42 protein-coding genes (1 of these 42 running past the window's edge) are annotated in these 52,133 nt (G+C 64.4%); 16 read left to right on the plus strand and 26 right to left on the minus strand.

The window, feature by feature from the left end:
• The 7 genes from IP89_RS09330 to IP89_RS09360 form a co-directional block, all read right to left on the minus strand.
• Positions 1–3,533 carry the 5' portion of an alpha-2-macroglobulin gene (locus IP89_RS09330; protein ID WP_043309169.1) on the minus strand. The gene continues 1,012 nt to the left of window position 1, outside the view, so the window shows 3,533 of its 4,545 coding nt (coding positions 1–3,533); its start codon is at positions 3,531–3,533; the stop codon falls past the left edge of the window.
• An 11-nt stretch (positions 3,534–3,544) separates the two neighbouring features.
• Positions 3,545–4,201, minus strand: a complete 657-nt coding sequence (locus IP89_RS09335) for a DUF1175 domain-containing protein (RefSeq protein WP_043309170.1) — start codon at positions 4,199–4,201, stop codon at positions 3,545–3,547.
• Positions 4,171–5,952 carry a DUF2138 domain-containing protein gene (locus IP89_RS09340; protein ID WP_043309171.1) on the minus strand — a complete coding sequence of 594 codons (1,782 nt, stop codon included), beginning with the start codon at positions 5,950–5,952 and terminating at the stop codon, positions 4,171–4,173. Before IP89_RS09340 ends, IP89_RS09335 begins: the two co-directional genes overlap by 31 nt.
• Positions 5,953–5,975: 23 nt before the next feature.
• Positions 5,976–6,767: a YfaP family protein gene (locus IP89_RS09345; protein ID WP_043309172.1), complete on the minus strand. Its 792-nt coding sequence runs from the start codon at positions 6,765–6,767 to the stop codon at positions 5,976–5,978.
• Positions 6,768–6,869: 102 nt separating this feature from the next.
• Positions 6,870–7,817 carry an AEC family transporter gene (locus IP89_RS09350; protein ID WP_043309173.1) on the minus strand — a complete coding sequence of 316 codons (948 nt, stop codon included), beginning with the start codon at positions 7,815–7,817 and terminating at the stop codon, positions 6,870–6,872.
• Between the two features lie 249 nt (positions 7,818–8,066).
• Complete coding sequence (locus IP89_RS09355; protein ID WP_043309174.1) at positions 8,067–8,627, minus strand: response regulator transcription factor; 561 nt, start codon at positions 8,625–8,627, stop codon at positions 8,067–8,069.
• A complete protein-coding gene (locus IP89_RS09360; RefSeq protein ID WP_043309175.1) occupies positions 8,620–9,912 on the minus strand; it encodes an ATP-binding protein in 1,293 nt (430 codons plus the stop codon). The genes IP89_RS09355 and IP89_RS09360 overlap by 8 nt, the downstream gene beginning before the upstream one ends.
• Before the next feature lie 167 nt (positions 9,913–10,079).
• Here IP89_RS09360 and IP89_RS09365 point away from each other — a divergent pair, with 167 nt between their 5' ends.
• From IP89_RS09365 to IP89_RS09395, 7 genes are all read left to right on the plus strand, one after another.
• Entirely contained in the window at positions 10,080–10,793 is a 714-nt protein-coding gene (locus tag IP89_RS09365; RefSeq protein ID WP_043309176.1) for an SIMPL domain-containing protein, read from the plus strand.
• Between the two features lie 209 nt (positions 10,794–11,002).
• Positions 11,003–12,604 carry an ABC transporter substrate-binding protein gene (locus tag IP89_RS09370; RefSeq protein WP_043309219.1) on the plus strand — a complete coding sequence of 534 codons (1,602 nt, stop codon included), beginning with the start codon at positions 11,003–11,005 and terminating at the stop codon, positions 12,602–12,604.
• Positions 12,605–12,660: 56 nt separating this feature from the next.
• Positions 12,661–14,247: an ABC transporter substrate-binding protein gene (locus IP89_RS09375; protein WP_043309177.1), complete on the plus strand. Its 1,587-nt coding sequence runs from the start codon at positions 12,661–12,663 to the stop codon at positions 14,245–14,247.
• 142 nt (positions 14,248–14,389) lie between these two features.
• Complete coding sequence (locus IP89_RS09380) at positions 14,390–15,406, plus strand: ABC transporter permease subunit (protein WP_043309178.1); 1,017 nt, start codon at positions 14,390–14,392, stop codon at positions 15,404–15,406.
• The gene (locus IP89_RS09385; protein WP_043309179.1) at positions 15,403–16,314 is read left to right on the plus strand and encodes an ABC transporter permease subunit; all 912 of its coding nucleotides are present in this window, start codon (positions 15,403–15,405) and stop codon (positions 16,312–16,314) included. Before IP89_RS09380 ends, IP89_RS09385 begins: the two co-directional genes overlap by 4 nt.
• Positions 16,315–16,325: 11 nt before the next feature.
• Positions 16,326–17,300, plus strand: coding sequence for an ABC transporter ATP-binding protein (locus IP89_RS09390; RefSeq protein WP_043309180.1), 975 nt, complete (start codon positions 16,326–16,328; stop codon positions 17,298–17,300).
• Positions 17,300–18,271 carry a peptide ABC transporter ATP-binding protein gene (locus tag IP89_RS09395; protein ID WP_043309181.1) on the plus strand — a complete coding sequence of 324 codons (972 nt, stop codon included), beginning with the start codon at positions 17,300–17,302 and terminating at the stop codon, positions 18,269–18,271. The genes IP89_RS09390 and IP89_RS09395 overlap by 1 nt, the downstream gene beginning before the upstream one ends.
• Here the strand turns inward: IP89_RS09395 and IP89_RS09400 are convergent.
• From IP89_RS09400 to IP89_RS09425, 6 genes are all read right to left on the minus strand, one after another.
• A complete protein-coding gene (locus tag IP89_RS09400; RefSeq protein WP_052081012.1) occupies positions 18,268–19,404 on the minus strand; it encodes an ABC transporter substrate-binding protein in 1,137 nt (378 codons plus the stop codon). The genes IP89_RS09395 and IP89_RS09400 overlap by 4 nt on opposite strands.
• A 124-nt stretch (positions 19,405–19,528) precedes the next feature.
• Positions 19,529–20,449, minus strand: coding sequence for a biotin-dependent carboxyltransferase family protein (locus IP89_RS09405; protein ID WP_043309182.1), 921 nt, complete (start codon positions 20,447–20,449; stop codon positions 19,529–19,531).
• Complete coding sequence (gene pxpB, locus IP89_RS09410; RefSeq protein WP_043309183.1) at positions 20,446–21,120, minus strand: 5-oxoprolinase subunit PxpB; 675 nt, start codon at positions 21,118–21,120, stop codon at positions 20,446–20,448. The genes IP89_RS09405 and pxpB overlap by 4 nt, the downstream gene beginning before the upstream one ends.
• Positions 21,117–21,863, minus strand: a complete 747-nt coding sequence (locus IP89_RS09415) for a 5-oxoprolinase subunit PxpA (protein ID WP_043309184.1) — start codon at positions 21,861–21,863, stop codon at positions 21,117–21,119. The genes pxpB and IP89_RS09415 overlap by 4 nt, the downstream gene beginning before the upstream one ends.
• Positions 21,864–21,944: 81 nt before the next feature.
• Entirely contained in the window at positions 21,945–24,485 is a 2,541-nt protein-coding gene (locus IP89_RS09420) for a sulfite reductase flavoprotein subunit alpha (RefSeq protein ID WP_043309185.1), read from the minus strand.
• A 161-nt stretch (positions 24,486–24,646) separates the two neighbouring features.
• A complete protein-coding gene (locus IP89_RS09425; RefSeq protein ID WP_043309186.1) occupies positions 24,647–26,968 on the minus strand; it encodes a TonB-dependent siderophore receptor in 2,322 nt (773 codons plus the stop codon).
• 192 nt (positions 26,969–27,160) lie between these two features.
• Here IP89_RS09425 and IP89_RS09430 point away from each other — a divergent pair, with 192 nt between their 5' ends.
• Both IP89_RS09430 and IP89_RS09435 read left to right on the plus strand, forming a co-directional pair.
• The gene (locus tag IP89_RS09430; protein ID WP_043309187.1) at positions 27,161–27,841 is read left to right on the plus strand and encodes a Fe2+-dependent dioxygenase; all 681 of its coding nucleotides are present in this window, start codon (positions 27,161–27,163) and stop codon (positions 27,839–27,841) included.
• Positions 27,842–27,889: 48 nt separating this feature from the next.
• The gene (locus IP89_RS09435; protein WP_371261941.1) at positions 27,890–28,633 is read left to right on the plus strand and encodes a tetratricopeptide repeat protein; all 744 of its coding nucleotides are present in this window, start codon (positions 27,890–27,892) and stop codon (positions 28,631–28,633) included.
• 47 nt (positions 28,634–28,680) lie between these two features.
• Here the strand turns inward: IP89_RS09435 and IP89_RS09440 are convergent, their stop codons facing one another.
• The 4 genes from IP89_RS09440 to IP89_RS09455 all read right to left on the minus strand — a co-directional run bounded on the left by IP89_RS09440 (position 28,681) and on the right by IP89_RS09455 (position 34,271).
• Positions 28,681–29,844 (minus strand): type III PLP-dependent enzyme, encoded by a 1,164-nt coding sequence (locus IP89_RS09440; protein ID WP_043309189.1) that lies wholly within the window; start codon positions 29,842–29,844, stop codon positions 28,681–28,683.
• A 366-nt stretch (positions 29,845–30,210) separates the two neighbouring features.
• Positions 30,211–32,160, minus strand: coding sequence for a TonB-dependent receptor domain-containing protein (locus IP89_RS09445; protein ID WP_043309190.1), 1,950 nt, complete (start codon positions 32,158–32,160; stop codon positions 30,211–30,213).
• Between the two features lie 87 nt (positions 32,161–32,247).
• On the minus strand, positions 32,248–33,576 hold the full coding sequence (locus tag IP89_RS09450) for a sensor histidine kinase (RefSeq protein WP_043309191.1): 1,329 nt from the start codon (positions 33,574–33,576) through the stop codon (positions 32,248–32,250).
• Positions 33,573–34,271, minus strand: a complete 699-nt coding sequence (locus tag IP89_RS09455; RefSeq protein ID WP_043309192.1) for a response regulator transcription factor — start codon at positions 34,269–34,271, stop codon at positions 33,573–33,575. Before IP89_RS09455 ends, IP89_RS09450 begins: the two co-directional genes overlap by 4 nt.
• 209 nt (positions 34,272–34,480) lie before the next feature.
• Between IP89_RS09455 and IP89_RS09460 the strand changes: the two genes are divergently transcribed.
• A complete protein-coding gene (locus IP89_RS09460) occupies positions 34,481–36,064 on the plus strand; it encodes a peptide chain release factor 3 (protein WP_043309193.1) in 1,584 nt (527 codons plus the stop codon).
• Between the two features lie 57 nt (positions 36,065–36,121).
• Here IP89_RS09460 and IP89_RS09465 read toward each other — a convergent pair whose 3' ends face one another.
• Both IP89_RS09465 and IP89_RS09470 read right to left on the minus strand, forming a co-directional pair.
• Entirely contained in the window at positions 36,122–36,727 is a 606-nt protein-coding gene (locus IP89_RS09465) for a PolC-type DNA polymerase III (protein ID WP_043309194.1), read from the minus strand.
• 9 nt (positions 36,728–36,736) lie between these two features.
• A complete protein-coding gene (locus IP89_RS09470) occupies positions 36,737–37,216 on the minus strand; it encodes an NYN domain-containing protein (protein WP_043309195.1) in 480 nt (159 codons plus the stop codon).
• A 110-nt stretch (positions 37,217–37,326) separates the two neighbouring features.
• Between IP89_RS09470 and IP89_RS09475 the strand changes: the two genes are divergently transcribed.
• Together IP89_RS09475 and IP89_RS09480 are read left to right on the plus strand one after the other, a co-directional pair.
• On the plus strand, positions 37,327–38,001 hold the full coding sequence (locus IP89_RS09475) for a membrane protein (protein WP_043309196.1): 675 nt from the start codon (positions 37,327–37,329) through the stop codon (positions 37,999–38,001).
• A gap of 70 nt (positions 38,002–38,071) precedes the next feature.
• Complete coding sequence (locus IP89_RS09480) at positions 38,072–38,506, plus strand: VOC family protein (RefSeq protein WP_043309197.1); 435 nt, start codon at positions 38,072–38,074, stop codon at positions 38,504–38,506.
• A gap of 9 nt (positions 38,507–38,515) precedes the next feature.
• Here IP89_RS09480 and IP89_RS09485 read toward each other — a convergent pair whose 3' ends face one another.
• Positions 38,516–39,247, minus strand: a complete 732-nt coding sequence (locus IP89_RS09485; protein ID WP_043309198.1) for an ABC transporter substrate-binding protein — start codon at positions 39,245–39,247, stop codon at positions 38,516–38,518.
• Positions 39,248–39,494: 247 nt separating this feature from the next.
• Between IP89_RS09485 and IP89_RS09490 the strand changes: the two genes are divergently transcribed.
• Positions 39,495–40,223, plus strand: a complete 729-nt coding sequence (locus tag IP89_RS09490) for a transporter substrate-binding domain-containing protein (protein WP_043309199.1) — start codon at positions 39,495–39,497, stop codon at positions 40,221–40,223.
• Here the strand turns inward: IP89_RS09490 and hrpB are convergent.
• Positions 40,220–42,739, minus strand: a complete 2,520-nt coding sequence (gene hrpB / locus IP89_RS09495) for an ATP-dependent helicase HrpB (RefSeq protein ID WP_043309201.1) — start codon at positions 42,737–42,739, stop codon at positions 40,220–40,222. The two genes, IP89_RS09490 and hrpB, sit on opposite strands and share 4 nt — an antisense overlap.
• 188 nt (positions 42,740–42,927) lie before the next feature.
• Between hrpB and IP89_RS09500 the strand changes: the two genes are divergently transcribed.
• Both IP89_RS09500 and IP89_RS09505 read left to right on the plus strand, forming a co-directional pair.
• Positions 42,928–43,344 carry a hypothetical protein gene (locus tag IP89_RS09500; RefSeq protein ID WP_043309202.1) on the plus strand — a complete coding sequence of 139 codons (417 nt, stop codon included), beginning with the start codon at positions 42,928–42,930 and terminating at the stop codon, positions 43,342–43,344.
• 55 nt (positions 43,345–43,399) lie between these two features.
• A complete protein-coding gene (locus IP89_RS09505; protein WP_043309203.1) occupies positions 43,400–44,275 on the plus strand; it encodes a cation diffusion facilitator family transporter in 876 nt (291 codons plus the stop codon).
• Between the two features lie 33 nt (positions 44,276–44,308).
• Here IP89_RS09505 and azu read toward each other — a convergent pair whose 3' ends face one another.
• The 4 genes from azu to IP89_RS09515 form a co-directional block, all read right to left on the minus strand.
• Positions 44,309–44,758, minus strand: a complete 450-nt coding sequence (gene azu, locus IP89_RS09510; protein ID WP_043309204.1) for an azurin — start codon at positions 44,756–44,758, stop codon at positions 44,309–44,311.
• Positions 44,759–45,160: 402 nt separating this feature from the next.
• Positions 45,161–46,507, minus strand: coding sequence for a transposase (locus tag IP89_RS23315; RefSeq protein ID WP_156115014.1), 1,347 nt, complete (start codon positions 46,505–46,507; stop codon positions 45,161–45,163).
• A complete protein-coding gene (locus IP89_RS23705; protein ID WP_256203125.1) occupies positions 46,507–48,522 on the minus strand; it encodes a transposase in 2,016 nt (671 codons plus the stop codon). The genes IP89_RS23315 and IP89_RS23705 overlap by 1 nt, the downstream gene beginning before the upstream one ends.
• Positions 48,519–49,478, minus strand: coding sequence for a hypothetical protein (locus IP89_RS09515; protein WP_043309205.1), 960 nt, complete (start codon positions 49,476–49,478; stop codon positions 48,519–48,521). The genes IP89_RS23705 and IP89_RS09515 overlap by 4 nt, the downstream gene beginning before the upstream one ends.
• A 701-nt stretch (positions 49,479–50,179) precedes the next feature.
• On the opposite strand from IP89_RS09515, the gene IP89_RS23890 reads away from it, so the two are divergent.
• Complete coding sequence (locus tag IP89_RS23890; protein WP_081963209.1) at positions 50,180–51,160, plus strand: TniQ family protein; 981 nt, start codon at positions 50,180–50,182, stop codon at positions 51,158–51,160.
• A gap of 633 nt (positions 51,161–51,793) precedes the next feature.
• Here the strand turns inward: IP89_RS23890 and IP89_RS23000 are convergent.
• The coding region (locus IP89_RS23000) for a calcium-binding protein (protein ID WP_305809615.1) at positions 51,794–52,133 on the minus strand (340 nt) is incomplete at its 5' end.

The following is a 52,133-nucleotide window of genomic DNA, read 5'->3' on the forward strand; positions in this document are numbered from 1 at the left end:
AGCAGGGTCTCTGTGGGCAGCTGCATCTCGCGGGCGAAGCTGAGGATCAGTGCGCGCTGCAGCAGCGGTACGGCGGGCGCCTGCTGGGCGTAGATGTCCAGCACGCGCTGCCAGTGCTCAGGCGGCAGCTGCACGGCCAGGGCGCGGCTGGCATGCCAGTCGGCGTAGTAGGCGTAGGCAGTGAGGAAGGCATCGGCGTTCTCACCCTCGCCCCACCAGGTGAAGGTCGCTTCCGGCCCGGCCATCTGCACCAGGCGCAAGCGGCTGTTCTGCATGATCAGGCGCAGGCGATCGCCGATACGCGCCTCTCCCTTGGCCAAGGTCGGGTAGGCCAGGCTCAGCGGCAGCAGCCGGCTGGCGGTCTGCTCGACGCAGCCGTAGGGGTATTCCAACAGGTCGTCGAGGGCCGAACGGAACAGCATCTGGCTGCTGTCGCCGAGGCGCAGGCGGATATTGCTGGCGTCCGCCGGCAGGGTCAGCGGATTGCTGCCCGGGTTAAGCGCCATGTTCTGCACATGCAGGCGCTGCCAGCCTTCACCGGCCACGCGCAGACCCACGGCCAGGGCGTCGATCGGTTTGCCGTCCTGCACCAGTTCGGCAGTCAGCTCGCCGGCAGCCAGGGCAGTCGGTGGTAGGGACAGGTAGTTGGCGCCGCGGGCCAGCTCGACCTTCTGCCGCTGCTCCTGACCGGCGAAGCGGGTGACCAGCTCGGCCTCGGTTTCCTCTTCGCCCTGGTTGAAGGCGAACAGGCCCAGCTGCGGCTTGTCGCCGTCGCGGAACAGGGTTGGCCCGCTCCACTTCAGGTACAGCGGCTTCTCGGAGCGGATGAACTGTTTCTTCTGTCCCACTTCGCCGCCCTCGTCGACCGCGCGCACGGTGATGCGCCAGCGGGTCAGCGAGTCGGGCATGCGGAAGCTGAACTGCGCCTTGCCCTGGGCATCGGTGGTCAGGTCCGGCTGCCAGGTAGCGGTGTCGACTTCCTCGCGGCGCGGCCGCTCCAGCACCTTGACCCCGCGCTCGCTGCGGTTGGCCCGCCCCGGTGCGCTGGCGTTGCCCGGCAGGGCCACGTCGTAGCTGATGAACGACAGGCTGGCGCTGGTGCGCACGTTGTTGCGCCGCGGGTGATAGAAGAACTGGTCGATGCCCGGAGCGATCTCCGGCTGCAGGGCGTAGATCATCTCGTCCACTACGCTCACCGTCAGGCGGGTGGCGGCCGGCTGGCCCTTGAACTGGGTGGCGAGGTCGACGGTGACCGTCTCACCCGGCTGGTAGAGCTCCTTGTCGGTGCTCACCGCGATCTCGATCTGCGCCTTGGCCACCTTGATCCCGGCGTTCTGGAAGCTGTAGTCGCCACCCTTGGTGTAGAGCACCGAGAAGGTCAGGTTAGGGGCGAAGTGGTCGTCCACCGGGATGCGCGCGCGGTACTGGGTGTCGTTGAGCTTCTCCAGCTTGAGCCAGTCACCACCGGCCGATAGCAGCGCGGTGGCCTCGACCTTGTCGCGCTCCAGGGTCAGCAGCGCGTCACCCACCGCTTCGGGGAAGGTGATCAGCGCCAGCGCCTCGTCACCCGGCTGGTACTGGTCGCGGTCGAACACCACTTCGACGGTGCCGGCCACTGCTTTGAGCCCGCTGCCGCTGACCGAGTGGCCGGTGGCGCCGAGGATCAGGCCGTGTTCGTCCTTGAGGGTGATGTTGTAGGTGCCGGGATGCTCGAAGCTCAGGCTGAAGCCCTGCTCGTCGTCGCCCAGGCTGGCGCTGTGCTTGCTCTGGTCTTCAAGGCGCACCCACTCGTAGCTGGCCGGCTTGAGTTCGGTCGGCTGCTCGCTGCGGTAGCTGAACTGCACGGCCTCGCCGGCGGCGCTGAAGCGCTGCGGTGCCTCCAGGCGATAGCGGGCTGCGCCACGCTCGATAAGGATTTCCTTGCTGGTCTTGACCCGGTAGGCAGCGCCGTCGCTGGCGAACACGGTCAGCAGGTAGCGGCTGGGCTTGTCGGCGGCCGGCAGCTCGAAAGCGGCGCGGCCCTTGTCGTCGGTGGCCAGCTCGCTGCTGCTGAGCTCGACCGGGAACTGGCCGAGGTACTGCAGCTCGTTGTCGATCATCGACAGCTGCTGGGCACGCAGGCTCAGCTGCAGGCGCGCATTCTTCACCGGTTTGCCGTCCGGGTAGAGCAGCACCAGGTTGCCGGTGACCTTGTCGCCGGTGCGGAAGTCCGGTTTGGCCAGATCGAGGGCGACCTCGAAGTGCGGCTTGATGTAGTCGGCGACGCGGAAGGCGCTGCTGTACAGCTGATCGCGGTAGAGGAAGCGCAGCTCGTAGCCGCCGGCCACAGCGTTGTCCGGCAGCTGGAAGCGGCCCTGGGTGCCGGCCTTGGCATCCAGGTTCAGGTCCAGGGTCTGCAGGGTGGTGCCGTTGGCATCGAGCACCGCCAGCTTGAGCGGCGCGGCCTCGGCGGCCTTGGAGTCGCGCGCGCTGGTGAACTCGCGGCCGACGATCTTCACCTCGACCCAATCGCCGGGGCGGTACAGCGGACGGTCAGTGAAGGCGTAGAGCTTGGTGTCGTAGATCTCGCTGTCGTAGTAGAAGTTTTCCGAGACGAACACGCCGCCCTCGGCGTCCTCGCCGAGCAAATAGGAACGCTCCGGGCTGGCGTGTTCCAGGCGCAGCAGGCCCTGGGTATCGGTACTGCCGCTGCGCATCACGCCCAGGCCGTCGGTCCACAGCACCTTGGCGCCGGCCACGGCGCTGCCTTCATGCTTGCGCGCGGTCCACACCAGCAGTTCCTTGCCGGCGATCTTGCTCACCGCCACGGTGTTGGAGACGAACAGCACGGTGGTCGCGCGGAACTTGCCGACCAGCGCCTCGACCAGGTACAGACCGGGCTTGAGCTTGCCCAGCGGGATATAGACGTTGCCGGGGTTGACGGTGACAAAGGAACTGGACGAGCCGGCCAGCTCAACACCCTTGGGCGGCTGGATGGCCTTGGCGTCCCACAGCGGGTAGCGGAACTGGGTCACCAGCGGCACGCCCTTCATTGGCGCGTATTGCGGCTGGGCCTCGAAGGGGGTCGGCGCCTTGATCGCATCACCCATCTTCAGTTCCGGCGCTTCCTCGGTCACCTGCACCCGTGACTCGTAGGAGAAGGCCCGCTGCATCACCCGACGCGACTTGCGGTACCAGTTGTCCCACAGGTAGGCCAGGGTGTTGGATAGCCCCTCGCCCTTGTACTGCCCTTCGGCTACCACCCGGTGCAGGTTCTTCTGCCGCTTGAGGAACTCCAGCGGCTGCTCGATGCGGTACACGCGCACGTCCACACCGCCGTAGGGCTCCATCATGTAGCGACGGTAGTCGCGGCCCGGCGCCTCCAGGCGCACCTTGGCCACTTCGTCGCTGGCGAAGCTGCTGTCGGCCAGGAGGAAGAACGACTGCCCGGCCACCGGCGAGTAGCCGCTGGACTCGACACTGTCCTCGGCCTGGGCGGCCAGCGGCAGCAGCGTGGCCAGCAGGGCCGTGGCGGCGAGACGCAGCAGGCCCATCGGCGATCCTTTCATCGACTGAGAAAATGCAGTCGGTAGACGCCAATGAAGTTGGGGTTGGATGCGTCGGGAATCCATCGGGTGTCCTTCCATGTCATCAGTTGCTGCAGGCTCACGGAGCGCATGCCGTTGTCGGTCGGGGTGGTGGTGCCGGTGTGGTAGACGATGTTGCGGCCCATCCAGATCATCAGGTGCTGCTCGTCGCCCTGATCGAAGAAGATCAGGTCGCCGGGGCGCGCCTGGTTGAGGTCGCGACCCACCAGGGCGCTGTTGAACTGGATCAGCTTGATCGCGTTGACGTAGGGGCCGAGCTTGCCGCCGCCCTGTTGCCACTGCTGGGCCAGGCCGCGCTGGGCCTCGCTCAGCTCCAGCTCCGGCGGCAGGTAGCGGTTGCTCAAGCCATTGGCGTGCAACCACTTGGCGTCGTGTACCTTGAGCGCCTCGTTGGCGGCGAAGCGCACCAGGCCGGCGCAGTCCTGCTGATGCCAGCGCGGGCTGGGACCCTGGCGCAGCTGCTCCTGGGCGATGCGCACGAACCAGGCGCGAAACACCTGGGACTGCTGCACGTCCAGCGCCGGCGCGTTGGCCCATGCCGGCGCGCCAAGGGCGAGCAGCAGAGCGCCGATCAGCAGTCGCCTCACAGGGCGCGCCACTGCAGCGGCAGCCATTGCCAAGCTTCGTTGGCCTCGGCGTCGGCCGGAAGGCTCAGGGCGTACTTGCCGTGGCCGGACAGCGAACGCAGCTTGGGCAGCAGGTTGGCCTGGGCGGCGTTACGGAACACCGGTTCGATGTCTTCCGGCAGGCTGTCCAGGGTCTCGCGTTCGAGCAGAGCGGCCAGGCTGTCCGGCGCCAGATAGGCCGGTACCAGGGCGTTGCCCGGCAGCACTTCGGCCAGCGGCGGGAAGCGCTTGTCGAGGGTCTGCAGGGCCTTGTCGAGCAGGCGGTCGTCCAGCGAGAACAGCAGGGTCGAGCCGTGGCGCGCCAGGCTGACGCGGAAGAAGCCGCGCGAGGCCAGGGCATCCGGCTGTGCAGCGAGGTCCGCCGGGTACTGGCCGAAGTTGGAGCCGACCTGGCGCTGCCACTTGTGCAGCTCACCCTGGGCGCTGTCCTGCACCGGGAAGCTGCCGCCCTCGGCGTAGGGTTCCCAGGCGCCGATCAGGCTGTCGAACAGCTTGCCCAGCTCGGCATCGGTCTGCGCACCAGGCTTGTCCTTGAGCGTGCCGACCAGCAGCGGCGAGTGCAGACGCGAGTCCGGATACCAGCACAGACCGGCACTGCCAGTGAGCTGGCCGGCCAGCTCGGCGGCCGCCTTGGGTTCGGCACCGACCTTGGCCAGCAACCGCTCGGGCAGACCCGGCGCCACCGGCAGGGCCACACAGGCGCTGGCGCCCATGGGCATGGCACTCCATACCGGGGCGAAGTCGAAGGCGCCCTGCCCCTCCACCTCGTCCAGGGCCAGGAAGCTGCTCCAGCCCTGCTCGTTCATCTCGAAGCGCAGGCCAGCGAAGGCCGGCAGGAAGCGCCGGTAGCCCAAGGCGAGGAAGTCTGCGCTGAGGGTCACGCGCTGCTGCAGAGCGCCACGTTCGGCCAGACCGAAACGCTCGGGGAAGGGATGCTGGCCGGCCAGCAGGGCCTCGGCGGCCTCGGCCGAGACCTTGGCCAGGCCAGGCTCCGGCGGTGTCGGCGGGATCACCTCACCGTTTTCATCCAGGGCCACGGCAGCGTCTTCATCGACCTCCGGCTCCGGCGCCGGGCCGAACAGCATGTCGGTGCTGGACATCAGCAGCAGCTGGTCACCGTGGGAGGCGAACAGAATCGAGCGATCGCCGTTGTAGCGCAGGCGATAGAAAGGCACCGCCGCGCCATCGACGGTGAACTCGCCAGCCTGGCTCAGCTGGGTATCGTCCAGTGCCACCTTGGCCAGCGGCTCCAGCACCTTGGCCAGGCCACCGCGCTGGATCAGCACCACGAAATGGCGTAGGCGGCCACCGGCGTCGCGCCACAGGGCCACTTCGGCCGGCTGGTCGAGCAGCTCGTCGAGCAGGTTGTCACGCAGTTCGAGGTCATGCTCGTAGATGATGCGGCGCAGGCTGCCGGTCAGGCCGAGGCGGTCGGCGTTGTTCTCGTAGTAGAACACCAGGTCCTCGGTGAGGGTGTCGCGCAGCAACGGCACCTTGAGCACGTCCTTGGGCAGACGGCTCAGCGAGGCGCTCTCGATCAGCACGTCCGGGCGCGCCAAGTCGAGGCCCAGGTAGTTGGCCTCGACCAGCTGGCGCTCGCCCTGTGGCTCGTACTTGAGCCAGGCGAACAGGCCGGCGGCGGTCACCGGCAGTGCCACGGCCAGGCCGATCAGCAGCGGGCGCCAGCGGCGCGGGCTGGGCGTGGCGGCGGACTCGACGGGAGTGGTGGTGTCGCTCATAGGTAAAGACTCCGCGGGAGCGTTCAGTAGTTGAAGGACTTCACCGGCAGCAGCTCGCCGATGGTGCGCAGCGGCACGACGAAGGTCTCGCGCCGCTCGTTGACGGTGTTCTCGTTGAACACCAGGCTGATCTGCGAGGTGATCACCTCGTTCTGGTTGCTGCCGGCCTGGAAGTTGTAGCCCTGGCTGCCCAGGTTGCCCCAGTAGTTGACGTACACCAGGTAGGTGCCGTGCAGCGGCGCGGTCATGGTGAACATCTCCGGGCCGGGGCCGTCGACGCTGTCCACGTCGAGGCCGCCGCCGTTGCTCATCACCGGGTCGGCCCAGAAGGCGTGCTGGCCGTCGGGGGTGATCACATGCAGGTCGAGCTCGGCCTTGGGATCGTCCCAGCCGAGGACGATGCGCACCCGCGCCGGGGTCTTCAGGTTGTTGGCTTCATAGAACTGCACGCGGCGCAGCGGCTTGCCGTCGGCGCGCAGCTCGACGCTGTTGGAACCGGCGCCGAAGTTGTAAGGGCGGACGAAGCGGCCCTCGGCATCGGTATACAGAGGCAGGGGATTACCGTTGACCGCCAGGGTATGTGGCTGGCGCAGGCCCTGGGTGCCTGCGAGCTTGCCGGCGATCAGGCTGCGGCCGCGCTGGCCGCCACGGTCGATGGGCGGTGTCGGGTAGGCCACGCGAGAGTCGGCCGAACGGTCCAACAGGCCATCGTGGCGCCAGCCGGCGGTGGGACCTTCCAGGCTGGCGGAGGGGTCTGCCATGGCAACTGACGCGGGGAGCGTCATGAGTGCCAACAGCTGCAGCAGGGTGCGCATGATTAATCCTTTAACGGCGCGAGGGAGATAGGCTAGCGGGCCGCCTCGTGCCAGGCAATCGGCGCAGTGACCGGCCGTCCGGAGATCGGCGGCGGATCACATTTAGGTCTGGATCCAGCCCCCCCACTGCAGCACGAACAGGCCGATATTGGTGGTGACCACCGCCAGCAGCGTGGTGATGACGATGATCGCCGCTGCCAGTTCATGGTTGCCGCCGGCGGCGCGCGCCATCACGTAGCTGGCCGCTGCCGTCGGGCTGGCGAAGAACAGGAAGAGGATCGCCAGTTCGGCATTGCGAAAGCCCAGGAAAAAGGCGCCGGCGGTACCAAGAATCGGCAGCCAGATCATCTTCATCAGGCTCGCGCCCAGGGCTACCGCGCCGCTGGCACGCAGCGCCGCCAGCGACAGGGTGCCGCCGATGCAGATCAGCGCCATCGGCAGGGTCAGCTGCGCCAGGTACTCGCCCGAGGTGGTCAACCAGGCAGGCAGGCGCACCTGCCAGTAGGCGAAGGGAATGGCCGCCAGCACGCCGAGGATCAGCGGGTTGCACAGCACGCCCTTGAGGATGCTCCAGGGACTGGCCTTGGCGTTGGGGTTGTACACCTCCAGCACGATCACCGAGAGGGTGTTGTAGCTGAGGATCACCACCCCGCCGAGGATGCCGCCGAGCGACAGGCCGTAGTCGCCGTACAGGCTGGTGGCCAGGGCCAGGCCGACGATGCCGTTGTTGCCGCGGAACGCACCCTGCACGTAGATGCCGCGGTCGGCCTGCGGCACGCGCAGGATGGCCCAGCCCCAGGCCAGTAGGAAGCCAAGCACGGTGGCCAACAGGAAGTAACCGAGCAGCGCCGGCTGCAGCGCAGCATTGAGGTCGGCATGCAGGATGGCGAGGAACAGCATGACCGGCATGCTGACGTTGAACACCAGCGCCGAGGCGGTATTGATGAAGTGGCCGTCGATCAACCCGAGGCGTTTGAGCGCCACGCCGAGGAACAGCATGGAGAACACCGGAGCGGTGATGGCGAGGGTCTGCTGGAAGACGGCAAGCATGGCGGGCCCGACTACTTGGTTAGGAGGCTAATGATAGCCGCTCCAGTCGGGAAATTGCTTTCTACAGGCTTTCAGCGGGGCAAATAGCCCCGCGGGAGTCTGGCTTCAGAGCCTGCTCAAAGGCTCGCGAGCTAGAGCCAAACGGTGGCAGAAATGGTCGAGGGTGCGGAGTTTACAAGTAGTAAATGAGCAACCCGAGACGGTTTCCAACGCCGTTTGGCCGACGCGCAGCAGACTTTGAACAGGCTCTCAGCGCCGAACTGGACGCTTCTGCAGCTTACGCTGCAGGGTCCGCCGGTGCATGCCGAGGGCGCGGGCGGTGGCGGAGATGTTGCCGTCGTGCTCGGCCAGCACACGCTGGATGTGCTCCCACTGCAGGCGGTCCACCGACATCGGGTTTTCCGGCACCAGGGTGGTGAGGTCGGCGTGCTCGGAGAGCAGCGCGGTGAGCACGTCGTCGGCGTCGGCCGGCTTGCACAGGTAGTTGGTGGCGCCGCGTTTGATCGCCTCCACCGCGGTGGCGATGCTCGAATAGCCGGTGAGGATCACCACGCGCATCTCGGCGTCCAGCTCCAGCAGCTTGGGCAGCAGCACCAGGCCGGAGTCGCCTTCCATCTTCAGGTCGAGCACGGCGTAGTCGGGCAGGTCGTCCTTGGCCAGCACCAGCCCCTCTTCCGCCGAGTTGGCCACGCTCACGCGCAAGCCGCGGCGTTCCATGGCGCGGGCCATGACGCGGGTGAAGGTGGGGTCGTCGTCCACCAGCAGCAGGTGTGGCTGTTCTTCCTGCTCGTTGAGCTGTTCGTCAGACATGTTGGGCTCCCTTGGCCAGCCTGGGCAGACGCAGTTCCGTCAGCGTACCGCCCTCTTCGTGGTTGTAGAGTTTCACCGAACCGCCGGCCCGCGTCACGCTGGCCTGGCTGAGGAACAGGCCGAGGCCGAAGCCCTTGCCCTTGGTGGTGAAGAAGGGCCGGCCGATCTGCTCGGCGATGGCCAGCGGCACGCCGGCGCCGTGGTCACGGATGCCCAGGTCGACCCATTGCTCGTCCCAATCGAGACGGATGTCGAGCTTGTCCGGGCAGGCGTCGGCAGCGTTGTTGAGCAAATTCAGCAGGGCCTGGGTCAGGTCGGCCGGCGGCTGCAGACGCGGCACCGCGCCGGAACCCAGGCACTGGAAGCGATAGGTGGCCTCGGGGCGCATCAGGTGCCAGCGGTTGAGGGTCGCCTCCAGCCACTGCACCACGGTCTGTTCCTCCACCGCCTGGCGACGTTCCGCCTCGGCGGCGCGCACCAGTTGCTGCAGGGTGTCCTTGCACAGCTTGACCTGCTCCTGCAGCAGCGCCAGGTCGTCCTGCAGCGCCGGCTTGTCGCGGTATTCCTGGCGCAGCTCCTTGAGCAACACGCTCATGGTCGCCAGCGGCGTGCCCAGCTCATGCGCGGCGCCAGCGGCCTGAGTGGCCACGGCGAGCAGTTGCTGGTCGCGCATGCCCTCCTCGCGGCGCAGCGCCTGCAGCTCGTCCTGGCGGCGCAGGGCGCCGGCCATCTTGACCACGAAGAAGGTGATGAAGGCCGCCGACAGGGCGAAGTTCAGCCACATGCCGAACAGGTGCAGGCTGATCAGCATGGCCTCGTGCTGCACGTTGTTCAGGTGCAGCGGGTGGTACCAGATCAGCAGCGCCGTGTAGCCGGTCAGCGCCAGCCCGGCGAGGAACATCGAATAGAACCAGGGCAGGGTCGCTGCGGCGATGGTCAGCGGCACCAGATAGTAGGAAACGAACGGGTTGGTCGAACCGCCGGAGAAGTACAGCAGCAGGCTGTGGATCACCAGGTCGCAGGCCAGCTGCACCGTGTACTCCAGCTCGGTCACCGGCCACGGCCCGCGCAGGCGTAGGGCGGTGAGCAGGCACAGGCCGAGCGACACGCCGAGGGTAATGCACAGCGGCAACCAGGGCAGCGGCAACAGGTCCGACAGATAGGCGATGCCCACCGAGCCGGCCTGGGCGGCCAGCACCAGCAGGCGGATCAGCGTCAGGCGCCAGAGATTCTGGCGGCTGGCGGAGAGCAATTGCATGGGTGCATAAAAGGAGGTCTGGGGCATGAGTGCGAGTATAACCAGAGGCCCGGGGTGACCGTCTGCATGCGGCAACGCGACGCAGCGGCCACACAAGCTGCAACAAAGGTCATGGAAAAACTGCGAACCAGGCTTAACCCGAATAGTCTGACCCCCTCGTCAAAGATCAGGACAACCACCCGCAAGGAGTTCCCATGCACGCATTCAACCGTCTCGCCGCCACCATCGCCCTCGGCCTGGCCACTGTCGCCAGCCTGCCGGCCCTGGCCGACGAGCCCCGCTACAACCAGGTGTCGCTGCGCGCCGAGGTGAGCCAGGAAGTGGCCCACGACCGCATGTACGTCACCCTCTATACCGAGGCGCAGAGCGATGACCCGGCGGAGCTGGCCGTCAGCGTGACCAAGACCCTCAACGCCGCCATCGACAAGGCGCGCAAGGTGCAGGGCGTGAAGGTCAGCCTGGGCAGCCGGCAGAGCTACCCGGTGTACGAGAACGAAGGCACCAAGATCAGCGCCTGGCGCGAGCGCGCCGAGCTGCGCCTGGAAAGCGCCGAGTTCGCCCGCCTGTCACAGCTGTCCGCCGACCTGCTCGGTGAGTTGAAGATGGCCGACATGAGCTTCGCCGTCGCCGAAGACTCGCGCAAAACCAGTGAAGACCAACTGATCAAGCAGGCGGTCGAAGCGTTCAAGGCGCGCGCCCAGCTGGCCACCGACGCCGTCGGCGGCAAGAGCTACAAGCTGGTCAGCCTGAACCTGAACAGCGGTGGCTTCCAGCCGGTGATGCCGATGCGCGCCATGGCCATGGACCGCGGCAGCTTCAGCAAGAGCGAAGCCGCACCGCAGATCGAGGCCGGCACCAGCCGCGTGAGCATGAGCGCCGATGGCGTGATCGAGGTGCAACTGCCCTGATAGACAACGCGGCGCCACTGCGGGCGGCAGTGGCGCCAGCGCCTTGCGCCTGGGCTGGCCCAGGCATTCTCTGCAGTGAATTGCACCTGCATCACAGCTTCTACACTCAAGGGCGCTCTTCGCTTGTCCACGGCACATGCCGTGCATAGCCTCACCCAGGTGCCGGCATGGCGCTCAGGGATAAAACCAAGAACGAACATGAGGTCAACATGCGCAACCACGCCGCCCTACCGGCCCTGCTCGCGGCCGGGCTGATCGCCGCAGCTCCGTTTGCCAGCGCCGCCAGCAACCTGGTGTTCTGCTCCGAAGGCAGCCCCGCCGGTTTCGACCCCGGCCAGTACACCACCGGCACCGACTTCGATGCCGTGGCGGAAACCATGTTCAACCGCCTGACCCAGTTCGAGCGTGGTGGCACCGCCGTGGAGCCGGGCCTCGCCGAAAAGTGGGAAGTCAGCGCCGATGGCCTGACCTACACCTTCCATCTGCGTCCGGGCGTGCAGTTCCACTCGACCTCCTACTTCAAGCCGAGCCGCGAATTCAACGCCGACGATGTGCTGTTCACCTTCCAGCGCATGCTCGACAAGCAGCACCCGTTCCGCCAGGCCTACCCGGCCGAGTTCCCCTACTTCACCGACATGGGCATGGACGCCAACATCGCCAAGCTGGAAAAGCTCGACGCCATGACGGTGCAGTTCACCCTGGCCAGCGTCGACGCCGCCTTTATCCAGAATCTAGCGATGAGCTTCGCCTCGATCCACTCCGCCGAATACGCCGAGCAGCTGCTCAAAACCGGCCAGGCCGCCGCGATCAACCAGAAGCCGATCGGCACCGGCCCCTTCGTGTTCAAGCGCTACCAGAAGGACGCGCAGATCCGCTTCACCGGCAACCAGGCGTACTGGAAACCTGCGGACGTGAAGATCGACAACCTGATCTTCTCCATCAACACCGACGCCTCGGTGCGCATGCAGAAGCTCAAGAAGGGCGAATGCCAGGTCAGCCTGTTGCCGCGCCCGGCCGACCTCGAAGGGCTGAAGCAAGACCCGAACCTGAACATGCCGTCGCAGCCGGGCTTCAACCTCGGCTACATCGCCTACAACGTGCAGCACAAACCCTTCGACCGGCTCGAAGTGCGCCAGGCGCTGGACATGGCGGTGAACAAGCAGGCGATCATCGATGCCGTGTACCAGGGCGCTGGCCAGCTGGCGGTGAACGGCATGCCGCCGACCCAGTGGTCCTATGACGCCAGCATCAAGGACCCGGCCTACGACCCGGCCAAGGCCCGCGAACTGCTCAAGGCCGCCGGCGTTGCCGAAGGCACCGAGATCACCCTGTGGGCCATGCCGGTGCAGCGCCCGTACAACCCCAACGCCAGGCTGATGGCCGAGATGCTGCAGGCCGACTGGGCCAAGGTCGGCATCAAGGCCAAAATCGTCAGCTACGAGTGGGGCGAGTACATCAAGCGCGCCAAGGGTGGCGAGCACGACGCCATGCTGATCGGCTGGAGCGGTGACAACGGCGACCCGGACAACTGGCTGGGCACCCTGTACGGCTGCGATGCGGTCGACGGCAACAACTTCTCCAAATGGTGCGACCGCGACTACGACCAGCTGATCAAGCAGGCCAAGGCCAACCCCGACCAGGCCAAGCGCAGCGAGCTGTACCAGCAGGCCCAGCACATCCTCAAGGCCCAGGTGCCGATCACCCCGATCGCCCACTCTACCGTCTACCAACCCATGCGCAAGACCGTGCAGGACTTCCGCATCAGCCCGTTCGCCCTCAACTCCTTCTACGGCGTGAGCGTGGGCAAATGACCAGCCGGGCGCCGGGCCGCCACAGGCGCCCGGCGTTCACGCACAAGGATCGATTCATGCGCAGTATCCTCATGTTCGTGGCGCTCGGCGTCAGCCTGCCGCTATTCGCCCAGCAGTCGCTGGTGGTCTGCTCCGAGGCCAGCCCGGAAGGTTTCGACATCGTCCAGTACACCGCCGCCACCACCGCCGACGCCTCGGCCGAGACGGTCTACGAGCGCCTGGTGCAGTTCGCCCCCGGCAGCACGCGGATCGTGCCGGGCCTGGCCGAAAGCTGGGAAATCGGCACCGACGGACTGACCTACACCTTCACCCTGCGCAAGGGCGTGAAGTTCCACGAAACGCCCTGGTTCAAACCCTCCCGCGAGCTGAATGCCGACGACGTGCTGTGGAGCTTCGAGCGCCAGCGCGACAAGGAGCATCCCTGGCACGAGTTGGCCGCGCGCGGCTTCCCCTACTTCGAGGCCATGGGCTTCGCCGAGCTGATCGACAAGATCGAGGCGCTCGACGAGCACCGCGTGCGCTTCACCCTCAAGCACCCCGAGGCGCCCTTCCTCGCCGACCTGGCCATGGGCTTCACCTCGATCTATTCCGCCGAGTACGCCGAACAGCTGCTCGACGCCGAGACGCCGGAGAAGCTCAACAGTCAGCCGATCGGCACCGGCCCGTTCGTCTTCGAGCGCTACGCCAAGGACGCCCAGGTGCGCTTCGCCGGCAACCCGCATTACTGGGGCGGCAAACCGCCGCTCGACCGCCTGCTGCTGGCCATCACCCCCGACCCCAACACCCGCGTGCAGCAGCTCAAGGCCGGCGCCTGCCAGGTCGCCGTGTTCCCCCGCCCCAGCGATGTGCCGGCACTGCGCGAGAACGCCAAGCTGCAGGTGCTGGAACTGGATTCGCTGCTCACCGCCTACGTCGCCATCAACACCCGGCACAAGCCGCTGGACGACGTGCGCGTGCGCCACGCCATCAACCTGGCCTTCGACCGCCAGGCCTACCTGCGTGCGCAGTACGGCGAGGGCAACGCGACCCTGGCGGCAGCGCCCTACCCGGCCACCCTGCTCGGTTATGACGAGCGCCTGCAGCCCTGGCCGCGCGATCTGGAAAAGGCACGCAAGCTGCTGGCCGAGGCCGGCCACGCACAGGGCCTGAAACTGTCGATCTGGACCCGCCCCGGCGGCGGCCCGACCAACCCCAACCCGGGCATCGGCGCGCAGATGCTGCAGGCCGACCTCGCCGCCATCGGCATCACCGCCGACATCCGCGTGTTCGAGTGGGGTGAGCTGATCAAGCGTGCCAAGAACGGCGAGCACGACCTGGTGTTCATGGGCTGGGCCGGTGACAACGGCGACCCGGACAACTTCCTCACCCCCAACCTGTCCTGCGCCGCCGCCACGAGCGGCGAGAACCAGGCCGGCTGGTGCAACCCGGAATTCGACCAGCTGATTCGCGAAGCCCGCCGGATTGCCGACCCGGAACGCCGCGCGGCGTTGTATCGTGAGGCCCTGGCGATCTTCCAGCGCGAGGCGCCGTGGATCGCCCTCGCCCATCCCAAGCAGTTCGCCGTGCTGCGCAAGGATGTCGAAGGCTTCGTCCTCAGCCCCCTGGGCTCGAACAATTTCGCCCGTGTGCGGCGAACACAATGACAGCTGCACCTCTCTCCCCCTGGGAGAGGGGCCGGGGGTGAGGGGCAACCAGGCAGCTACGAGTCGCCTACAACACCCTCACCCCGCCCTCTCCCAAAGGGAGAGGGAGTACCAACCTGATGATGCGGAGTACCACCACGCGATGCTGTCCTTTATCGCCCGACGCCTGGCGTTGCTGATCCCTACGTTCTTCGGCGTCACCCTGCTGACCTTCGCGCTGATCCGCCTGATCCCTGGCGATCCGGTGGAAGTGATGATGGGCGAGCGTCGGGTCGATCCGCAGATGCATGCCGAGGCCATGCACCGCCTGGGCCTGGACAAGCCGCTGCCGGCGCAATACCTGGACTACATCGGGCAACTGGCGCAGGGCGACCTGGGCCAGTCGCTGCGCACCCGCGAGGGCGTGTGGGACGAATTCATCACCCTGTTCCCGGCGACCCTGGAACTGTCCCTGGCCGCGCTGCTGTTCGCCGGCACGCTCGGAGTGATCGCCGGGGTGATCGCCGCGCTCAAGCGCGGCTCGCTGTTCGACCACGGGGTGATGGGCCTGTCGCTGACCGGCTACTCGATGCCGATCTTCTGGTGGGGCCTGCTGCTGATCATGTTCTTCTCGGTCTACCTGGGCTGGACGCCGGTGTCGGAGCGCATCGACCTGCTCTACGACATCGAACCCAAGACCGGCTTCATGCTGATCGACACGCTGCTCAGCGACGAGGAAGGCGCGTTCAAGGACGCCCTCATGCACCTGATCCTGCCGGCCATCGTGCTCGGCACCATTCCGCTGGCAGTGATCGCACGCATGACCCGCTCAGCCATGCTCGAAGTGCTCGGCGAGGACTACATGCGCACCGCCCGCGCCAAGGGCCTGTCGCCGGCGCGCGTGGTGTTCGTGCACGGCCTGCGCAACGCGCTGATCCCGGTGCTCACCGTGTTCGGCCTGCAGGTCGGCAGCCTGCTCGGCGGCGCCGTGCTGACCGAGACCATCTTCTCCTGGCCGGGCATCGGCAAGTGGCTGATCGAGGCCATCGGCGCGCGCGACTACCCGGTGGTGCAGAACGGAATCCTGCTGATCGCCTGCCTGGTGATCCTGGTCAACTTCGTCGTCGACATCCTCTATGGCCTGGTCAACCCACGCATTCGCCAGGGGGGCCGGACATGAGCCAGCAGGTGCACGACACCGCCCTAGACCAGGCGCTGCTCTACCCCTCGCCACTAAGGGAGTTCTGGCAGGCGTTCCGCCACAACAAGGGCGCCGTCGGCGGCCTGGTCTTCATCCTGCTGATCGTGTTCTGCGCGCTGTTTGCCCCCTGGGTCGCGCCGTTCGATCCCAGCGAGCAGTTCCGCGACGCTTTCCTCACCCCGCCGGCCTGGCTGGAAGGTGGCCAGGCGCGCTTCCTGTTCGGCACCGACGAGCTGGGACGCGACCTGCTCTCGCGGCTGATCCACGGCGCGCGCCTGTCGCTGCTGATCGGCCTGGCCTCGGTGGTGCTGTCGCTGATCCCCGGCGTGCTGCTGGGTCTGGTCGCCGGCTTCTTCCCGCGCCTGCTCGGCCCCTCGATCATGCGCTTGATGGACATCATGCTGGCCCTGCCCTCGCTGCTGCTGGCGGTGGCCATCGTCGCCATCCTCGGCCCCGGGCTGATCAACACGGTGATCGCCATCGCCATCGTCTCGCTGCCCTCCTACGTGCGCCTGACCCGTGCCGCGGTAATGGGCGAGCTGGGCCGCGACTACGTCACCGCCGCCAGGCTGGCCGGCGCCGGGCTGCCGCGGCTGATGTTCGTCACCGTGCTGCCCAACTGCATGGCACCGCTGATCGTGCAGGCCACCCTGAGCTTCTCCTCGGCCATCCTCGACGCCGCCGCCCTGGGCTTCCTCGGCCTCGGCGTGCAGCCGCCCACCCCCGAGTGGGGCACCATGCTGGCCTCGGCGCGCGACTACATCGAACGCGCCTGGTGGGTGGTAACGCTGCCGGGGCTGACCATCCTGCTCAGCGTGCTGGCGATCAACCTGATGGGCGACGGCCTGCGCGATGCGCTGGACCCAAAGCTGAAGCATGCGCAGTGAGGAGCCGCCCCATGAGTCTTCTCGAAATCAACAACCTCAGCGTGCGCTTCGGCGGCAACGACGCCGTGCCGGTGGTCGACGGACTTGACCTGGCCGTGGCCGAGGGCGAGGTACTGGCCATCGTCGGCGAGTCCGGCTCCGGCAAGTCGGTGACCATGCTGGCGCTGATGGGCCTGATCGACGCGCCCGGCATCGTCCGCGCCGACAGCCTGCGCTTCGCCGGCCACGACATGCTCGCCCTCAAGGGTCGCCAGCGGCGCAAGGTGATCGGCAAGGACCTGGCCATGGTGTTCCAGGACCCGATGACCGCGCTCAACCCCAGCTACACGGTGGGTTTCCAGATCGAGGAAGTGCTGCGCCAGCACCTCGGTCTCAAGGGCCGCGCCGCCCGTGCCCGTGCCCTGCAGCTGCTGGAACGGGTGGAGATTCCCGCTGCCGCCAGCCGCCTCGATGCTTACCCGCACCAGCTCTCCGGCGGCATGAGCCAGCGCGTGGCGATTGCCATGGCCATCGCTGCCGAACCCAAGCTGCTGATCGCCGACGAGCCGACCACGGCGCTGGACGTGACCATCCAGGCGCAGATCATGGAATTGCTGCTCGACCTGCAACGCAGCGAGGGCATGGGCCTGGTGCTGATCACCCACGACCTGGCGGTGGTCGCCGAGACCGCCCAGCGCGTGTGCGTGATGTACGCCGGGCAAGCGGTGGAGATTGGCAACGTGCCGGCGCTGTTCGACGCACCGACCCACCCCTATACGGAGGCGCTGCTCAAGGCCATCCCCGAGCACAGCCTGGGCGCCGCGCGCCTGGCCACCCTGCCCGGCATCGTCCCCGGCCGCTACGACCGCCCGGCCGGCTGCCTGCTGGCGCCACGCTGTCCCTACGCCCAGGCGCACTGCCGCGAACAGCGCCCGGCGCTGGAGGCGCATGCGCGTGGTGCGGTGCGCTGCTTCTACCCGTTGAATCTGAGCGCGGAGGTAGCCTGATGAGTATCGTCCTCGTGGCCCGCGAGCTGACCCGCCACTACGAAATCTCCCGAGGTCTGTTCAAGCCCAGTGCCCTGGTGCGCGCGCTCAACGGCGTGTCGTTCCAGTTGCAGGCCGGCAAGACCCTGGCGGTGGTCGGCGAGTCCGGCTGTGGCAAGTCGACCCTGGCCCGCGCCCTGACCCTGATCGAGCAGCCCAGCGCCGGCTCCCTGCAGATCGCCGGGCAGGAAGTCGCCACGGCCGACAAGGCCCAGCGCAAGCAGCTGCGCCGCGACGTGCAGATGGTGTTCCAGAACCCCTACGCCTCGCTCAACCCACGGCAGAAGGTAGGTGACCAGCTGGCCGAGCCGCTGCTGATCAACACGCCGCTGTCGCGCGCCGAGCGCCGCGAGAAAGTGCAGGCGATGATGCAGCAGGTCGGCCTGCGTCCCGAGCACTACCAGCGCTACCCGCACATGTTCTCCGGCGGCCAGCGCCAGCGCATCGCCCTGGCCCGCGCCATGATGCTGCAGCCCAAGGTGCTGGTGGCGGACGAGCCGACTTCGGCGCTGGACGTGTCGATCCAGGCCCAGGTGCTCAACCTGTTCATGGACCTGCAGGAGCAGTACGACACCGGCTATGTGTTCATCTCGCACAACCTGGCGGTGGTGCGCCACGTGGCCGACGAGGTGTTGGTGATGTATCTCGGCCGCCCGGTGGAGATGGGCCCGGCCGAGGCGATCTACCAGCGGCCGCTGCACCCCTATACCCGCGCCCTGCTCTCGGCCACGCCGAGCATCCATCCGGACCCGGCCAGGCCGAAGCTGAAGATCGCCGGCGAGCCGCCCAATCCGCTCGAGCCGCCCAGCGGCTGCGCCTTCCACCAGCGCTGCCCGCATGCGACCGAGCGTTGCCGCGCGGAGGTACCGCAACTGCGCCTGCTCGACGCGCGCCAGGTGTCTTGCCACCACGCCGAGCAGATCGCCGGCTAGCGCTCCACGGCCACCGGCACCGCGCGCCCACGCTCGATACGGGTGAGATAGACCGCGTCCGAGCCCTGGTGATCGTCGGGGCCAAAGCGCACAGGGAAGCCACCGACGTTGAGGTTCAGCGACTGCAGCGCCGTCACCAGACCGGAGCGGGTCGGTTGCGGCCCGGCCTTGCGCAATCCCTCGACCAGCACCGTGGCGGCAATATAGCCCTCCAGCGAGGCATAGCCGAGCGGGCCGCGCATGTCCTTCTGATAGGCACGCACCAGCGCCAGCGAGGTGTCGTCGGGCGCCGGCACCACCTGCGAGATATACACACCGTCGGCCCAGGCGCCCGCCTCGGCGATCAGGCCCTCGGTACCGACGAAGGAGACGCTGAAGAAGCGTGCCTGCATGCCTTGCGCATGGGCCTCGCGCAGCGCCCGCGCCAGCTGCCGGTAGGTGCCGACGAAGAAGATCGCCTCCGGCTCGGCCGCGCGCAGCTGGCGTACCGCATCCTCGACCTCCAGCGAGTTACGGCGAATGCGCGCCTCGCCATCCACCTGCAGGCCGCGCTCGTGCAGGGCTGCCGCCAGACCGCCCTTGACCGTCTCGCCGAAGGAGTCGTCCTGCATCAGCAGCGCCACGCGCTTGAGCTTCAGCTCTTCGGTCATGTGTTTGGCCAGCAGCTCGGCCTCGGCGAAGTAGGAGGCGCGCACGTTGAACACCCAGTGATGCAGCGGCGAGCGCAGCACCTCGGCGCCGGACAGGGGGAACAGATAAGGCACGCCGGCGGCCTGGGCGATCGGCATCGCGGCGCGTGAGGTCGGCGTGCCGACGTAGCCGAACAGGGCGAAGATGTCGCGCGAGTCGATCAGCTCCTCGGTCAGCCGCGCGGTGCGCGAAGGCTCGTAGCCGTCGTCGCGCAGCACCAGGGTCAGGCGCCGGCCATGTACGCCACCGGCGGCATTGACCCGGGTGAAGTAAGCCTGCGCGCCGACGCGCATCTCCTGGCCCAGGCCGGATGCCAGCCCGCTCTGGGCATTGACCATGCCCAGCAGCAGCTCGTCAGCCTCGCCCCCTGCCTCGGCCCGCGCCTGGGCTCCGCCCAGCAACACAGCAGAAACAGCAACACAGCACACCAGCTGTCGCAGCATCGTCACGCTCCAGTCCCGATTCTTCTTGTTCGCAGTGCCGGCGCACACTCAGGCGCGCGGCAGGCGGGATGCATGTGGCCAGCTTAGCCGCATTGCTCGACGGGGACACCTGAACGCGTGCGTGTCAGGCTCTGAAGAAGCGATAGAACTCGCGCAGATCGGCCTGAGCATCGCTGATGCTGACCTGGATGAAACGCAGGCTCTGGTGCGCCGCGCACTGGGCCAGGCGCCACTGGTCCAGCGGATGCAGCCAGCCAAGCAGCGGGTAGCCGCCCATGGTCTGCCGGTCGGCCTGCAGGATGATCGGCTGGCCGTCCGGCGGCACCTGGATCGCCCCACGGCTGACGCCCAGCGACCATTGCCGCGACGGCGGTGCCAGCGGCTCCCCAAGCAGGCGCGCGCCCATGCGGTCGGACTGCGGGCTGAGCTGCCAGCCCTGGGCGAAGAAGCTCTGTAGCTGTTCGGCGGCAAACTCCACCGCATCGCCGCCGGTGATCACCCGCAGCAGCGGCGTGGCCCGGTAGTCCGGGCGATAGGGCCAGGGCACGCTGGCGCCGCGCATTTCCGGAGCTGCCATGCATGGCAGCAGGTCGCCTGCGGCCAGGCGGCTGCCGCGTCCGTCCAGGCCGCCCAGTTCTTCGCGCACCTGGGTACTGACGCTGCCCAGCACTGCGGGCGCCGGGAAGCCGCCGACAGCCGCCAGGTACAGGCGTTGGCCACTGCGGGCGAAATCGATACGCAGGCGCTGGCCGGCACGCACGGCAAAGCGCGACCAGGCCGGCAGCGCCACATCATCCAGGCTCGCCTGCGCCTCGGCGCCGGTCAGCGCCAGGCAGGTGTCGACCTCGGCCAGCAGCTCCACGCCGCCCAGGGCGATCTCCAGCAGCGGCGTGCCCCAGGCATTGCCCAGCAGGCGATTGGCCCAGGCAGCCGCATGCATATCCTGCGCGCCGCTCGGCGACACACCCTGGTGCTGCCAACCATGCCGGCCGGCGTCCTGCAGCAGGCTCAGCGGCCCCGGTTTGAGTACGCGCAGACCGCTCACCGCGTGAGCTCCCGCCGGTAGGTCGCCTCATCGACAGGCACGAAACGCACCCGATCGCCCAGCGCCAGCGGGCACGGCGGCGTGCGCGTCGCCTCGAACAGGCGCCAGGGGCACAGGCCCAGCAGGTGCCAGCCACCAGGAGAGGCCTGTGGATAGATGGCGGTCTGCCGCTCGGCGATGGCCAGGCTGCCGGCCGGCACCTGGGTGCGCGGCGTGGCTCGGCGCGGCAGGGCCAGGCGCTCGTCCAGCTCACCCAGGTAGGCGAAGCCCGGTGCGAAGCCGATGGCGCCGACGCGGTACTCGCGCCCGGCGTGCAGCTCGATCACCTGTGCAATGGTCAGGTTGCAGGCGCGCGCCACCTCGGCCAGGTCGTCACCGGCATACCACAGCGGAATCTCGTGCAGCTGGCTGGCCGCCTGCGGCGCCGCAGCGTCCATCCAGGCCTCCAGCAGCGGCGCCAGGCGTTCGGCCAGTTGCAGGTGGTCGGTGCGCAGCAGGTCGTAGTGCAGCAGCAGGGTGTTCCAGGCCGGCACCAGGTCGAGCAGCAGCTCGCCAAGCTCGGCGCGAATGCGTGCGGCCAGGGCGGCGATGCGCAGCGGCAGCGCCTCGTCCGGACGCTCGGCCAGCACCAGCAGCAGCGCTTCGGCGCCGGCCGGCTCGAAGCGAATCACAGAGCGTCCAGTTGGGCTCGCAGGCGCCGCAGCACGGCCAGCGATTCGGCGTTGTCGCCGTGCACGCAGAGGCTGTCGGCGCGCAGTTGCAGGGGCTTGCCGTCGAGGTCGGCGAACGGCTCACCGGCAGCGATGGCCAAGGCCTGAGCGAGGATGCGCTCAGGGTCATGATGCACCGCACCGGCCAGGCGGCGTGGCGCCAGCTGGCCATCGGCGAGGTAGGCACGGTCGGCGAAGGCCTCGAACAGCAGCGGCACGCCAGCCGCCTCGGCCAGGCGCCTCTCGCGGGCGTTGTCGGCCAGGGCCAGAACCATCAGCGGCAATCCGGCCCGGTAGCTGGCGCAGGCGGCCAGCACCGCGACGAACAGCGCATCGTCACGCACCAGATCGTTGTACAGCGCGCCATGCGGTTTGACGTAGGCGAGTTCGGTGCCGGCGGCGCGGCAGAAGGCGTCCAGCGCGCCGAGCTGGTACAGCATCAGGGCCGTCACTTCCTCGGGGCTGCAATTCAGGTGGCGACGGCCGAAGCCCTGCAGGTCGGGATAGGACGGATGCGCACCGATGGCCACGCCGTGCTGCACGGCCAGGGCCACGCTGCGCTGCATGATCAGCGGGTCACCGGCGTGGAAGCCGCAGGCCAGGTTGGCCTGGTCCACCAGCGGCATGGCGTGTTCATCGTCGCCCATGCGCCAGGCACCGAAGCCCTCGCCCATGTCGCAGTTGAGAAGGATGCGTGTATTCATGCCGGCAGCTTAAGGCCGCCCCGCGCATTGGAAAAGACGAAAGGGGCCGCAGCCCCTTTCTCTCAACCACCATGCCGACACTCAGTACACGTCGCGGCGATAGCGCCCTTCTTCCACCAGCGTCTGTACCGCGTCGGCGCCGAGCAGATCGTGCAGCACCGCATCGACGCCGCCGGCCATGCCCTCCAGGCTACCGCAGACGTAGAGCGCGGCGCCGTCGTCCAGCCAGCGGCGCAGCTCCTCGGCCTGCTGGCGCAGCAGGTCCTGCACGTAGACCTTCTCCTGCTGGTCGCGCGAGAAGGCCAGGTCCAGGCGCTGCAGCTCGCCGCTGGCCAGCGCGGCATCCAGCTCGGCGCCGCAGTAGTAGTCATGCGCGCGGTTGCGCTCGCCGAACAGCAGCCAGTTGCGCGTCAGCCCGGCCACGCGGCGCGCGCGCAGCAACGCGCGCAGGCCAGCCAGGCCGGTACCGTTGCCGATCAGGATCAGCGGACGTTCGTCCTCGGGCAGGTGGAAACTGCCATTGCTGCGCAGGCGCGCCTGCAGCGCAGCGCCCACGCGCAGGTATTCGGTCAGCCAGCCGGAGCCCAGGCCCAGTTCGCCATCGCTGCGCCGTTCCTGACGGACGATCAGCTCCAGCACGCCATCGCTGGCCAGCGAGGCGATGGAGTATTCGCGCGAACCCAGCGGCGCCAGCGCCTCGACCAGTGCCTGCGCATGCAGGCCGACCAGATGGGCGAAGCTGTCCGGCAGCAGGCGCTCGCACAGCGCCTCGGCCAGGCTCAGCTGGCGGCCAGCCAGATCGACCGGCTGGGCGCCGTCGAGGTGATGCTGGGCCAGCCAGGCCTCGACCCGAGCACGCGGATGGCGCGGCAGGATTTCCAGAATGTCGCCGGCCAGCCAGCTCTGCCCGGCCGGCGGCTGCAGGCCGATCAGGTAGGTCGGCGCGCCCTGGCTGCCAGGGTTGAGCTGCGTGCGCCGGCTCAGGGTCCAGGCGCTCCACGGCGTTTCGCTGAAGGCCAGCGGCGCAGCGCCGGTCAGCGCGCCGAGCTGCTGCTGCCAGTGCTGCAGGGCCAGGCGGTCGTCGCCGTCGACCTCCACCGCGTCGAACAGGCTGCGCGCACCCTGACGACCGAGCCAGTCGTTGAGGCGGCGGGCGAAGCCGCAGAAGTGCTGGTACTGCCGATCACCCAGGGCCAGCACCGCGTAGCTCAGCTGCTCCAGCGCCAGGCTGCCACCGAGCAGTTTGCGTTCGAAGCCACGGGCGCTGTCCGGTGCCTCGCCGTCGCCGAAGGTACTGACCACGAACAGCGCGCGCTTGGCCTCGCCCAGATTGTCTTCATTCAGGCGCGCCAGCGGCTCCACCCGTACCGGCAGGCCAGCGGCCTGCAGTTGCCCGGCGGTCTGCCAGGCCAGTTGCTCGGCGAAGCCGCTCTGGCTGGCGAAGCCGATCAGCCAGGGCTCGCCCTCGCCCACCGCACCGGTGCTCAAGCGCGCGGCCTGTACCGCCTTCTTCTTGCGTCGGCGGTCGAGGTAGAGCAGCCAGCCAGTGATGAAGAACAGCGGCATGGCGGCGCTGGCCAGCATCATCAGGATGCGTCCGGTCAGGCCGAAGTATTCGCCGACGTGCAAGGCGTAGACGCTGGCCAGCAGCTGCGCCTTGAAGCTCAGGTCGTCGTAAAGCTGGTGCTGGCTGACCGCGCCGGTCTTCAGGTCGATCTGCAGCTGGTTGAAGGCGCGCACATGCTCGGCGCCTTCGCGCAGATAGGCCACCGAGCCCGGCTGGCCATCGACCGGTGGCAGGCGCAGGCTCCAGGCCACCATGTTCGGGCCGGCGGCCTGCTGCAGACCGTTCCACACGGCCGTGTAATCGACCTGCGGCGGCGGACCGGAGGGCTCGCCACGGCCGCCAGGACCACGGCCCTCGCCACGCTTGTGCTGCTGCGCGGCCGGCGCGTCGGAGAGCAGGCGGTTGAGGCCTTCGCGATACCAGTCGTAGGACCAGAACAGCCCGGTCAGGGCCACGCACAGGTAGAACAGCAACGCCCAGGTACCGGCCACCGCGTGCAGGTCCCAGTTGAAGCTGCGGCCCTTCTTGGCCCAGTCGAAGGTCAGCCAGGCACGCCAGCTGGCAGCCTGGCGCGGCCAGCGCAGGTAGATGCCGGACAGGCAGAAGAAGATCAGCGCCAGGGTGCTGGCCCCGGTCAGCTGGCCGCCGAAGTCGCCCATCGCCAGCCAGCGGTGCAGTTGCAGGACGAACTGGAAGAAGCCCTGGCCGGTCGGCTCGCCGAGCAGCTCGCCGGTGTAGGGGTCGAAGTAGCGTATCGGCCCGCGCCGCTCGCCCGGCGGCGGGGTGAGGAATACCAGCGCGGCATCGTCGCCCCGTGCATCCACCCACAGGCGGGTGACCTTGTCAGAGGTGGCCGCCTCGATCTTCGCCACCAGCTCGGCCGGCGCCAGCATGCCCTCCTCGCGCACCTGCACGCGCAGGGTGTCCGGGTTGAGCGCGCGCATGATCTCGCCCTCGAAGCTGTACAGCGCGCCGGTGATACCCATGATGGACAGCACCAGGCCGGCGGTGATGCCGAAGAACCAGTGCAGCTGGAAAAGCGTTTTTTTGAACACGTGCGAGAGTCCTGAACTTGAAGCCACCAAGGTGCAGCGATCTTAATTGAGAACGACTTCCAGAAAGCTGGCTTTACGCTTTCCTTACCTGCTGAAAGCACTTGCTGGAAACACAAAGACCCCACCCGAATCGACCGGGCGGGGCCTGCAATCACTTCAGATCAGAAGTGGAAGTTGGTGCTCAGCAGGGCGGTACGGCCGGCAGCCTGGTTGGCAAAGTGGGCGGAATACGCTTTGTCGTAATAGACCTCGTCGGTGAGGTTCTGCACGTTCAACTGCAGGTCGAGGTTCTTGCTCAGCTTGTAGGCCGCCATCGCGTCGTAGCGCCAGTAGGACGGCACGTACACCGAGTTGTTGTTGTCGCCGAACACATCGTCCACGTAGAAGGCGCCACCACCGATGGTCAGCTGCGGCAACACCTGATAGGTGGTCCACAGGCTGAAACTGTTCTTCGGCGTATTGGGCATCTCGTTACCCTTGGCCGCATTCACGATGCTAGTCACGACACCGCTACGGTTACCGACAGCACCTGGATCAACCAGCTCGCTGTCCAGATAGCTGTAGCCAGCGAACACCTGCCACTTGTCAGTGATCTTGCCACTAGCAGTCAGCTCGATGCCGTCGACACGGGTCTTGCCGGCGTTCTCGTAGGTGTAGTTGCTCACCAGAACCCGAGTGTTTTCCTTCTCGGTACGGAAGATTGCAGCGGTCAGCGACAGGCGCTCATCCAGCAGATCCCACTTGGTACCCAGCTCATAGTTGGTGGTCTCTTCCGGCTCCAGATCACTGACGATGCTGGTCGGCGTGCCACTGGAGGTCGGCAAGCTGTTGCCTTCGTTACCCTCACCCAGCATGGCTCCCGGCGGGGTCGCAGAGGTGGCGTAGGAAGCATAGACACTGCCGTTGCTGGCCGGCTTCCACACCACACCCACCTGGTAATTGACGAACTCGGAGGTGTCAGAAGCCTTGAAGGTGGTAGCACCCGAGGCCGCCTTGGTCTTGGAATCGGTCTGGAAGTTGTCGTAGCGCAGGCCCAGATTGAGGATCCATTGCGGGTCCAGTTCGATGCTGTCGAAGGCATAGAGAGCACGGGTATCACCGGTGGTCACGGTGCCCGCGTAGTTGCGCGCGATGCTGCCAGCCCATGGATCATCCGGATTGGGGTTGCTCAGCGAAGTACAGTTGTAGCCACTACCTATGCCGACAGTGCCTGAGTTACAGGTTGTGGTGACCGGTACGGTACTCGGGGTGGTGTCGGTATTCACCGTGTAGCTACTGCGGTCCGATTCCTCGCGAGAGAGTTCGATACCGGTGGAGAAGTTGTTCTTGAAACCGGCCAGTTGGAACTCGCCGAACAGGTCCGTCTGGTTGGTGGTAGTGGTGGTGTTCGCTACACGACTGTTGGCCCGGCGCCATACGGTGCCATTGCGCACGTTGCCCTGGCTGTCATCCGGTTGAGTAAGGATGTAGTCCTGCATGCTGTTGCCGTGACGCAGGGTATTTTTGATCGTCAGCGCGTCGTTCAGGTCGTGCTCGATGGCAATGGTCGCGATGTCAGTGCGGGTCTTGCGGAAGTCGCGACTGGTCAGACCGTAGAAGTTGCTGCTGTCGCCACCGTCGACGGGTTTATCCGGGCTTGCTGCAGTGTGGGTGGTACCCACCGAGTAGCCATACGGCATACCTGAGTCCGGCAGGTCATCGCTTTCCATGTGATAGAAGTCGAGATTCAGTCGGGTGTCGGTGCCCAGGCCGAAGGCCAGCGACGGAGCGATGCCCCAGCGGTCGTAGTTAACCTTATCGCGCCCAGCCACATTGCTCTCGTGGCTCATCAGGTTGAGACGGCCTGCAGCGGTCTCGGTGAACTGATAGTTGCCGTCCAGGGTGTAGCGCTGGGTCTGGTCAGAGCCCCAGGTGAAACCGCCGTCGAAGGAGTTGCCCTGATGGGCTTTCTTGGTCACCAGATTGAGGCTACCACCCGCCGAGCCACGGCCACCGAAAGACGAGTTCGGCCCCTTGCTCACCTCGATGGACTCGATAGCGAAGATCTCGCGAGTCTGAGCGCCGGTATCACGCACACCATCCAGGTAGGTATCGGCCTGGGCATCGAAGCCGCGAATGAACGGGCGGTCCCCCTGAGGGTTACCACCCTCGCCGGCACCCATGGTGATTCCTGGAACGGTGCGCAGCGCATCCTGCAGGGAGAGAGCCGCGGTGTCCTTGATCACCTGCTGCGGCACTACGGTGACCGAGCGAGGAGTGTCGATCAGTGGCGCGGTGTACTTCGGAGACTCGGCGCGCTGAACCTGATAGTTCTCCTCGCCATCCGCTTCATCGACCACATTGGTGGCCTCCAGCTCAACCGTACTCCGGGTATTTGCTGGAGCTTCTGCAGCATGCACAGCCGATGAAGTGGCCATGGCCATACCAACTGCAGTCACCAGCAGACGTGGTGCGCTGATCGGATCCAGTGTCGAAGCGGACATCGTGTTCCCTCCCCAGGGAAATTGAAGGCCGCGAAATGTAACTGGATGCGACAGCATCAGCAATTGAGATTCATTGGCATTCGAGGTTATTTACAGAATTTACGCCTCTCTCCCGAGGACATTGATCTTGGGCTAACCACACATCGAATGAGATACAATATCATTCGCTCTTTCCCGTCGATTGGTTCCGTTATGCTCCTGCACATCCCCCAGGTTTTCTCCCGTGATGAAGTCCTGCGTATCCGCACAGCCCTGGAAGCGGCGAAATGGCTCGACGGGCGCATCACCGCGGGTTACCAATCGGCACGCGCCAAGCACAACCAGCAGTTGGCCGAGGATGATCCGCTGGCCAGAGAGGTTGCCGAAGCCATGCTGCAGCGCCTCTGGCAACACCCGCTGTTCATGTCAGCCGCGCTGCCACACAAGGTCTTCCCGCCGCTATTCAACCGCTACTGCGCGGGAGGCTCGTTCGACTTCCACATCGACAATGCCATCCGCCAGGCCAAAGGCAGTCTGGAGCGAGTGCGCACCGACCTGTCCTCGACCCTGTTCTTCAGTGACCCCGACGACTATGACGGCGGCGAATTGGTGATTCAGGACACCTACGGCACCCAGCGGGTCAAGTTCGCCGCAGGCGACTTGGTGCTCTACCCAGCAACCAGCCTGCACAAGGTCGAGCCGGTAACCCGGGGCGAGCGTCTTGCCTCGTTTTTCTGGACGCAGAGCCTGGTGCGTGACGATGGCCAGCGCACATTGTTGTTCGAAATGGATCAGGCCATTCAGCAGCTCACCCGCGATATTCCCGACCACCCCGCGCTGATTCAGCTCACTGGCAACTATCACAATCTGCTGCGCCGCTGGGCCGAGGTGTGACTGGTGAAGGCCACGCTCAGCAGCCCCGAGATAGTTGAAGTCGACGACTTGCCGGCATTGCTCAACAGCTCCGCGCAAACGCGAGCGCGCCTGGTGATTGCCGCTGCTCGGCGCGGTGAGCTGGAAGCTCAGGTCATGCTGGGTCAATTGCTACTCCAGGGTCAGGGCATCGAACGCGATACCAAGCTGGCACTGACTTGGTTCCGCCTCGCCGCCCAGCGCGGCTCAGCCATGGCTGACAACATGCTCGGCCGTTGCCTGGAACATGGCTGGGGGGGCCCTAGCGACCTCGCCGAAGCAGCCCGGCACTATCAACGAGCGGCCCAGTCTGGGCTGGACTGGGGCCTGTACAACCTGGCCAATCTGGTATCTACCGGGCGCGGCCTGACATGCGATCCAGAAGCAGCCTTCACGTTGTACCAGCGGGCTGCAGCACTGGGACATGCCAAGTCGATGAACCTGCTCGGACGTTGCTACGAGGACGGCCTGGGCGTTACGCGTGACAGCGCTGCCGCGCTGCTCTGGTATCGCCGCTCTGCTGAGGCAGGAGACTTTCGTGGGCAATTCAGCCTGGCCGGCGTGCTGGCGGCGCTGGGCCAGATCGCCGAGGCAGAGCACTGGCTACGCCTGGCGCTGGAACACGGCAACTTGAATTTCTTGCGAGTGGCTGGCCGCAACCTGCTGCAGGTCGACGTAGTTCCACTACGTGCGCTCGCTCGGCCTTATCACCAACGCGCCGCCGAGCTTGGCGATGCTAGTGACCAGGCAGCTCTCGCAGCATTGGATGCCTGAAAGCAAGAGCCCCGCACAAGGCGGGGCTCCAGGGTCACCAGTTCAACTCAGAGGTAGAACGCCTTCAGCGGCGGGAAGCCGTTGAACTCCACCGCGCTGTAGCTGGTGGTGTAGGCGCCGGTGGACAGCCAGTACAGACGGTCTTCGGCGGCCAGGTTCAGCGGCAGGCCGTACTTGTAGTTCTCGTACATGATGTCGGCGCTGTCACAGGTCGGGCCGGCGATGATGACTTCTTCCATCTCGCCCTTGCGCTCGGTCCAGATCGGGAACTTGATCGACTCGTCCATGGTTTCGATCAGGCCGCTGAACTTGCCCACGTCGGTGTAGATCCAGCGCTCCACGGCGGTACGCGATTTACGCGCGATCAGCACCACTTCGCTGACCAGGATACCGGCGTTGGCGATCAGCGAACGGCCCGGCTCGAGGATGATTTCCGGCAGCTCGTCACCGAAGTCTTCCTTGAGGAAGCGGGTGATTTCCTCGGCGTAGGTCTCCAGGTCGTTGGTGCGCTGGATGTAGTTGGCCGGGAAGCCGCCGCCCATGTTGATCATCTGCAGGGTGATGCCGTCTTCTTCTTTCAGACGCTCGAAGATCACCTTGACCTTGGCAATCGCCGCGTCCCACACGTCGATGTCGCGCTGCTGCGAGCCGACGTGGAAGGAGATGCCGTACGGCACCAGACCCAGCTGCTTGGCTAGGATCAGCAGGTCCAGGGCCATGTCCGGGTTGCAGCCGAACTTGCGGGAGAGCGGCCAGTCGGCGCTGGTCGAACCCTCGGTGAGGATACGCACGTAGACCTTGGCACCCGGCGCGGCCTTGGCGATGTTGCGCAGGTCGGCTTCCGAGTCGGTGGCGAACAGACGCACGCCCTTCTCGAAGAAGTAGCGAATGTCGCGGGCTTTCTTGATGGTGTTGCCGTAGCTGATGCGCTCCGGGCCGACGCCGGCGCTCATGACCTTGTCCAGCTCGTAGATCGAGGCGATGTCGAAGTTGGAGCCCTTGTCACGCAGCAGCTCGGTGATCTCGATGGCCGGGTTGGCCTTCACCGCGTAGTAGATCTTGGCGAAGGGGAAGCAGTTGACCAGCTGATCGTAGGAATTGGAGATGGTCTGTTTGTCGATCACCACGAAAGGGGTTTCCTGCTGATCGGCAAACGCCTTCATGCGCTTGAAAGTTTCGGGTGCGAAATAGTCTTCGACCTTGATCGACATGCTCGGGACTCCATATGGCAAAACACATTATTGAAAAGAGGGAGTGGCTCTAGGTTCGAGCCGCGAACGCCTGATCAGTTTCCCCACTTTGGTTCGCCTACTTCCCAAGGCATGTCGCCGATGACTTTTGCACTGCAAAAGCCTCTCGTCGTCAGTACTTGAGCCGGATGGATCGTTGCCAGCATGAGCGTTCGGGCGCGAACTTTAGGACCAAGATTCCGTGTTAGCAATCAAAAGTTGCCGCAGTTTTGCACTCGGTTGTCGCTTGTCCGATTGATTGTTTTTTATCCCAAACGAAACGTCAGAAATGCTGCACAAAAAAGGCCCGCGGGCGAGTGCCGGCGGGCCTTGGCATAGCTTGATGAATCAGATGCGCAGGGCCACGCCCAGACGCAATTCACGACCCGGCTCGTCGGAGCCGCGCACACCCTCGTAATCGGTGATGTGCTCGAAGTCTTCGTTGCTGGCGTGGTCCAGGTAAGTCTTGTCGAAGACGTTCTTCAGGGTCAGGGTCAGCGCCAGGCGGTCGCCCTGCATCGGCTGCCATTCGGCGTAGAGGTCGTGCACGCCGTAACCCGGTTTGTCGACTTCACCGACGCCGGTGTCGAGGCCGTCGATGGCCTGCACGAAGCGGCCCTGCCAGCCGAACGACAGGCTGTCGCTCATGCGGTAGTCGGCGAAGGTGGTCCAGGTGTCGCCGATGCTGGTGCCCAGGCCGTTGTACTCGTAGACGTTGAGGCGCTCGCCATCGACGCGGGCGTCGTTGTGGTGATAGCTCAGGCCGACGCTCAGGCGCTGCCAGTGGTAGGCACTCTGCAGCAGCACGCCCTTGCTCTTCAGGTCGCCGACATTGACGTACAGGTTGGGCCGGCCGAGCGGATCGGCGATGGCGTCCTCGATGCGGGTGACGTAGCCCTTGGCCGACAGCTCCAGGCCGCCGAGGCGGTATTCGGCGCCGACTTCGCTGGTCTTGGCCTTTTCTGCCTTGAGGTCCGGATCGTTGCCAGAGGAATCCAGCTTGAACGCATCGCGCACCTGCGGGCCGCGCAGGGCCTCGGCGTAGCCGGCAAGCAGGGCCAGTTCCGGGGTCAGCTGGTAGCGCAGGCTGAGGTTGGGGCTGACGCCGTCGTCGTCGAAGCTCTGTTCGTCGCGATCATCCAGCTCGTAGCGGTCATAGCGCAGGCCGGCGCCGAGCAGCAGGCGCTCGGTGACCTGGTAGGCGTCCTGCAGGTAGAGGCCGGTGACGTTGCCGGTCTCGCTGTCCAGCGAGCGGTCGCCGGCCGGGCCTAGGGTGCCCTTGTCGTCGCGGTAGTCGACGCCGTAGGTCAGGCTGTGGTTGCCGATGTGGCTGGTGTTGCGCAGGTCGAAGCCGTCGCTGCGGGTGGTGCCGTAGTACAGGCCGAAGCGGCCGTCCTGCTCCAGCTCGGTCTCGGTGTGGTAGGCGGTCAGCTCGGTATCCAGCAGCGGGTTGTCCTTGGACTGGAAGGCGTAGTTGAGGGTCCAGGTCTCGCGCTCGGTGCTCAGCGGGTACAGCGGGTTGAAGCCGCTGACGATCCATTGCGGGCGCTGGGTGCGCTCGCCGTCGTCGTGGCGCTGCTCGTAGCTCAGGCGCAGGGTCTGCTCCTCGCTGAGCTTGCCGACCAGCTTGGCGTAGCCGAGCTTCTGCCGTGCGCCGGTGCCGAACACGTCGTCGTTGTCGCCGTTCTCGTAGTCGTTCTGGTCCTGGTAGCTGCCCACGGCCAGGGCCGACCAGTCCTCGTTGAAGCGGCCGAACACGCTGGCGCTGGTCTTGTAGCCTTCGCCATTGCTGAAGTAGCCGCTCTTGAGCAGCGCACCGGCCTGCTCGCCCTCGCGTAGCAGGTCGTCCGGGTCCTTGGTCACGAAGCGGATGGAGCCGCCCAGGGCGCCGGGGCCGGCGGTGGCGTCACCGGTACCGGCCTGTACCTCGGCGCGTTTGAGCAGCTCCGGCTCGATGCCGATGCGCCCGGTGTGGTGGAAGGTCTGCCCGGCCTGCTGGGCGCCGTCGATGCTGATGTTCAGCAGGGTGTCTTCCATGCCGCGCAGGTAGAGCTTCTGCGCCACACCGGCGCCACCGCCGACGGTGACCTCGGGGTTGGACTCGAACACGTCCTGCAGGTCGGTAGCCTGGAAGTGCTCCAGTTGCTCGGCCTCGACCGTCTCGGCGCGGTCGGTCTGGCCGCTGATCTCGGCGGCCTCCAGTGCCAGGGCCGGGTCTTCTACCTCGGCGGCCTGGGCCAGGCCGGCCGCCAGCATGGCGGCGGCGAGCAGGGAAAGACGGAAGGGGCGGTACTGCATGGGTTGGGCCTCGACTCAGATGTGAATATTTCTCAACTGAGAAATGTTCGCCTCAAGCCGAGCGGGAGTGAATCACTTTTACAACTGTTACGCGCCCGGTAACTGCAGCTCCAGCTGCAGGCCGCCACCCGCCAGGTTACGCGCCAGGATGCGCCCGCCGGTGGCCTGCACCTGGCGTTCGGCCAGGGCCAGGCCGAGGCCGAAGCCGGCGCGCTCGCCGGAGACGCGGAAGAACGGGCGGAAGATGCGCTCCAGCCACTGCTCCGGCACGCCCGGCCCCTGGTCGGTGACGGTCAGGCGGAAGCCCCGTTCGCCCGGCTCCAGCGCCACCCGCACCTCGCCGCCCGGTGGGGTGTGATCCAGGGCGTTGCGCACCACGTTCTCGATGGCCTGGCCCAAGGCCCGCTGGCTGGTGCCGGTCAGCGGTGCCTCGCCGGGCAGCTCGGCGACCAGGCGGCGGTCGGGGAATTCGAAGCGCGCATCGTCGAGGATGCTGTCGACCAGTTCGGTGAGGTCGAGGGTCTCGTCACGCAGCTCGGGGCGCTCGTTCTCCAGCCAGCCCAGGGTCAGGGCGTCCTCGACCAGGCGGCGCATCTCGCCGCATTCGCCACGGATGCGCTCGAGCAGGCGGTCGTTGCCCGGGTCCTGCTCGGCCAGGCTGACCGCCATCTCGATGCGCGTCAGCGGCGTGCGCAGCTCGTGGGACATATCGGCCAGGCGCTGGCGCTGGTCGATGATCAGTTGCCCGGTGCGCTCGGCCATGGCGTCGAAGGTCGCCGCCAGGCTGGCCAGTTCGTCGTTGCGCGAGCCGAGCAGCGAGCGCACGCGCACGCCGTAGCCGCCCTCGGCGAACTGCCGGGTAGCCTGCTCCAGGCGCCCGAGTGGCTGCATCAGGTGGCGATAGAGCAGCCAGCACACGCCCACCAGCATGGCCAGCGGCACGACGAACTGCAGCAGCAGCCAGACCTGGTGCCAGTACAGGCCGGGACGCATGCGCTGCGGCAGGATGATCAGGAAGTGGGTTTTGCCGTCGGCGAACGGCAGATCCATGATCGGGTTCTCCGGGAAGTACAGGTGGATCTTCCAGGACACGTCGCGGCCCAGGCTGAAGCCTTCGGTGAAGCGCTCGTTGAGCACGCTGCCAGCCAGCGGGTGCACCTCGGACTCGACCACCGCGGCCCAGGTCTGCTCTTGTTCCTGCAGGGTGGCCAGCCAGCGCGCCAGCGCCTCATGATCGCCAGCCCGGTACAGCGCCTCGGCCTGGGCGCCGTAGTGGCGCAGGGTCTGCTGGTGCTCGGCATCGATGAAGCTCATGCGCTCCTCGGTCTGCCAGGCCAACCGGGCGATCAGCCAGAACAGCAGCACGCTGCCGACGGCGATGACGATGCACAGCTTCCAGAACAGTTGCCGTTTCATGCGAAGGCGTACCCGCGGCCGTGCAGGGTCTGCAGGCGGTCGGCGCCGAGGCCGGCCTCGACCAGGCGCCGGCGGATGCGGCTGACGTGCATGTCCAGGCCGCGGTCGTAACTGCTGTATTCGCGCTCCAGCACCACGCGATACAGGTACGGCTTGCTCAGCGCCTCGCCGCGCTGGCTGACCAGCTGCCAGAGCAGGCGGAACTGGATCGGCGTCAGGGTCAGCTGGCATTCGCCGACCCGCGCCTGCTGGGCGTGGCGATCCAGGTGCAGCTCATCGACCTGCAGGCTATTCGGCTGCCCGCCCCTGGCGGCCTCTGCTGGGCGGGTGCGGCGCAGCACCGCGTCGATGCGCAGTTGCAGCTCGGTGATGTTGAACGGCTTGGGCAGGTAGTCGTCGGCGCCGTGGCGCAGGCCGCGAATACGTTCCTCCTCGGCGCCACAGGCAGTGAGCATGATCACCGGCGTCTGCTGCTGTTCGCGCAGGCGACGCAGCACCACCAGGCCGCTGATATCCGGCAGCAGCACATCGAGCAGCACCAGGTCGGGCTGCTCCTCCAGCGCCATGGCCAGACCGTCCTCGCCCAGGTGGCTGCAACGGGTGGCATAGCCCTGGCCGCGCAGCAGCTCGCCGAGCTGGGCGCACAGAGTGGTGTCGTCCTCGATGATGAGGATGCGGGCCAGGTGGTGGGTCATAGCGTGGCAGTTCCGACTCGGATCTAAAGAGAACGATTCTCATGCAGAAAGCCCCCGCCTGGGAAGAGCAGCTACCTTTTGCTTTACTACCGACGGAACGCCCGGCGCCCGGCTCGGCCAAGACCCGCGAATATCGTTATAATCCCGCGCTTTTCGGGGCGCCCGGCCATGTTCGGCGCCCGCCAACGATTCCAGCCAGGCACCCACACATGACCATCCAGGCCGCCGAAGTCGCCAAACGCCGTACGTTTGCGATCATCTCCCACCCCGACGCCGGTAAGACCACCATCACCGAGAAGCTGCTGCTGATGGGCAAGGCAATCGAGGTTGCGGGGACCGTGAAGTCGCGTAAATCCGACCGTCACGCCACCTCCGACTGGATGGAGATGGAGAAGCAGCGCGGTATCTCCATCACCACTTCGGTGATGCAGTTCCCCTACCGGGCGCACATGGTCAACCTGCTCGACACCCCCGGCCACGAAGACTTCTCGGAAGACACCTACCGCACCCTGACCGCAGTGGACAGCGCGCTGATGGTGCTCGACGGCGGTAAGGGCGTTGAGCCACGCACCATCGCCCTGATGGAAGTCTGCCGCCTGCGCGATACGCCGATCGTCAGCTTCATCAACAAACTCGACCGCGACATCCGCGACCCCATCGAGCTGCTCGACGAGATCGAGGCGGTGCTGAAGATCAAGGCCGCGCCGATCACCTGGCCGATCGGCTGCTACCGCGACTTCAAGGGCGTCTACCACCTGCACGAAGACAAGATCATCGTCTACGTGCCGGGCCACGGCCACGAGCGCACCGAGCAGAAAGTGATCGAGAAGCTCGACTCCGACGAAGCCCGCGCCCATCTGGGCGACATGTACGAGCGCTTCCTCGAAGAACTGGAGCTGGTCCAGGGCGCCTGCCACGAGTTCGACCAGCAAGCCTTCCTCAAGGGCGAGATGACCCCGGTATTCTTCGGTACCGCGCTGGGTAACTTCGGCGTCGACCAGGTGCTCGACTGCATCGTCGACTGGGCCCCGCAGCCGCTGTCGCGCGCCGCCCACGAACGTGTGGTGGAGCCGGTAGAAGAGAAATTCAGCGGCTTCGTGTTCAAGATCCAGGCGAACATGGACCCGAAACACCGCGACCGCATCGCCTTCATGCGTATCTGCTCCGGCAAGTACGAGAAGGGCATGAAGATGCGCCACGTGCGCATCAAGAAGGACCTGAAAATCGCCGATGCCCTGACCTTCTTCTCCAGCGAGCGCGAGCAGCTGGAAGAGGCCTACGCCGGCGACATCATCGGCCTGCACAACCACGGCACCATCCAGATCGGTGACACCTTCAGCGAAGGCGAAGTGCTGGGCTTCACCGGTATTCCCCACTTCGCCCCGGAACTGTTCCGTCGCGTACGCCTGAAGGACCCGCTGAAATCCAAGCAGCTGCGCCAGGGCCTGCAGGAACTGGCCGAGGAAGGTGCGACCCAGGTGTTCTTCCCCGAGCGCAACAACGACATCATCCTCGGCGCCGTCGGTGTGCTGCAGTTCGATGTGGTCGCCAGCCGCCTGAAGGAGGAATACAAGGTCGAGTGCGCCTACGAGGCGATCAACGTCTGGTCGGCGCGCTGGATCGAGTGCAGCGACGAGAAGAAGCTCAAGGAGTTCAAGGACAAGGCCTACGAGAACCTGGCGGTGGATGGCGGCGGCCACCTCACCTACCTGGCGCCGACTCGCGTGAACCTGAGCCTGATGGAAGAGCGCTGGCCGGATGTGAAATTCCGCGCCACCCGCGAGCACCACTGATACGCATCTGCTGCACAAACGCCCCGGCCCTGCCGGGGCGTTTCGTTTCAGCTCCGTTTAAACGCTTGCGCGCAGCAGCGCGCGCACCTTGGCCGCCGATAGCTTCTGCAGGCCGCACAGGTAGTCGTGGTCGGCGCGGATATCGTGGCGCTCCCACAGCAGCGCCTGCAGGTGCAGGGTCAGGTTGGCCGCCATCTCGGCGTCGGCCAGTGCGCGGTGGGCCTGGCCGGTGCTGGGCAGTCCGACCCAGCGATTGAGATTGCCCAGGCTATGGCTCGGCGCCTCCGGCAGCAGGCGCCGCGAGAGCAGCAGCGAGCAGGCGAAATCGCGACCACGACGACGGCCGAGCAGGCCCAGTTCGGCATCCCAGAACTTCGCGTCGAACGCCGCGTTGTGCGCCAGCAGCGGCGCATCGCCGATGAACTCGGCCGCCTCCGCCATCACCTGCGCCACCGGCGGAGCACTGCGCACCATGGCGTTGCTGATGCCGGTCAGTTGCTCGATGAAGGGCGACACCCAGGCGCCGGCGTTCATCAGGCTCTGGTAGCGTTCGACGATGCGCCCGTCCTCGATCATGGCCACGCCGACCTCGGTCGGGCGCGCGCCCTGGGCCGGCGACATGCCGGTAGTCTCGAAGTCGATCACGGCGATACGTTCAGCCATCGGTCTGCCTCAGTTCTTCAACAACAGGGCGCCGTCGACCGGCACGAAGCGGTCGGCGGCGCGAATCAGCGAATGGGCGGTGAGCCCGTCGACGCCATACACGGTGCAGCTCACCCCGCTGCGCGCGCGCACACGTTCGAGCAGCAGGTCGAAGTCACCGTCACCGGAGGCCAGCACCACCTCGTCCACGCGCTCGGCGGCCTCCACCACATCCAGGGTGATACCCACATCCCAGTCGCCCTTGGCCGAGCCGTCGCTGCGCTGGATATAGGGTTTGAGCATCACCTCGAAACCGAGGTTGCGCAGGATTTGCTGGAACTGGCGCTGCTTGGCGTCACCACGGTCGATGGCATAGGCACGCGCCTCGACGATCTCGCCCAGCGCCGCCACCTGGCGCCACAGCTCGGCGTAGTGAAAATGGCAGCCATGGGCCTGGCGCACGGTGTAATAGAGGTTCTGCACATCGGCGAACAGGGCGATTCTTTTCACGAGACTGGGCCGGACGAAAGGAGCGGCATTATGCGCTATTGGCCAGCATGTTCGTTGCCCCCGGCCATCGGCTAAAGTGACTTCATGAAGTACTGCCGCGATGCCTGCCGATGAATCCGTTGACCGTTCTGCGTGACTCCTTCCACTTCTTCAGCCGCCACCTGGTCAGCATCGCGCCACTGTGCCTGCCGCTGATCGCCGTCGAATGCCTGGTGCGCGCGCTGGTCTCGGGGCTGGCCGATGCGGGGCATGTACCGGCCTATGAACTGCTGGTCGGGCTGTTCTTCTATCCGCTGTACAGCGCCGCGCTGATTCTCTATCTCGACGCCCGCAGCCAGGGCCAGCGCCCCAGCGCGCGCAACCTGCTGGCAGCCGCCGTGCAGATGTGGCCGCCGTTTGCCGTGTTGGCCGGACTGACCACCCTGCTGATCATGCTCAGCGGCGCGCTGTTCCTGCCGCTGGCGCTGTGGGTGATGGTCAAGCTGGCCTTCGCCGAATACTTCCTGGTGCTGCGCGGCGCTTCGCCGCTGCAGGCCATGCGCGAGAGTTTCCTGCTCAGCGTCGGCCACTTCTGGTCACTACTGGCCTGCGTGCTGCTGGTGATAGTGCCGCTGTGGCTGCTCGACGACTGGACCCTGCAGCTGCTCGGCGAGCAGACGGACATGGTCGGCAGCCTGCTGCTGGATATCGTCAACGGCTTCCTCCAGCTGTTCTCCAGCGTGGTGCTGTTCCGCTGCTTCATGCTGTGCAGCCAGCAGCCGACCGAGGACAGCCACAGCAGCTGACCGCCTCGCCAGGAAAACCCGCTCGCGGCTGCTAGGCTTGGGACGTCCACCTATCCAGGGAAGAATGAACATGCCTGAGCAGAACCCCAGCATCCTGTCCCACGTGTCCATCGGCACCAACCAGTTCGACAAGGCCGTGGCCTTCTACGACCAGGCCCTGGCCGCCCTTGGCTGCAAACGCATCCTCGAACACCCCGGCGCCGTGGCCTGGGGCCGCGAGTATCCGGAGTTCTGGGTGCAGACGCCGATCGATGGCCAGCCGGCCAATGTCGGTAATGGCACCCACTTCGGTTTCGTCGCCCCGGACAAGCAGTCGGTCCACGCCTTCTACGAGGCCGCGCTGGCGGCCGGCGCCAGCCCCGATGGTCCGCCCGGCCCGCGCCCGCACTATGGCGAACCCTACTACGGCTGCTTCGTCCGCGACCTCGACGGGCACAAGATCGAAGCGGCCTACTGGGACATGGAGTTGGTCTACGAGCTGTATGTCGAACCGCACGAGCACTGAGCGCACCGGTCAGCGATAACGCCGCGCGACCGCCGCCATCCTGCCGTCCTGCAGCATCCGCTGTAGGGCTTGCGCCAGTATCTGGCGCTCCGCTTCGCGGCCACTGGCCCGCGACAGACCGATATACAGGCGGGTCTGCACCGGCGGCTGGTAGGCCAGCTTGGTCAGCTGGCGCGCCAGGCTGGGGTCGAGCAGTTGGAAGTCCACCTGGCAGTCGGTGCCGATCATCAGCTCCACGCGCCCGCGTAGCTGCATCTGCAGCAGCTGCTCTTCATTCTTCACGCCGACCTTGATCAGGCCGGGGTCCGAATCGAAGGGTTCGAAATAGGCCGAGCGCAACACGTAGCCGATGCGCAGGCCATTGAGCTGCGCATACTGGTCGATAGCCGCCGCGCGTTGCGGCGGGCCGTACAGGCGCGGCGCGCAGGCGTGGTAGGCGGGTTCCAGGTAGTCGATGTATTGCTCGCGCTCGGCGGTGCGGGCCAGGCCGGTCATCAGGTCCGCCTGGCCCTGGCGCATCTCTTCCAGGGCCCGCGCCCAGGGCAGCAGGCGCACCTCGAAGCGCAGACCGGTGCGGCGCTGCAGTTCGTCCAGCAGGTCGATGTCCAGGCCTTCCAGCTTGCCGCCCGCGCCCTGCATGCGGAACGGCGGCCAGTAATCGGTGACCACGCGCAGCGGCTCGCCGACCTGCTGGGCCCAGGCGCAACCGCTGAACAACAGGAGAACGAGCGCGCGCAGCATGGTCTCAGCGGACCGGCCGGGGCGGCGTAACGCGCGCGGACTGCAAGGCGAAGGGCTGGCGATTCATGGGCTCTCCCGATTCTGCCAGGCATGGTAACCCAGGGCGCAGCCGCTTCGCTAAGCCCCGTGAGCGACGCCCTGAACGCCCCCTTCGCAGGCCATTTTCGACCGCTGGACAAAGGCCGTGGCTGCCGCCATGCTCAGGCCCAGAACGAACAACAAGACGGCTCTAGCCGCGCGGTAAACAATGCGCAGAACCCTCCTTCCTGCCCTGCTGGCATGGCTGTGCTGTGCCGGCGCCCAGGCCGCAGAGCCGACCGTCAGCGTCGGCTATTACGAATTCCCGCCCTACTCCTGGACCGACGAAGACGGCAAGCCGCGCGGCTCCATCCTCACCCTGACCGAACGCCTGCTGCGCCACGCCGGCTACCGTGGCGAATACCGCTCACTGCCCAATGCGCGCCTGTACGCCGCTCTGCGCGACGGCAGCGTGCAGCTGTGGCCCGGCGCCGGCGGCAAGGAGGAACTGGCCGGGCACACCTTCGAGGCACGGCAGAGCATCGGCGAGTTCGCCTTGGCCCTCTACCACCTGCAGGACACCCCGGCGCCCAGCATCCCCGACAGCCTGCGCGAGCGCGGGGTGATCGTGATCAGCGGCTACAGCTACTGGAAGTCGATCAACGATCTGCTGGCCGACCCGGCGATGAACATCAGCACCCATCGCACCAGCACCCACGCCTCGGCCCTGGCCATGCTGCTGCGCAAGCGCGGCGACTACCTGCTCGACTACCAAGCCCCGGTGGAGCAGGTGCGCCGCGAGCTGGGCCTGTCACCACTGCCCTACACCGTGCTGCAGCGCCTGCAGCTGCGTCTGGTCGCCTCGCGTCATGCCACGGGCAGCCAGCGCCTGCTCGACGACCTGGACCAGGCCTACCAGCAACTACAGGCCAGCGGCGCCGACCTGCGCCTGGACTAGGTGCCGCGCGGTTTGGCCCGCGCCGTCGGCTCGGCCACCAGCGGATCATCAGGCCAGTAATGCTTGGGATAGCGGCCCTTGAGATCCTTCTTCACCTCGACATAGGTATTGGCCCAGAAGCTGGCCAGGTCCTGGGTCACCTGCACCGGGCGGCGCGCCGGCGACAGCAGGTGCAGCAGGACGATCTGCCGGCCGCCGGCGATGCGCGGCGTGGCCGCCAGACCGAACAGCTCCTGCAGACGCACCGCCAGCACCGGCGGCGACTCGGAATAATCGATGCAGATGCGCGAGCCCGACGGCACCTGCAGCGCCTTGGGGGCGAGTTCGTCGAGGCGCTGCGGCAGCGGCCAGGGCAGCAGGCCCAGGAGGATGCTCGGCAGGTCGAGATTGGCGAAGTGGCTGAGGCGGCTGACCTTGCCCAGATACGGCAGCAGCCAGTCCTCCAGCGTCGCCAGCAGCGCGGCGTCACTCAGGTCCGGCCATTCGCTGTCGCCCTTCTGCTGCAAATCGAGGTCGCGCAGCAGCGCCACCCGCGCCTGCCACTGACGCAACTCGGGCGTCCAGGACAGCAGCTCCAGGCCCTTGCGCCGTACCAGACCGAGCAGCGCGCAGCCACGGGCGGCCTCGTCCAGTCCGGTCAGCGCCTCGCGGCTGAGCACCAGCTCGCCGACCCGGCGCTGGCGCTCGGCCCGCAGCACACCCTCGCGTTCGTCCCACTCCAGCTCCTCGCGCACGCTCACCTGTTCGGCCAGCACCGAGTCGAACAGCGCCGGATCGAGGTCGGCCGCCAGGTAGATACGCTCCTCGCGCTGGCCCTGGCGGCTGCCGAGATCGGCGATCACCAGCCACTCGTGCTTCATCAGCGCATCCGGCTCGCCGAACAGCGCGGCGCGGCCATTGGCCAGACGATAGTCGCCGCCCCCTGCCTTGCGCTGGCGGGCGACGCGATCCGGGTAGGCGAAGGCCAGTAGCGCGCCGAGCCAGCGTGGATGCTCGGGGTCGGCCACCGCCTCATCGGCCTTGCCACGCAGATAGGAGCGGAACTGCCGGGCCAGCTGGCGGGCGCGCTGCACGCCGCCACGGGAGCCACCCGATACACGCGACTCGCCAGCCAGCAGACTCATGCGACTGTGCAGGTCGGCACCACCGCCACGCAGGATATCGCGCTCGCCGAGCAGCGCCGCCAGGTCCGCCGCCAGCGCGCCGAGGCCCAGGGCCTGGCCGCGCAGCAGCAGGTGGGCGATGCGCGGATGGGCCGGCAGTTCGGCCATGGCCTGGCCGTGGTTGTTCAGCGCGCCGCGTTCGTCCAGCGCACCGAGGCGCGCCAGCAGATCGCGACCCTGGGTGAAAGCGGCGACCGGCGGAACGTCCAGCCAGGCCAGCTCGGCAGGCTCTACGCCCCAGCGCGCCAGCTGCAAAGCCAGGCCGGCGAGATCGGCCTGAAGGATTTCCGCCGCGCCATAGGCGGCCAGTTGTTCGTGCTGGGTCTGCGACCACAGCCGATAGCACACGCCCGGCTCCAGGCGCCCGGCACGGCCGGCGCGCTGGGTGGTCGAGGCGCGGGAGATGCGCTGGGTGTCCAGGCGGGTCATGCCGCTGGCCGGGTCGAAGCGCGGCACCCGCGCCAGACCCGCGTCCACTACCACGCGCACGCCATCGATGGTCAGGCTGGTCTCGGCGATATTGGTGGCCAGCACCACCTTGCGCTTGCCGGCCGGCGCCGGCTCGATGGCCGCGCGCTGGGCGGAGAGCTCCAGCTCGCCGTGCAGCGGGCAAAGCAGCACCTCGGGGCGGTTGCCCAGGCTCTCCTGCAGCTGCTCGTTGACCCGGCGAATCTCCGCCTGGCCAGGAAGAAACACCAGCAGGCTGCCACTCTCGTCGGCCAGCGCCTGCAGCACGGTCTGGGTGACCCGCTGTTCGATGCGCTCACCGGGCTGCCAGGGCGCCCCCCAGCGCCTCTCCACCGGGTGCATGCGCCCCTCACTGGAGACCACTGGCGCATCGCCGAGCAGCGCGGAGAGGCGTTCGCCATCCAGAGTCGCGGACATCAGCAGGACCTTGAGCGGCTCGTCGCGCAGCAGCTCGCGGCCGTTGAGGGTCAGCGCCAGGGCCAGATCGGCGTCGAGAGACCTTTCGTGGTACTCGTCGAAGATAACCAGGCCGACGCCTTCCAGCGCCGGATCGTCCTGCAGGCGGCGGGCGAGGATGCCCTCGGTGACTACCTCGATGCGGGTCCGCGGTCCGACCTTGCTGTCCAGGCGGATGCGATAGCCCACCGTCTCGCCGACCTTCTCGCCCAGCTCGCTGGCCAGGCGCTCGGCCGCGGCGCGTGCGGCCAGGCGGCGTGGTTCGAGCATGAGAATGCTCTGCCCGGCCAGCCAGGGCTCGCCGAGCAGGGCCAGCGGCACGCGGGTGGTCTTGCCGGCACCGGGCGGCGCCTCCAGCACGGCCTCGTGGCGTTCGGCCAGGGCGGTGCGCAGGGCGGGCAATACGTCGTCGATGGGCAGGCGGTTCATGGGCTCTCCGAAACAGCCGGCGATTATAGAGGCTGTCACCGCGGCATTCGCCACGCGCATTGCGCCACGGTCCGCCACCAAAGTCCGCGGATGAAGTGGCAACACCTAGTCGAACCGAAGCGCGGTGCCGGGCATCCAACTGCAATGACGGCCTTGGTATAGTGCCGCACCATTTCCAGGAGGTGCCCATGCGCATGCATTCCCGCGTTATCGGCGGCGTTCTCGCCGCGACCCTGCTGACCCAACTGTCGGCCTGCGGCACGCTGTTCTTCCCCGACCGCCGCGGCCAGATCGAAGGCCAGGTCGACCCGGTGGTAGTCGGTCTGGATGCCATCGGCATCTTGTTCTACGTGATCCCCGGCCTGATCGCCTTCGGCATCGACTTCGCCACCGGCGCCATCTACCTGCCCAACAACCAGTACTCGGTCGCCCCGGAGAAACTGCGCGAGGCCATCGGCGAAGACGGCCGCGTCGACAATGCCAAGCTCAAGGCCATCCTCTACCGCGAGCTGGGCCGTGACCTGCCGCTGGACGACCCGCGCCTGATCCAGCACAGCGGCAGCGTCGAGCAACTGGCCGCCTACGGCCTGCGTCCGGCCGCCTGATGGTCGGGGCGCCCAACACGCGGTTGCGGCGCCCTTGCTTCCCTCTCTCGCCATCATGAGCATCGCGCCACAGCACGCCCGCCTGCTGCGCCAGGCCACGGCGGCAGCCCTGGCCACCGCGCTGCTGCTGGCCGCCGCCAAGGCCGTGGCCTGGTGGCTGAGCGGCTCGGTCAGCCTGCTCGCCGGCCTCACCGACTCACTGCTCGATGGCGCCGCCTCGCTGCTCAATCTGATCGCCGTGCACTACGCCCTGCGCCCGGCCGACGAGGATCATCGCTACGGCCACGGCAAAGCCGAGGCCCTGGCTGGCCTGGCCCAGGCACTGTTCGTCGGCGCCAGTGCGGTGCTGGTGGCCGTGCAGGCCTGGCAGCGCCTGCACAACCCTGAGCCGCTCGGCGCCCAGGCCCTGGGTATCGCGGTGATGCTGCTGTCGCTGGCGCTGACCGTCGCCCTGCTGCTGTTCCAGCGTCATGTGGTACGGGTGACCGGCTCCACGGCCATCCGCGCCGACTCGCTGCACTACCGCTCGGACCTGCTGCTCAACGCCGGCATCCTGCTCGCCCTGGTGCTGGCGGCCTATGGCTGGCAGCAGCTGGATGCGCTGTTCGGCCTGGGCATCGCCGCCTATATCCTGTGGAGCGCGCTGAGCATCGTGCGTGAGGCGGTGGCAGTGCTGATGGACGAGGAGCTGGCACCCGACGTCAGTGAGCGCATGCACGCCCTGGCCTGCGCGGTACCCGGCGTGCTCGGCGCGCATGACCTGCGCACGCGCATCTCCGGCACCCGCTGGTTCGTGCAATTGCACCTGGAGTTGCCCGGCGAGCTGTCGCTGCGCGAGGCGCATGCACTGTGCGTGGCGGTGGAGCGGGCAATCCGCAACGAGTTTCCCCGCGCAGAAGTGCTGGTGCACGCCGACCCACGGCCGGCGTGAGGGAAGGCCCGGCGAACGCCGGGCCGATGCCGATCAGTCGACCAGCTTGAGCTCGCCCTTCATCAGGCCGATGTGGCCGGGGAAGGAGCAGAAGAACTCGTACGGCGTGCCGGCTTCCAGCTTGGCCACCTCGAAGCTGGTGGTCGCGCTCTCGCCGCCACCGATGATCTTGGTGTGGGCGATCACCCGTTCATCGCCGGGCTTGAGGTAGTCGTTGTCCAGGCCGGCGGCGATGCCGTCGGTGGCTACCGCCTGGGCGTCGGCGGTCTTGCTCAGCACCCAGTTGTGGCCCATGGCCGTCTTGGGCATGGCGCCGGTGTGCTTGAGGGTGACGGTGAAACTCTTGCAGCTCTTGCTGACGTCGATCGACTTGGTCTCGAACGTCATCTGGTCGGTGGAGTGGACTTCCACCGCACATTCGGCGGCGAACACCGGCAGGCTGGCCAGACCGAGGGCAGAAGCGACCACGAATTTACGCAACATCGACTTTCTCCTAATGGGCAGTTAGCCCCTGCAGACTGCCACCCGCTCGCGGCACTGCCCATGGGTTGCGGCAACCGGTCACAGGCCGACCGAACAGCCACACAACCACGCTCAAAGCCAGATAACACGGGGCTTTGCGGGGAGTGATGGACACCTGTGAGGGTGATCACTGGAAATTAAATCTGTCGCAAATTGCTACGGAATACGCGGCCTGCAGAGGCTCTAAAGAAAAACAAAGTCTGTCGCAGGTCAGTCCGTAGCCCAGTTTTCGGAAATTCAAAACAAATAAAGTCTGTCGCCATACAAAAACTATAGAAATGATGAAGATAGAGGCAGTCCGTAGCGAACTGATGCGCCATCACCGCTAGAGGAGATCAATCGCGCGATTATGCTCTCGCAAGCTCATCTATTACGACGCGATTTAGAGGCCCCGGAAGGCAAACCCTCGAGGAGAGCCTCGAAATTATTTCCCAAGTCCTCTGCAGTGGCCGCAGGTACCGACTTTGCACCTCGTGGACGGCCAGATTTTTGCCGGCCAATAGGATCCTGCTCTTCTCTCAGATTATCCAAGATGACTCTCTCAGATGGGCTTAGCGAGGACGTAAGAACCCTCTCAGTCACGCGCTCGTCTCTTTGAGACGTAGCCATTGTTACAACATTACTTTGCACATCTTTCGGAAGGTCAAATGGGCAAAGAAGGTCCTTTCTAGATGACTTCCCCGTGACTGCTATACGGTTTAGCTCCTCAACGTCCCCTCGACTGGAAGTAAATTCAAGTGATTTATATGCGCGCTCAATATCCGATACAACAATAGAGCTTCTACCTAGCGCACGCGCCTCCAGATATGCAATACATATAAGATGAACCGCAAGACGCTTCAGGCCAAAACTGTATCTATGTAGAACGAAAACAAGATCATCCACCACTGCGGAGAACGAACAACCACCAACCCGTACACACTCAAAAACGAAATCACGCCAGTCCTGGCTATCAGCCTTTTCCGGAAGCATAAGCTCGGGAGAGCTTAGAATACGTTGCTTATTCTCCGCGCGCCCATCCTTAAACTTATGAATCAAACTATAATTCGACACATAAACTACAGGCACCCCTATTGAAGCAAGCGTCAGTATCATATCTGCCGCCTTAACTGGACCACTGCCAGATCCTAGGCTCTGCGTTTCGTCTAATAACAGAATAGACACTCCATCTCTTGCGGAGCGCCTTGCGCATTCGCCAATTAGTTTTGCAGTGTCCCCAGGAATACGCTCACCACCAAGTAATGCGACTAATGCCTGCTTCCCCCCTGCAACCCCACGAGCACTTATATACCAACTAGAGCAAGCCTCAACCACACCATCCAGATGCTTCATCTTCAAAATATATTTATCCGGAAGAGCTTTACGTAAAGCATGAATAGTTCCGCTCTTTCCGACTCCAGCCAAGCCCGTTAAGCAGACTGGAAAGTCCTCCCCCCGCTCATGACTATAGATCCGAGACACATGATCTCGCTCAGACGCATAAAACCTCTCACTATACATCTGAGCCTTATTTATCATCCGCGCAATAAAATCTACGGAAAACTGACCCGGGATATATATTTTCTTAATACTCTGGCGAAGAAATTCAGCTCCAACATGAGGATCTACTGCACTTAAATCCCCCAGCGCCTCTGGGCGAACCGTAACTCGCTGCCTAATTCGATCAGGATCACTTAACCCATTAAACCTAGCCACCAGACCATAAGCCATTATTTCTTACCTAGAAAACGCTTATAATCTGCCTCATCACGAACTGCAGCCTTATCTTTTGTCTGCCCATTTTTTTTGTAAACGCCACCATCCCAGTCTTTTCCGGTCTCATCTTTTAACCGGTTCCTGTAGAACATCTGCGCTCCAAGCCTTATGTCTTCCTGCTCACGGGCAGCCTTCTTTCGGGCCTGATCTATTTCTTTCAATTCTCCCAAGCTTATGAAGGCAGACCCAGGAGCGGCAGCAACTGGAATTATTGCGTCAAGCTGGTACATTTCGCCTTCGTACTCAATCCATATATATCTGACGCACATTACTAGAACGTATACCTCTACAGATACTCTACCTGTCCTAGCCACATCGTCGAATATCCCAGTTTGTGCAAACTGGGGGGACCTATATCGGCGATTGTAGAGATACACTGCATCTCGTTGAATTGTGGCAGGGTGCTTGCTGAGAAAGCGCCTTACCGCATCATCAAACGGAATCCCTACGCCACTATTTCTAAAAAGGTCATCCATGTAGCCCCAGATACCATTCGGCGTCGCAGGCACTTCTGCAAGGTACATCTCCTCTAGCATTCGCCCACGGGCATCAGAGCCAGCGTTATCTAGCAATACCTGGATAATCTCTCGCTTACTCATTTCCACAAAATTCTTATCGCTGTGAAATGCCCCCAGATCATCGTCATTCTGCTTTTCTCTGGGGTGAGATGACTCTACTGTTGCTTTAGACTGCGGGGAGCGAGATGGAGGAAGGGTAAGAGTACCTAGCCACTCAATTTCATCATCCACTTGGTAGCTCGAGCCAGGCCCACGATCAAATAAAATATTGTCGGTTAAACCGATGCAAGGCCATTCATCGGGGTCAATATTTAGCCCAAAAAGACTACAGAAAGTAACCTTATCGATCGCCATCGAGAAAAGCGCCATTCTATAGGCTTCTCGATTTTCAGTGCCTTCAGCAAAGCCTATTCCTACAATCGCTCCAGACATAACACAAACAGCTCTAACCACACAGAATCCATCAACAGCGCTGCCCTCTATCACACCTTCCAATTTTTCAGTGATATTGTACCCATCAAACTCAACGCGCTGATTAAGGTTCATTACTCGATCAGAGAACTTACCCTCATAGCCAGATTCAGCTCTTGCCTTGCGCTTCCCCTTAAGCTCTTCAGCTCTGACACGCGCATCTGTTAGCTTGCGAACCCAATACCAAAATTGGCCGGGCGATGGATACGGCAAATTATCAGGCTGAATTATTCGATAACGAATTACTCCACGACGGCGCCTTGGCAGTTCAATGGCTACACATTCAAAGGAATCGCAAACAGATTTAGTATAAATTTCATCCGCCGAGCCAGTTTGAGAGCGAAACTTTACGTAAGCCTTTTTAATTTTTTCCTTCATTTCTTTGGTAATATTGCACCCAAAGTTGCGCCCCTTACTAGACGGCCTTCCAAATTTATTGAGGTATGGCTTAGCCTCTCTATTCCAACGCCCAGCCAAGTGAAATCGCGGCATTAACGCCTTACGACCAAATATCAAGTATGAGTAAAACCAAAGCTTTAATCTTCCTGAGTTCTGCTCTGGCCTCGACGCTTTAGCGTAAGCATTGATTATTGAATCAGAATCCCCTGAAGCCAGTATCTCTGAGCGTTTATCCACTAGCTCAGCAAAGGCTAGATATCTAGCGTCCATTCGTTCAGCATAGCTTTTCTTTGCACTCTTCCGCTTACGCTCCAATTGCTGAGTCGAAAGAGGGCTTACCGCCTTCAACCATGGCGGATAATGATCACCCTCAACCACCTTTAATTTCTCCGCTCTCAAAGCCTCTTCAAAATCCTGACGCGGCAGAGCAATAATCTGAGTTTTAGTGGAAGATGCGCTCTCGACAAAACAAACCAAAATTACTTTGTTACTTTCCCAGTTATTTCTCAGAAAGTAATAGATACAGTCATTTGGCATAGCACCGAAGCCGCTAGGTGCTACAAGCCTGGTCCCAATGATCATTTCGCCCCCCTTTCAAACAGGGAGGCATAGACATCTATTACGTCTCTTCCTGCAAGGTCTAATGGGCGATCTATGGCTATTGGACTAAACATGTCCACCAGCAATCGCCTACTCCAGATGTCCTGATAGAAACGCGCAATGAATTTGTCTCGATTGTCCCAGCGTCTTGAAAACATTTTGACTACCAATGCCGCAGGGTTTCCCGCCTCAAGGGCACGCTTTACTTTCGCAGTAAAGTCGCTCAAAAGAGCCTCATCCATACCCAAATTACGATCATGAAACCCGTAAAGCAGATCCAAGTTAGAAATCACTTCCTTATCAAGCAACCCGGTAAAAACCTGCTCAGTTCTTATCCCTGCATCTTGATAGTATTCTTTCTCCAACAAGTGCCTTCCTTGCTCAAGATCACGATCCCTCTTCTGCTGAGCAGGTGTTTTAGTCTTTTTACGCCTCCGCTCTTCAAAATCCATCTTGGAGGACTTCACCGACCAATTCACCGCATAAGGGATGCCATCAGCATCAATTAGGTATATGAGCAAATCTCCAACATAGGGAAATGGAAGCCTCACCTTATTGCCGCTTTCACTTGAGATTATTTCGTAGTGCTTGAACCCAATACGCCCTGCAACGTCCAGCGTGCCCTTTATTGACGGAAACTCTAGCCCGATCGCCAATGGGTGGCCCCATAACGGGTGCATACAAGGGGTTGGGGAGAGCATCTTCTGCTCATGCAAATCCAGCAGTCGCGGATGATATAAAGCCAACTGAGCGAACACTCGCTCCCCAGTTGAAAGCAGATGCAATGTTCTACCCAACTTACGGCTATTCATGCGACTAACGGAGGAGATCTTTGGAGCTTCTCCTGTTGTGGCCTCAATGCATGGTGCATATTGATCAAGCCACTTGAACTTGCCTTGGCGCTGCAGCATCCGCATTAGCTTTAAGAACATTCTCATATTGTTCTCCCATAGCCCAAGCCATGCACCGCATATGGCTAGATATATCAATCGCCATAACGAGCGGGCACAACCAAGCCTCACCGTTTACGTGAATATTTTTTTAGGGATGAGCGGAACCAGTGCAGGGCTTGACACCCTGCACCGTGATATAGAGAATGGGGATTGTCAGGTGAGCAATTCTGACGTACCTCAAAGGCCCCGGGTTCGCCCCCGCGGGCCTTTTCTCTATCTGGCGGTTCCTAGAATAATTAGTTAACCGTCATCTTAACTCCCGATATAAGCCCTAACTCTTATGGCCGGCTTGGCCATCGCTAATAATTTGGTTTCTGAAGCCCCCGCGACGGGCGATGAACTTTAGGGGCCAACACTAACAGCCATTTATCGTACAGCCAGCAAGCACATACTGACAACAATAATTAAATTGCTGAAGATCTAAGAACTGGCAAGGCGTTCCAAGCTAACTTCGCCACGGCATGCAACTAAGCATTCGGCAGTGGAACGCCTACACTGCTACCCCCCAGAGCAACTTCTGCAAAGCTCGCTACCCAGACGGGGACTGTCCATCTGAGCTAGTTCCAGGCTGGAACTCTCCGCCTGAGCTAGTCCCAGACTGGGACTGAGCTCGACATTAGGCACTTGTCCCAGACTGGGACAAGTCAGCCCACGCGGGAAACCCGCGTAAAACAAGGGCCCCGCTCATGAGCACACCTTTTTCGCACTGCGAAATCCCCCCCATAGCAGCACATGTTCGCTGGCTTCCGGACGAAACTTTTTTCAGCCTCTGCAGCCGCGAAACTGTATTTCAATGTGGCCAGTCTGAACTTTTTGGCTCAGTTCTCCAGGGCGCCCAACCAGACTTTCCCTGCAACTTGAACATGTTCGATGCCCTGACCCATAGCTGCTGGGGAGATATCGACTCAATAATAGAAGATCACACCATATTCCCGTCATTTAGGCCATTTATCACAGCAGATTCGGCTCGAATGCTGGCTCTAGCCATGAAAGAGTGGCGACTGGGAAACATCAGAGCTCGACTGGGGCTCACAACCAGCAGATTTGGAACGGACCTATCGCTGAAAGCATGCCCTGACTGCATTCAGTCAGATGCATCACTGCATGGCGTAGCGTACTGGCACCTCAAGCATCAGTACCCCGGCGTACTAATCTGCCCCGATCACCAGGCACTACTTCTGCAATACAACCTAGGGCAGCGATGGGCCGGAAGTCGCTTCACTTGGATTTTGCCCGGCGAAAAGGCGTTCAGTCCGTTATCGGCAGACACCACTAGCGCCGCGTGCCAGGAACTACTGCTGTCGCTGGCCACTAATGCCATGGATCTAGCAAAGATAGGACTGACGAAAGCCTTTGATAGCCCGCGCGTAATGTGGACATATGAACGTGCGCTAGCCGATCGCTTCCCTGCCGATAGCGGTTACAGCGAAAGGCATGCCGCTGAATCCTTCCTTGTGTTCGCAAAGCATCTACGCCCATTTAGGCCTCTGCACCACCTACCTAGCTCTGAGGCAACCTCGCTAGCCTTTATCCGCTCACTTCGCAGGCCACAGCATCAGCAGTGGCACCCCTTGAAGCACGTCCTGCTGATCACATGGCTCGTAGGCAGCCTTGGTGCCTTTTCAGCCGCTTATGATTTATGCAGCTTGCCGCCCGGCTCGAGTTGAAGTTTTCGCAGTGCGAAATCCATCCAGCTCAATGCCTGCGACTCAAGTAGCCCGAGCACCTGCAGGCAACCTGCTCCACCCTAACAGCCGTGGCTACCACAGCGATAAGCTTGTCCCTTACCTCAAAAGCTTGGCTCGGGTGCACGCCGTGATTAAGGGCAAGATCCAAGGCCTCCTGCTGACTGTTTAGACGCCTGGTCCAAACCTCATAGGGCTGGGTAAATACGTCGATGAGACCAACCTTCCTTTGCATACACATCCTTACCTGGAGAATTTTGATGCTTGGTGCCCGCCCAGCGGGATCAGCCTGCGGACAGCAATTACATCGAGTTTACGTCTGGATTGTTATCGCGGGACAAGCTTCATAGGCACAGAGCCAGTACGGCTGAATCCGTCAGATGCGACACCACACCTGGCAAGCGGACGGGAGAATGTAGTCGACTGCAGCTACCCGATGCGAAGGGCTGCATTGGGTCGCCCTCTGGCAGTCACGATCATCAGAAAACGACGCCCCGCGACAGGCAGCTATCGGCCACAAGCGGTCACTCGCGAAATTGCATACGTTCGCTAATCTCTCGACTGCAAAGCAGAAGGCCCGGCAAGTGCCGGGCCTTCTGCTTTTACTGAGAACGCTTATTGCCAGTTGGCAGCGATAACCACATCCAGTTGCTGACGTTGCTCGGCAGATAGATTGCCCTCGCCCCCAGCAGGAACACCAAATGAAGCCATAGCATTCACCAAGTTTTGCACTTGACTCGCTGTCAACGCGCGTCCGTCTGCAATCTGGAACTGCTCTATTTGGTAGGCACTTCCCGAGTACCAGTTCTTAATGCTGACACTATCGCCAGCACCAATAACCTGGAGTTTGAGATCACTCCCGGAGCGGCTTAACCATAGATCCTCAGCGCCAATATCACTACCAAAGCGCAGCACATCGGTATGGGCATAGCCGTTTTCAGTCTCGGTGATGGTG

This window comes from Pseudomonas sp. ML96, assembly GCF_000761545.1.
GTDB lineage: Bacteria > Pseudomonadota > Gammaproteobacteria > Pseudomonadales > Pseudomonadaceae > Aquipseudomonas.

What these genes read in the sequence shown, in the direction of transcription:
- IP89_RS09515 (WP_043309205.1), bottom strand. Translation starts at nt 49,478, where the DNA reads ATGAGAATGTTCTTAAAGCTAATGCGGATGCTGCAGCGCCAAGGCAAG.
- IP89_RS09335 (WP_043309170.1), bottom strand. Translation starts at nt 4,201, where the DNA reads ATGGCTGCCGCTGCAGTGGCGCGCCCTGTGAGGCGACTGCTGATCGGC.
- IP89_RS23705 (WP_256203125.1), bottom strand. Translation starts at nt 48,522, where the DNA reads ATGATCATTGGGACCAGGCTTGTAGCACCTAGCGGCTTCGGTGCTATG.
- IP89_RS09455 (WP_043309192.1), bottom strand. Translation starts at nt 34,271, where the DNA reads ATGACCCACCACCTGGCCCGCATCCTCATCATCGAGGACGACACCACT.
- IP89_RS09340 (WP_043309171.1), bottom strand. Translation starts at nt 5,952, where the DNA reads ATGAGCGACACCACCACTCCCGTCGAGTCCGCCGCCACGCCCAGCCCG.
- IP89_RS09345 (WP_043309172.1), bottom strand. Translation starts at nt 6,767, where the DNA reads ATGCGCACCCTGCTGCAGCTGTTGGCACTCATGACGCTCCCCGCGTCA.
- IP89_RS09355 (WP_043309174.1), bottom strand. Translation starts at nt 8,627, where the DNA reads ATGTCTGACGAACAGCTCAACGAGCAGGAAGAACAGCCACACCTGCTG.
- IP89_RS09430 (WP_043309187.1), top strand. Translation starts at nt 27,161, where the DNA reads ATGCTCCTGCACATCCCCCAGGTTTTCTCCCGTGATGAAGTCCTGCGT.
- IP89_RS09385 (WP_043309179.1), top strand. Translation starts at nt 15,403, where the DNA reads ATGAGCCAGCAGGTGCACGACACCGCCCTAGACCAGGCGCTGCTCTAC.
- IP89_RS09400 (WP_052081012.1), bottom strand. Translation starts at nt 19,404, where the DNA reads ATGCTGCGACAGCTGGTGTGCTGTGTTGCTGTTTCTGCTGTGTTGCTG.
- IP89_RS09500 (WP_043309202.1), top strand. Translation starts at nt 42,928, where the DNA reads ATGCGCATGCATTCCCGCGTTATCGGCGGCGTTCTCGCCGCGACCCTG.
- IP89_RS09360 (WP_043309175.1), bottom strand. Translation starts at nt 9,912, where the DNA reads ATGCCCCAGACCTCCTTTTATGCACCCATGCAATTGCTCTCCGCCAGC.
- IP89_RS09350 (WP_043309173.1), bottom strand. Translation starts at nt 7,817, where the DNA reads ATGCTTGCCGTCTTCCAGCAGACCCTCGCCATCACCGCTCCGGTGTTC.
- IP89_RS09440 (WP_043309189.1), bottom strand. Translation starts at nt 29,844, where the DNA reads ATGTCGATCAAGGTCGAAGACTATTTCGCACCCGAAACTTTCAAGCGC.
- IP89_RS09425 (WP_043309186.1), bottom strand. Translation starts at nt 26,968, where the DNA reads ATGTCCGCTTCGACACTGGATCCGATCAGCGCACCACGTCTGCTGGTG.
- IP89_RS09480 (WP_043309197.1), top strand. Translation starts at nt 38,072, where the DNA reads ATGCCTGAGCAGAACCCCAGCATCCTGTCCCACGTGTCCATCGGCACC.
- IP89_RS23890 (WP_081963209.1), top strand. Translation starts at nt 50,180, where the DNA reads ATGAGCACACCTTTTTCGCACTGCGAAATCCCCCCCATAGCAGCACAT.
- IP89_RS09505 (WP_043309203.1), top strand. Translation starts at nt 43,400, where the DNA reads ATGAGCATCGCGCCACAGCACGCCCGCCTGCTGCGCCAGGCCACGGCG.
- IP89_RS09365 (WP_043309176.1), top strand. Translation starts at nt 10,080, where the DNA reads ATGCACGCATTCAACCGTCTCGCCGCCACCATCGCCCTCGGCCTGGCC.
- IP89_RS09445 (WP_043309190.1), bottom strand. Translation starts at nt 32,160, where the DNA reads ATGCAGTACCGCCCCTTCCGTCTTTCCCTGCTCGCCGCCGCCATGCTG.
- IP89_RS09485 (WP_043309198.1), bottom strand. Translation starts at nt 39,247, where the DNA reads ATGCTGCGCGCGCTCGTTCTCCTGTTGTTCAGCGGTTGCGCCTGGGCC.
- IP89_RS09380 (WP_043309178.1), top strand. Translation starts at nt 14,390, where the DNA reads ATGCTGTCCTTTATCGCCCGACGCCTGGCGTTGCTGATCCCTACGTTC.
- IP89_RS09490 (WP_043309199.1), top strand. Translation starts at nt 39,495, where the DNA reads ATGCGCAGAACCCTCCTTCCTGCCCTGCTGGCATGGCTGTGCTGTGCC.
- IP89_RS09370 (WP_043309219.1), top strand. Translation starts at nt 11,003, where the DNA reads ATGCGCAACCACGCCGCCCTACCGGCCCTGCTCGCGGCCGGGCTGATC.
- IP89_RS09475 (WP_043309196.1), top strand. Translation starts at nt 37,327, where the DNA reads ATGAATCCGTTGACCGTTCTGCGTGACTCCTTCCACTTCTTCAGCCGC.
- azu (WP_043309204.1), bottom strand. Translation starts at nt 44,758, where the DNA reads ATGTTGCGTAAATTCGTGGTCGCTTCTGCCCTCGGTCTGGCCAGCCTG.
- IP89_RS23315 (WP_156115014.1), bottom strand. Translation starts at nt 46,507, where the DNA reads ATGGCTTATGGTCTGGTGGCTAGGTTTAATGGGTTAAGTGATCCTGAT.
- IP89_RS09465 (WP_043309194.1), bottom strand. Translation starts at nt 36,727, where the DNA reads ATGGCTGAACGTATCGCCGTGATCGACTTCGAGACTACCGGCATGTCG.
- IP89_RS09460 (WP_043309193.1), top strand. Translation starts at nt 34,481, where the DNA reads ATGACCATCCAGGCCGCCGAAGTCGCCAAACGCCGTACGTTTGCGATC.
- IP89_RS09450 (WP_043309191.1), bottom strand. Translation starts at nt 33,576, where the DNA reads ATGAAACGGCAACTGTTCTGGAAGCTGTGCATCGTCATCGCCGTCGGC.
- IP89_RS09375 (WP_043309177.1), top strand. Translation starts at nt 12,661, where the DNA reads ATGCGCAGTATCCTCATGTTCGTGGCGCTCGGCGTCAGCCTGCCGCTA.
- IP89_RS09390 (WP_043309180.1), top strand. Translation starts at nt 16,326, where the DNA reads ATGAGTCTTCTCGAAATCAACAACCTCAGCGTGCGCTTCGGCGGCAAC.
- IP89_RS09415 (WP_043309184.1), bottom strand. Translation starts at nt 21,863, where the DNA reads ATGAATACACGCATCCTTCTCAACTGCGACATGGGCGAGGGCTTCGGT.
- IP89_RS09395 (WP_043309181.1), top strand. Translation starts at nt 17,300, where the DNA reads ATGAGTATCGTCCTCGTGGCCCGCGAGCTGACCCGCCACTACGAAATC.
- hrpB (WP_043309201.1), bottom strand. Translation starts at nt 42,739, where the DNA reads ATGAACCGCCTGCCCATCGACGACGTATTGCCCGCCCTGCGCACCGCC.